The sequence below is a fragment of the Saccharopolyspora endophytica genome, assembly GCF_018070075.1.
Taxonomy (GTDB): Bacteria; Actinomycetota; Actinomycetes; order Mycobacteriales; family Pseudonocardiaceae; genus Saccharopolyspora; species Saccharopolyspora endophytica.
Genome location: NZ_JAGPXE010000002.1, coordinates 455375 through 513045, shown reverse-complemented (window position 1 = coordinate 513045; position 57671 = coordinate 455375). Strand labels below are relative to the sequence as shown.

Here is a 57671-nt window from a genome sequence, read left to right as displayed (position 1 = left end):
ACGCCCGCTGCCCGTGAGCATGTTGAGCACGCCCGGCGGCAGGTGCTCCTGGCAGATCTCGGCCAGCAGCAGCAGCGACAGCGGCGCGTCCGCAGCCGGTTTGGCCACCACCGCGTTTCCCGCCGCCAGGGCTGCCGGGAACTTGAAGCCCGCGATCATCAGCGGAGAGTTCCACGGCAGGATCGCGGCCACCACGCCGAGCGGCTCCCGCCGCGTGTACTGCAGCTGACCGTCACCGGCGGGCAGGACCGTGCCCTTGACCTCACCGGCGACACCGGCGAAGTAGCGGAACAGGTCGACCAGCGTCGCCACCTCGGGCCTGGCCTGCGTGCGCAGGGCGTTGCCGGTGTCCAAGGCGGTCAGGCGTGCCAATTCCTCGCCACGCGCTTCGATGTCGTCGGCGATGCGCGCCAATGCGCGAGCACGGACCTTGAAGTGCTCGGCGGCCCATGCGGGCTGGGCCCTCCGAGCCGCGGCCACCGCGCGCTCGACATCGCCGACTCCCGCCGACGGCACGCGGGCGATGACCTCGCCCCGCCGCACCGGAGTGGTCACCTCCGCGGTCCCACCCTCCTGGGCTGTGATCCATTGCCCGTCCACCAGCATCGGGTAGAGCTGCGAACGCGCGTCCGCCGCACCGTTGAGGAGGTCCGCCGACCGCCTTCCCACCGTGTTGCTCATTTCGTCCCTGCCTCCTTGCGCGGCCGCCCGCAGAACTCGACATCGGCCCGGCCCACGTCGTTCCGAGGTTCTTCCGCTCTTCGGATTCCGCCGATGGACCTGCGGTGGATGGCGGTCAGCGACCCAGAACCGGCTGCTTTTCGACAATTCCGCTTAGCGGCCGATCGTAGGAGCGTTTCGACTGCGCACAAACGGCCAACAACGCAGAGTCGATGTGCGGGTTTGCACACCGGTCGGGTGCGCAGTCCTGCACATCTGCTGTGCCGACTTGGGCGTTGCCCAGGTCTGAAACCGGTGCGGATACTGCCCGGAAGGCAGGCTGGGAACCGGGTGGTTCTCGCACCGGCCGCATCGCCTCGATGCTTGCTCCCCCAGCGTCTGCGCCCACGCGATCGCGTGGCTCTCGACCACGCACGTCCTGGGACCTCTTCAGGGTGATTCGAACGGAGTTGACTGTGACGACCAACGGTCCGTTGGCAAATGCCCTGGTGCTCGACCTGTCCCGCGCACTGGCCGGGCCGCACGCCGCCATGATGCTCGGCGACCTCGGTGCCAGGGTCATCAAGGTGGAGTCCCCCGGCCAGGGCGATGACTCGCGAATTTGGGGACCGCCGTTCGTCGGTGATGAATCCACCGACGCCACCTATTACCTGTCGTGCAACCGGAACAAGGAATCTCTCCAGCTCGACCTCAAGAGCGCTTCGGGACATGAGGCCCTGCGCGAGTTGATCCGCCGCGCGGACGTGCTGATCGAGAACTTCCGCCCGGGTGTGTTCGACCGGCTGGGCTTCCCGCCCGCGGTGCTGGAAGAGCTCAACCCACGTCTCGTCGTGCTGTCCATCTCCGGTTTCGGTTCCGAGGGGCCCGAGTCCGAACGGCCGGGATACGACCTGATCGCGCAAGGTGAGTCCGGTCTGATGAGCATCACCGGGCCTGATCCCGACCACCCCACGCGCGTCGGTGTTCCCATCGGCGACCTGTTGGCCGGGATCTACGGCGCGTTCGGCGTGGTTTCAGCCTTGAACGACCGCAACCAGACCGGGCGCGGTTCCGTGGTGCGCACGTCGCTGTTGGCGGCCCTGGTCGGGGCGCACGCCTTCCACGGGACCGCCTGGACCACGGCCGGCAAGGTCGGCGCGGCCTCGGGCAACCACCACCCGCAGATCGCGCCCTACGGCGCGTTCCGGTGTGCCGACGGCACCGTGCAGGTCGCGGTCGGCAGCGAGGCCCAGTGGCGCAAGTTCGCCGACCTGCTCGGGCTGGACGCCGAGGACGAGCGCTTCGCCAGCAACTCGGAGCGCCTGGCCAACCGCGACGCGCTCATCGAGGTGGTGGAGAACGTCCTGCTCACCAAGCCCCGGGATCACTGGCTGACCAGCTGCAACGAAGCGGGAGTTCCGGCAGGTGCCGTTCGCGCCATCGACGAGGTCTACGAGTGGGAGCAGACCCGCAGCCAGGGCCTGGTCGTCGAGGTCGAGCACCCCGTAGTCGGAAAGATCGAGATTCCGGGCCCGCCGCTGCGCTTCGAGACCTTCACCGGGCAGCGGCTCGGCCGCACCGAGCACACCGCGCCTCCCACGCTCGGGCAGCACACCTCGGCGGTGAGCGAATGGCTGGAGAGCAGGTGAGCAAGGCCCGACAACCGACCCACCGGGTCGTGCTGGTCGGTCGGCCCGGTGCGGGCAAGGGAACGCAGGCGCGAGCGGTGTCCGACAAGCTCGGAGTGCCACACATCTCCACCGACGACCTCGTCCGAGGCAACGTCGCACGCGGGACACCGCTCAGGAACGCCGCGAAATCGCACCTGGCCCGCGGTGAGCTCGTTCCGGACGAGGTGACGGCGGCCGTGGTGCGTCAGCGATTGGTCGAGTGCGGCGTCGCCTCCGGCGGATTCCTCTTGGAGGGCTACCCGCGGACCGCGTCCCAGGGCCGCGTCCTCGCTGAAGTCCTGGACGACGTGGGCACGCAGTTGGACCTGGTGTTGGAGATGAGCGTCGGCAGGGATGAAGCCGCGCTCCGCTTGGCCGGTCGACGCGGTTGCAGTAGTTGCGGCCGGATGTGGCATGTCCGGTTCAACCCGCCCGCCGTGTACGGGATCTGCGACGACTGCGCCGGTTCGCTGGAGCAGCGCGGTGACGACGCGGGGCCGGTGATCGACCGCCGGCTGGACCTCTACGACCGCGACACCGCTCCCCTGCTGGACTTCTACGGCAGACAGGGTGTGCTCGCGACCGTCGACGCGAGCGGTCCGGTGGAGGACGTGACCGAGCGGATGTTGTCCGCCCTCGGCGTGTGAGCGGAAACGAGCCGGTTCGCCTCGCGAGGTGGCGAGGCGAACCGGCTCCTGTGCTTCATCGATCGGTGAACGACGGCGCCCGCTTCTCCGTGAAGGCCGTCATGCCTTCCTTCTGGTCCTCGGTGGCGAAGGTGGCGTGGAAGACGCGTCGTTCAAAACGCACGCCCTCGGACAGCGTCGTTTCGTAGGCGCGGTTGACGCTCTCCTTGACCATCATCGTGACCGGTGTCGACATCCCCGCGATCGTCGCGGCTGTCTCGAGCGCGTCCTCCATCAAGCGATCGACCGCGACGACGCGGGCCACCAGGCCGCTGCGTTCGGCCTCGGTGACGTCCATCATCCGTCCGGTCAGGCACATCTCCATGGCCTTGGCCTTGCCGATGGCGCGCGTGAGGCGCTGCGTGCCGCCGATCCCAGGGATGACACCGAGTTTGACCTCCGGCTGTCCGAACTTGGCGTTCTCCGCGGCGATGATCACGTCGCAGAGCATTGCCAGCTCGCACCCACCGCCCAAGGCGTAGCCCGACACCGCGGCCACCAGCGGTGTGCGCACCGCGGACAAGCGGTCCCAGGCGGCGAACCAGTCGCTGCGGTAGGCGTCCATGTAGGACAGCGACTGCATCTCCTTGATGTCGGCGCCGGCGGCGAAGGCCTTCTGCGATCCGGTCAGCACGATGCACCCGATCTGCTCGTCCTGGTCCAGTTCGGACGCCGCTGCAGTGACCTCGACCATGAGCTGGGTGTTTAGCGCGTTGAGCGCCTCGGGCCGGTTCAACGTCACCACGCCGACCCGGCCCCGGCGTTCCACCTCGATCGTCGCGTACTCGCTCATGCGGTCGACTCCTCTCCGGCGGATGCGCGGATCGCGTTGATGATCCCGGAGAAGTCGCGGTCGGCACCGCCTTCCTCGTTGTAGCGCGCGTACAGCTCGTGGACGTGCTTGCCGAGGGCTGTCCGCACGCCTGCGGCGTCCGCAGCGCGCTGCGCCAGGCCGAGGTCTTTGACCATGAGAGCGGTGGCGAAGCCGGGGTCGAAGTCGCGGTTGGCCGGGCTGGTCGGCACCGGGCCGGGCACGGGGCAGTTGGTGTTGAGCGCCCAGCACTGGCCGGTGGCCGTGGAGATGACGTCGAACAGCGCCTCGTGGGAGACGCCCAGCTCCTCACCGAGGACGAACGCCTCGCTGACCCCGACCATGGAGATCGCCAGGATCATGTTGTTGCAGATCTTGGTCGCCTGCCCCGCACCGGACGCTCCGCAGTGGACGGCCCGCTTGCCCATCACGTCCAGAAACGGCTCGGCGCGCTGGAAGTCCTCGGGCTCGCCACCGACCATGAAGGTCAGCGTCCCGGCGGTCGCACCGACCACACCTCCGGAGACCGGGGCGTCCAGCGCGCGGTGCCCCGCCTTCACCGCCACGTCCCGCGCCGCATGCGACTCGCCCACCTCGATCGTGGAGGTGTCGACGAACAGCGTCCCAGGCGCGGCCGCTGCCAGCAGCCCTCCCGCCTCGTAGAGGTCCAGGACGTGGCGTCCGCTGGGCAGCATGGTGAACACGACCTCCGCGCCCGCGCACACGTCCGCAGCCGATCCCACGATCTCCACGCCGTTCTCGGAAGCCGTGGCACACGCCGAGGCCGACAGGTCGAAGCCTCGGACGCGGTGGCCGGCGCGGCTGAGGTTGGCGGCCATCGGGCCGCCCATGTTGCCGAGACCGATGAATCCGATGTCAGTCATCGCACTCCCTCACAGTTGACAGCCCGAGCTCGTCGTCACCGGGCGCGAAGAACTTCTCGACGATGTCGGGGCCAACCTCGTCCAGCAGCGCTGGTTTCCACTGCGGATCGCGGTCCTTGTCCACGACCTGGGCACGAATCCCCTCGACCAGATCCGGGGAGGACAGCAGCGCGCACGAGGTGCGGTACTCCTGCTCCAGGCAGTCCTCGAGGGAGCTGAGCCCGCGGGCGTTGCGCAAGGCCCGCAGGGTCACCTTCACCGCGGTGGGCGACTTGGCGCTGATGGTTTCTGCCGCCTTCCGGGCGCTTTCAACACCGGCCGCCTGCAGACGACGCACGATCTCAGCGACGTCGTCGGCGCCGTAGCACTCGTCGATCCATCCGCGCTCGGTGTCGAGCACCGACGGCGGAGGCTCTTGCGCGTAGCGCCGCACCAGCGTGTCGACGTCGTCGGCCGAAGCGCTGCCGAGGTCCTCGACCAAGGTCCCCAAGGCGTCGCTGAGCACGAAGTGGTCCGCCAAGCCGCATCGGATCGCATCCCCCGCGTCCAGCTGGCCCGCGGTGAGCGCCGCGTGCGTGCCGAGTTCGCCGGGCGCGCGGCTGAGCAGGTACGTCCCGCCCACATCCGGCACGAACCCGATCCCCACCTCGGGCATCGCGATCCTGGTGCGTTCGGTGACCACGCGGACCGACCCGTGGGCCGACACACCCACTCCGCCACCCATGACGATGCCGTCCATCAAGGCCACGAACGGCTTGGTACAGCGCTTGATCCGCGTGTTGAGCCGGTATTCGTCGCGCCAGAAGTGCTTCGGCGCCGGATCGCCGACCAGCGCGGCGTCGTAGATGGCCCGGATGTCGCCGCCGGCGCACAAACCGCGCTCACCCGCGCCGTCGACCAGCACGCACGCGATCTCCGGATCGCGCTCCCACCTGGACAAGGTGCGGTCCAGCACGCGCACCATCTCAGCGGTCAGGGAGTTCAGCGCCCGGGGCCGGTTGAGCGTCAACCTCCCCAGCGTCCCCCGAACCTCGACCAAGACCTCCATCTCGCTCATCGGGCGGCCCCCAGCACGTCGCGGGAGACGATGAGGCGCATGATCTCGTTCGTGCCCTCCAGGATCTGGTGCACCCGCAGGTCGCGGACGATCTTCTCGATCCCGTACTCCGACAGGTAGCCGTAACCGCCGTGCAGCTGCAGCGCCTCGTTGGCCACGGCGAACCCGGTATCGCTGGCCACCCGCTTGGCCATCGCGCACAACCGCGTCGCCGCAGGATCCTTCGCATCCGCCGCCGCGGCCGCGCGCCACAACATCGACCGCGCCGCCTCCAACTCGGTGGCCATGTCGGCCACCCGGAACTGCAACGCCTGGAAGTCCCGCAGCGCGGAACCGAACGCCTCACGCTCGGACAGATGGCGCACGGTCGCCTCCAGCGCCGCCTGGCCACCACCCAGCGAACACGCACCGATGTTGAGCCGCCCGCCGTCGAGACCCGACATGGCGAAGCGGAAACCATCGCCCTCGGCGCCAAGCAGGTTCCCGATCGGCACCCGCGCGTCTTCAAGGCGGACCTGGCGGGTGGGTTGGGCGTTCCACCCCATCTTGTGCTCGTTCGGACCGAACGACAGCCCTTCGGTGTCGCACTCGACCACCAGCGCCGAAATTCCCCGATGCCCGTCCTCGCCGGTGCGCACGAACACGACGTACACATCAGAGGCACCGGCCCCGGAGATGAACTGCTTCACCCCGTTGACCACGTAATGATCGCCGTCCCGGATCGCGCGGGTGGACAGCGCGGCGGCGTCAGAACCCGCACCGGGCTCGGTCAGGCAATAGCTGCCCAACGCCTCCATCGAGCACAACCGCGGCAACCACCGAGCACGCTGCTCATCGTTGCCGAAGCGATCGATCACCGACGCGACCATGTTGTGGATCGACAAGTACGCGGCCACCGACGGACATCCGGTCGCCAGCGCCTCGAAGACCACCGTCGCATCCAGCCTCCCCAGCCCGGAGCCGCCGGACTCCTCCCGGACGTAGATCCCTCCCATGCCCAGCTCCGCCGCTTTGCGCAGCACGTCGACCGGGAAGTGCTTGGCCTGGTCCCATTCCACAGCGTTCGGCGCCAAGGCCTCAGCGGCGAAATCGCGGCAGGTCTCGGCCAGTGCTTGCTGGTCCTCGTTCAGGCAGAAGACACCGCCACTGTCGGCGCGTGCATCCATGTGTTTTTCCTCCAGCACGAGTCGGACCCGGACGCCAAGTAGCACATGGTTGGCCGCCCGATAGTTCGACTACCGACTATTGCCTGAGATACTCCCGACGACATCGGCTCCGCTCAAGAGGCAAGAACACAGGGCTGATGTGCAGAAACGCACACGCACCGCCCGACGTCAGGGCTGCAGCTCGGCTTTCCTCTCCCGAACCTCGTCCTGCAGCGCCTGACGGATCACCCGAACCACGGGGCTGGACGCGCTCTCCCGACGCGCGGCCAGGTAGAAGGGCAAGCGCATGTCGACGCCGAAGCTTCCCAGCCGGACCAGCTCCGGGCAACGCCGTGCGAGGAAGTCCGGTAGCACCCCGATGCCACCGCCCGCCCTGGTCGCCTCCAAGTGGGCGAAGATGTTCGTCGAGCTGAACCGCGCGGTCACCCCGGGCAAGTGCCGCTCCAGATCGAGGTCGCCCACCCGCAACATCGAACCCGTGTAGAAGATCAACACGTGGGAGCGCAAGCTATCCACCGAGTCCGGCACACCGTGCTCCTCCAAGTACTCCGGAGCCGCGTACAGCGACAAGGAGTACTCGGCGAGCTTCTCGGTCACCAACCGGCTTCCCTGCGGAGAGCCGACAGCAACCGCGAGGTCGAAACCTGACTGGTGCACCGTCAGCTCACGCGTCGCGGTGATCAGGTCGACGTTCAGATGCGGATGCGCGCGCTGGATCCGAGTCAACGCCGGCGCGACGAACAACGCCCCAAAACCGTCCGGTGCCGTCACGCGCACGGTTCCCCGCAGCGACGCCACATCACCGCCCGCGGCTACTGTGGCGACGTTCTCGATCGCCTCCTCGATCGGCCGTGCGCTTTCGGCGACCGACCGTCCCGTGTCGGTGAGTTCCCAACCATCAGCACCGCGTTCGACGAGGCGTACTCCCACAGCCTTCTCCAAGGCCGAGATGCGCCGCGAAACGGTGGTGTGGTCCACCCCCAACGCCGATGCCGCCGCCACCAGCCGACCCGTCCGCGCCAGCGCCAGCAGATACCGAAGATCGTCGACGCGTAGCCGCCGGGTGTCGATGTTCCTGTTGTTCATGTCCTGTGCCGTCCGCCTCGGGTCATGTCAGCGTCGGCCGGTAGGTGTAAGAACTACTGCGGGTGAGGGCGAACTCGAAGATGCCGGTCCCGGGAACGCCGTTCCAGGTGTAGGCCGTGAGCCGGTCGGTCAGCGAGGAGTCGACCGTCAGCTGGTTCACCGACCCGTCCAGCGGGTAGACCTCGTGCTCAACGTGATCGCGTCCTCTCGGCCGGCCGTGGTGGCCACCGTATCCGGCGCCCGCCATGAGTCCGCCGCCGCCGGAGGCATCGGCATCGATCTCGTAGCGCATCCCGCTCTTGGTCGACACCTCGATCGTTCCCGAAGTCAGATCCAGGGTGTCGAAGTTCAAGGCGTGCCGCACGTCGACGACATCGTCCAGACCACCATCCTCATGCAGGATCGCGCCCTCCAGCAGGAGGCGCCCGCCCTGCCGGTCCTCGACCAGCAGGAAGCCTACCGAGCGGTCAGGGAACTGCGCCTGGAACCAGATGTGCAGGCCCTGGCCCCCGGACATGGTGCGGACCCCGCGAGACCGGTCCCGCTGGCCGTACCAACCCCCGACGTCCTGCCGAACGCCGTCGATGATGAGGGTGCCTTCGTAACGGCCGGACTGCACGAGGTGCTCGAACTTCGTCGGAGTCGCGTCGGCGTTGGTCACGGCGACTTCCCCCAGCCAGTACGGCGTGCGGGCTCGCCAGATCAGGTCGTACTCCATCCCCGACGGATTGGGATCCAGCTTCAGCCGCCAGGCGGTGTTCGGCTCGACCACCTCGAACGAGAGCGGACCAGCACCTTTGCCGTCAGTGCAGCTGAGCTCGGTGGAGAAGCGGAGGTTTCGCTGCTCCTTCTCAGTGCTGACGATCGCGAAGCCATCGGCCACGTCCTTGGCCGGGTAGTGGCCGAATCCCATGATGACCGAAGGTGCGGTGGCATCCGCAGGGTGCAGGTTGAACATGAACCGGTCGAAGAACCGTTCCGGCAGGCCCGAGGTTCCCGGTGCCACCAGGTCGTCGTGGAAGTCGTTGGCCATGTGGTTCGATTCTCCTCGATCGATCCCGTTCGGTACGCGGCTGCGCCCCGAACTCGTTTCATTCCTTCACTTCCCGACGAACCGGGGGTCCCGCTTCTCCTTGAAGGCGGCCAGAGCTTCGGGCATGTCGGCGGTCTGGGCGAGCAACGCCTGGCCCCGGTTCTCCAGTTCGAGAGCCGCAGCGTAGGAGCCGACCTCCTGATTGCGCTGGATCGCCCGCTTCGAAAGCCGAACCGCGCCCGGTGCGTTCCGCGCGATCGTCCGGGCCATCTCAACGGCCTCTCCGAACAGCTCCTCGGTCGGCACGATCCGGTTGGCCAGTCCGATCCGAGCCGCTTCCTCGGCTCCGACGAAGCGTCCGGAATAGCCGATCTCAGCCGCGCGGCCCGATCCGATCAGCCGGCTGAGCTGGAAGGAGGTGCCGAGTTCGCCGATCGACAGGCCGACCTTCACGAAGGCCGCGCTGAACTTCGAGGTCGGGGCGATCAACCGGATGTCGGCGGCCAACGCGAGCGCGAGCCCGCCGCCGGTGGCCGCACCGTGCACCGCGGCGATCACCGGGAACGGGAGGTGGCGAATCGCCTGAATCCCGCCGGTAGCCGTTTCCTGGAACTTCAGGAACTCCCTGACCCCCATGCTGGTGATCACATCGATCTCGTCGAGGTCGAACCCGGCGCAGAACACCCTCTCCCCCGCTCCGGTGAGGATCAGCGCGCGCAGCCCGCTGTCCCGCAGAGCGAGCGCGGCTTGCCCGTATTCGCTGAACATGCGCACGGTTTGCGAATTCATCCGGTCAGGACGGTTGATCCGCAGCACGCCGATCTCGCCGTCGAGGACCTCGAAGGTCAAGGTCTCGAGCTCGGGAAACCCTCGCACGGTGTCCGCACTGGTCAACGCATTACCTCCCGTTTCACCGTCACCACGTCACTGACCGGTGAAGACCGGTGAGCCCGCTTCTCCTTGAAAGCGGCCAACGCCTCAGGCATGTCGGCGCTCCGCGTGAGCAACGCCTGGCCGCGGTTCTCCAGCTCCAACGCCGCCGCGTAGGAGGAGACCTCCATGTTGGCCTGCAGCGCGCGCTTCGACAGCTGCACACCACCGGGCGAGTTCGCCACGATCGAATCGGCCAACTTCCGGGCCTCCGACAGCAGCGCGTCGGGTTCGGTCACCGAGTTCACGATGCCGAGCGTTCCGGCTTCCGGGGCGTGCACCATCCGCGCGGTGAAGCAGATCTCGCTGGTCGCGGCCGGTCCGATCAAGCGCGTCAGCAACCACGACGTGCCCAAGTCGCCGGCCGAGAGACCGATCTTGACGAAAGCCGCGTTGAACTTCGCCTCCGTGGAGGCCACCCGGATGTCGGCGGCCAGCGCCAGCGCCAGACCGCCGCCAGCGGCCGCTCCGTTGACCGCGGCGATCACGGGCACGCGCATGGACCGAATGGCGAGCAACGCCCGCGCCGCCCGCTCCTGCTGATCGAGCATGCCCAGAGCGCCTTTGCTCGGCAGTTCGTCGGCGTCGGCCAAGTCGTACCCGGCGCAGAACGCGCGGCCGGCTCCGGTGAGGATCACGACGCGGCAGTCGTCCTCATCGTCGAGCGAGAGAGCTACCCGCTCCAACTCTTCGAACATCGTGTTCGTCATCGCGTTGTGCCGCTCGGGACGGTTCAAGGTCATCAGGACGACGCCGGGTGCCAGCTCGGCCAGCGCGAGCGTCTCGTACGTCGCATTCAGGCACTTCATCTGAGGTCCTCGCTCTCGGACGCGGCGGCGGGCGGAGAACCGGCCGGGCACGTTCACCAGCCGCCGGAAGTCGTGAGCATGTCGACGTCGCCCGCCTCCCATGCACGGCGTGTTAATATTACATAAGGTCAGACCAAAATCTAGTGCTAGGTCGTCACCACAGCGCCGAACCCGACAGTGATGTCTCAGCACACTTCGACGCCATATGCCGTTCGGTAGATTTCCCTGCCCCCATCGGGGCATTTGGGTGAATTCGGTGTCTTCGCAGCTAGACGACGGCGACAATCTGCCGGACGGAGCGGCAAACGGTCCCCCACACGAGCGAGGAGGCGGCTTTGAACAACGATGTTCGAACCAGCCCCGTGCCCGCGGACGCGCTGATGCGACGGTCCCGCGATCTCCTGCGGACCGTCGCCGCGCTGACGGGCGAGCCCGACCTGAACACCGCTAACGCGCTGCGGGACCCGACGACGACACTCGGCCACGCCGAGCAGGCTCTCATCCGGGGATTGGCGGATTGCGAGGTGAGCTCAGCTCGAGCCGAGCTCGCCGCGGCCCTGTCCCAGGCAGGCGAGCTGCTCGCGATGCTGCGCGAGGCCCGAGTGGTCGCGCGCACGACCGCGATGGACGAGCTCCAGCAATGCCTGGCCCGGCTGCGGTCGGCGAACGCGGTCGCAGATCTGGTCGAACAGGTTCCCGTGGAGATCAACCGCCTCGGCTACCGACGCGCACTGTTCTCCCGCCTGACCGGACCGGACTGGCGCCCGAGTTCGGCCTTCGCCTACGCCGACCCCCAGCTCGCCCACGATCTCGTCGAGGTCGGCACCGCCGTACCCGGCCAGCTGGGCCGCGAGCTGCCCGAAACCGAGGTCGTCCGCACCCGCGCGCCGGTGCTGGTGGAGGACGCGCAGCACAACCCGCGCGTGCACCACCGGCTGATCAACCTGGCCAGGACTCGCGACTACGTGGTAGCCCCACTGATCAGCCGCGGTGAGGTGATCGGATTCGTCCACGCGGATCAGCACGTGGACAGCGACCACGTCAGCGCGTTCGATCGCCAGCTGCTGGGACTGTTCGCCGAAGGACTCGGCTGCACCCTCGAACGCATCGTCTTCGCCGAACAGCTGGCCCGGTTGCGCAACCAGTTGACCGAGCAGGCGCGAGTGACCGACGAACTGCTCGAGGGCATCGGCGGGTTCGCCCCCACCTCGGAGGCATCGCCCGCCGCGGACCCGCTGGAACAGCTCGACGGCCCGCTTTCCAACCTGACGCGCCGCGAACTCGACGTGCTGCGGCACGTGGTGCGCGGCCGGACGAACAACCAGATCGCCGCCGATCTGTTCGTCTCACCGGGCACCGTCAAGACCCACGTCAAGAACCTGCTGCGCAAGCTCGGCGCCGCCAACCGCTCCGAGGCCGCAGCTCGGTACCACACGCTGACCAGCTAGGAACCGCGACGACAATCGGTCGCCGCCCGGCCTCGGGTGGCGACCGATTCTCGTTCCTGCGGGGTGAGACGCCGGAGGAGAAATATCTCCAATTCGGGTGATGCACGACACGTTGCTTCGGCTTAAAGATTGGACCATTACGCGCAACGGTGCCGTCTTCCCGGAGGGACGTTCATGACCACCACAGATCTGCCCACCCGCCCGGTCCCGGACGAAATCGCACGCCGAGTCGTGCTGCCCGAGGGGCATCGAGACGACGGGCCGCTGTTCGAGGCCTACCGCTGGCTGCGCGAGAACAACCCGCTGGCGCAGGTGAAGGTCGAGGGATACGACCCGGTCTGGCTGGTCACCAAGCACGCGGACCTGATGGAGATCGAACGGCAGCCGCACGTGTTCACCAGCGGGGGCGGTGCGGAACCCGGCTCGCACAACCCCATCCTGCAGAACCAGGCGGGTGACGAGTTCACCAAGAGCCTCACCGGCGGCAGCCTCAGGATCCTGGAAACCCTGACCTACCTCGACCCGCCGGAGCACACGGAGGTCAAGGACATCGCCAACGACTGGTTCCGGCCCGCGAACCTCAAGAAGTGGGAAGACCGGATCCGGGAACTGGCGAAGGAGGCCATCACCAAGCGCCTGCGCAGCGGAACCAACGACCTCGATTTCGTCCAGGACTTCGCGCTCTACTACCCGCTGCACGTGATCATGAGCCTGTTCGGCGTCGCGGAATCCGATGAGCCGCGCATGATGACGCTGACCCAGGAGTTCTTCGGCACCGCCGATCCCGACGCTCAGCGCGAGGACGTCGAACCGCTCACCCCCGAGGCTGCCGCGCAGCAGTGGTCGGCCGCCATCAACGACTTCTACGCCTACTTCGACGAGCTCGTCGAAGACTGCCGAGCCAACCCGCGCGACGACCTCGCCACGATCATCGCGCGGGCCAAAAAGCCCAATGGTGAGTACTTCGACAAGACCGTCGCCTACGGCTGGTTCATCGCGATCGCCACCGCCGGCCATGACACGACGTCGAGCACGATGGCCGGTGCCATCGAGGCCCTCGCGCAGTTCCCGGAGCAGCTCGCCGAGGTGCAGCAGCACCCCGAGCGCATCCCGGACCTGGTGACCGAGAGCCTGCGCTGGGTCTCGCCCGTCAAGCAGTTCACCCGCCAGGCCACGCAGGACTACGTGCTGCGCGGGCAGCAGATCCGCGAGGGCGATCGCTTCATGCTCCTGTACCAGTCGGGGAACCGCGATGCCGAGGTGTTCGACGACCCGGACACGTTCCGGATCGACCGCAAGCCCAACAAGCACATCGCGTTCGGCTACGGCCCGCACATGTGCATCGGCCAGCACCTGGCCAAGTTGGAGCTGCGGATCATGTTCGAAGAGCTGCTCCCGCTGATCAAGAACGTCGAGGTGACCGGCCAGCGCAAGCCGGTGATGACCAACTTCGTCGGCGGGCTGCGGAAGCTGCCGGTCCGGCTGGAGCTGACGTGACTTCGCGCGCGGGCGAACCATCCGGCTCCGACGGGCGGGTCCTGATCATCGGCACCGGTCACGCCGGCGCCACGCTGGCCGGTCTACTTCGGCAGGCCGGCCACACCGGCCCGATCGAGCTCTACGGCGACGAACTGGACCTGCCGTACCAACGGCCTCCGCTGTCGAAGAAGTTCGCCGACGGCGAGCTCGAGCGGTGGCTGCGACCGGCGGAGTTCTACCGCGAGCAGGACATCGACATCCGGCTCGGCGAGCACATCACAGGTATCGATCCGGCAGCGCGGCAGGTGCGCACCGCGGCCGGCGAAACTCGCGGATACGACCACCTCGTCCTGGCGACAGGAGCGCGCCCGCGCGCGCTGGACGTGCACGGCACCGACCTCAACGGCGTCGTGTCGTTGCGCACCCTCGCCGATGCTCGGGTCCTGCGCAAATGCGTCGACGAACGGCGCGATCTCGTCATCGTCGGCGGCGGCTACATCGGACTCGAAGTCGCGGCCGTGGCCCGCGCCGCCGGCATCCGGGTCACCGTCATCGAGCGCGAGGAACGCGTGCTGGCTCGCGTCGCCAGCGCGCAGCTCTCCGAAATCATGACCGCGCACCACCGCGACCGCGGAACGCGGATCGTCACCAGCGCCAAGGTGCAGGCGATCGAGGGCTCGGACGGCCGAGTGAGCGGCGTGGTCCTCGACGACGGACGTGTCCTCGGCTGCCAGGCCGCCCTGGTCGCCGTCGGCGCGGTGCCCAGGCAAGAACTCGCACATGACGCGGGCCTGCACTGCGAACAAGGTGTGGTCGTCGACGCGAACGCGCGCACCAGCGATCCGCACGTCCTAGCGATCGGCGACGTGACCAGGCGGCCGATCGGCAACGGCGTGCTGTCCAGGCTGGAGAGCATTCCGAGCGCCACCGAACAGGCCCGGCAGGCCGTCTCCACCATCACCGGTGCCGCGCCCGCTGCGGCCGAGGTGCCGTGGTTCTGGTCCGACCAGTTCGACCTCAAGCTCAAGATCGCCGGGCTGATCCCGGCGACACCGCGCACCGCCATCCGCGGAGATCCCGCCACCGGCCGGTTCGCGCTGTTCCACCACGACGGCGAAACCGTCACCGCCGTCGAATCCGCGAACTCCCCCGCGGAGTTCATGGCGGGCAAGAAGTTCATCGCGTCCGGGGCGCGGGTCGATCCGGCCAGGCTGGCCGACGAGACGGTCCCGCTGCGCGACGCCGTCATCGCTTAACGGAGAACCACCATGCCCAAAGTCACCTACGAGCTCTCCGACGGAACTGTGCACGACATCGACGTCCCTTGTGGACAAAGCGTGATGGACGGTTCGGTGCGCAACAACCTGCCCGGAATCGTCGCCGAATGCGGCGGTAGCTGCTCGTGCGCCACCTGCCACGTGTTCCTCGACGATGGCGCGTCCAGCTTCGACGAGCCCTCCGACGAGGAACGCGAACTGCTCGAGTTCGCCGAAGGGGTTCAACCGAACTCGCGGCTGTCGTGCCAGTTGATCCTCGCCGCTGACAGCCCGGACGTGCGCGTCACCGTCCCGGACACCAACGGCTGAACCGCTTTTTCCATGGACGAAGGAGTTCGAATGGACATCACCGCTGCGGTGGCCGCAGAAGTAGGCGGCGAGTTCAGCCTCCAGCCCGCTACCCTCGCCGAACCCGGGCCCGGTGAGATCGTGGTCGAGATCGCCGGTGTCGGCCTCTGCCACACCGATCTGGCCGCCAAGGACGGCCACCTGCCGTTCCCGCTTCCCGGGGTGCTGGGCCACGAGGGCAGCGGCGTGGTCGTGGCCGTCGGCGCGGGCGTCACCAAGGTCGCGGCGGGCGACAAGGTGGTGCTCAGCTTCAACAGCTGCGGCCGCTGCCGGGAATGCCTGGACGACGAACCCGCCTACTGCCACGACTTCATGTCGCACAACTTCGGCGGCGCGCGGCCGGACGGCACCAGCACGCTGCATCAGCAAGGCGTCGCCCTGGGATCGGAGTTCTTCGGCCAGTCCTCGTTCGCCACCCATGCGATCGCGCACGAACGCAACGTGGTCAAGGTGGCCGACGACGCCCCGGTGGAACTGCTCGGACCGCTCGGGTGCGGTGTTCAGACCGGCGCGGGCGCGGTGCTGAACTCGATGGACTGCCTGCCGGGCCGAACGCTGCTGGTGCTCGGCGGCGGCTCTGTTGGCCTGTCTGCCGTGCTCGCCGGCGTCGTGCGTGAACTGCAGCGGATCATCGTCATCGAGCCGCACGCGGACCGCCGCGACCTCGCCCTGTCGCTCGGCGCGACACACGTGATCGACCCCGGCGCGGGGCCGCTGGCCGAGCAGGTCCGCGCCATCGTCCCCGACGGGGCTGATTACGCGATCGACACCACCGGAATCCCCGACGTGCTCAACCAGGCGCTGCAAGCGCTCGGACACCGCTCCAAGGTCGGCATCATCGGCGTGCCCTCCGACCCGGAGGCGGCAATGGCGCTTCCGCTGATCCAGGCGCAGGTGCTCGGCGTGCGCGTGATGGGAATCGTGGAAGGCGACAGCGATCCGGACGTGTTCATCCCCGAACTGCTCGAACTGCACCGCACGGGGCGCTTCCCGTTCGACAAGCTGATCAAGACGATGCCGTTCTCCCAGATCAACGAAGCCGTGGCCGCCCAGCACCAGGGTGCGGCCGTCAAGATCGTGCTCGTGCACGAGCGAGGCGAGGAGCCAGCATGACCATCGACTACGACCGGCTCTTCATCGCCGGGAACTGGTCCGAGCCCGCGACCGGTGATCGGATCGACGTGCGCTCGGCCACCACCGAGGAACTGCTCGGCAACGTGCCGGAGGCTTCCGCCGCCGACGTCGATCGCGCGGTCGCCGCCGCGCGCCGAGCCTTCGATGATCCGGCGGGCTGGTCGGGATGGGATCCCGCGCAGCGCGCCGAAGCCCTGGAGCGTTTCGCGGTAGCGCTGGAGAAGCGCTCGGACGAGACCGCGCGGCGGGTCACCGTTCAGAACGGCATGCCGATCACCCTGGCTCGGCAGTTCGAAGGCGGTTTCCCGCCCGTGCTGCTGCGCTACTTCGCGGGCCTCGTCACCGAGTCACCGCGGGAGGAGACGAGGGTGGGGATGCTCGGCGGTAACTCCCGTGTCATCCGCGAGCCGCTGGGCGTCGTGGCCGCGATCGTGCCGTGGAACGTGCCTCAGGCCATCACTTTCCTCAAGCTCGCTCCGGCGCTGGCCGCCGGCTGCACCGTGGTGCTCAAGCCCGCACCGGAGACCGTGCTCGACGCGATGCTGATGGCCGAAGCCGCGCACGAGGCAGGCCTACCTGATGGCGTGCTGAGCGTGCTGCCCGGCGACCGTGAGCTCGGCAGCTACCTGGTCGGACATCCGGGCGTGGACAAGGTGTCGTTCACCGGATCGACCGTGGCCGGTCGCACGATCGCCGAGACCTGTGGACGACTGCTGCGGCCGGTGACCCTCGAGCTGGGCGGAAAATCGGCCGCCGTGGTGCTCGATGACGCCGACCTGGCCGCCACGATCGAGAGCTTCTTCGCCGCCACCCTGCTCAACAACGGTCAGATCTGCTGGCTGGGCACTCGGGTGCTCGCACCGCGCTCCCGATACGGCGAGGTCGTGGACACGATCACCGACCTGGCGCGCTCGCTCACCGTCGCCGACCCGCTCGAGGAGAGCACCCAGGTCGGACCGCTGGTCTCGGCTCGGCAGCGCGACCGCGTGGAGTCCTACATCGCGAAGGGCATCGACGAAGGCGCGCGCCTGACAGCGGGCGGTGCCAGGCCGACCGGGCTCGATCAGGGCTGGTTCGTCGAGCCCACGGTATTCGCCGATGTGGACAACGGGCACACCATCGCACGCGAGGAGATCTTCGGCCCGGTGCTCTCGGTGATCCCCTACGCCGACGAGGACGAGGCGGTCGCGATCGCCAACGCCAGCGACTACGGCCTGGGAGGCACGGTGTGGACCTCCGACTCCGAACGAGGTGAGGCGGTGGCTCGCCGCGTCGCGACCGGCACGGTCGGCATCAACGCCTACACCAATGACCCGACCGCACCGTTCGGTGGCATCAAGGCCAGCGGTCTCGGCCGCGAGCTGGGACCGGAAGGCCTGCACGCCTACCAGACGCTCAAGACGATCTACCTCGACGCCGGGCAGGCGTGACCGAACAGTTCGATCGCATCACTCCGATTCCCAACCCCTCTTGATAACGGTCGTTCACGGACCTAGATTCGAGGGGGTTTGAGGTGCTCAAAGACGGCATTTTCTCGCACTATGAGCATGTAAGCGCCGATAACGATCGCTCGCGGAGGCACGATGCGGTTCACCGAGGAACAACGCCAGTTCGCCGCCGCGGTGCGGGATTTCTGCGACAGCGAGTGCAAGACGCTCCAACAGCGGGACGCGCTCACCGACGGCGGCACGCTCGCCAACAGCCCCGACCTGCTGGCGAAGCTGGCCGAGCTCGGCTGGCTCGGGGTGTCGATTCCGGAGGCGTACGGCGGTGCGGGTGCGGGAATGGTCGAGGAATGCCTGTTCCTCGAGCAGACATCGCGTGGACTCGCACCCATCACCGCCTACTCGACGGGCCTGACGGCAGCGCAGACCTACCTGCGCTACGGCACCGAAGCGCAGAAGAAGGAGATCCTCGGCGGACTGTGCCGCGGCACGCTCGAGGCGATCGCGCTGTCCGAGCCGGAGGCCGGATCGGATCTCGGCTCGGCTCGGATCAGCGCGGTCGCCGACGGGGACGACTTCATCATCAACGGGCAGAAGACGTGGACCTCGGCCGCGCACGTGGCCGACCACCTGCTCCTGCTGGCACGCACCAGTACAGGGCACACCAAACACGAGGGCCTGACACTGCTGATCGTGCCCACCGATGCGCAGGGGCTGGAGATCCGCCCCATCGAGACGATGGAGGCGCACACCGTCAACGACCTGTTCTTCACCGACGTCCGGGTGCCCTCGGAGAGCGTTGTCGGCGAGGTGGGGCGGGCGTGGTGGCACCTGCTGCGCGGGCTGTCGGTGGAGCGGTTGATCATCGCCGCGATGGCCGTCGGCGCGGCCCAGCGCTCGCTCGACGACCTGCTCGCCTACGTCAAGCAGCGCGAGCAGTTCGGGCGCACGATCGGCAGCTTTCAGGCCGTGCGGCACCGCGTGGCCGACCTCGCCACGGAGATCGCCTTCTGCCGATCGTTCGTCTACGAGGTCGCCGAGGGCATTGACGCGGGCGAGGAGCAGCAGCTCGCCCGCGAAGGTTCGATGGCCAAGCTCAAGTGCACCGAGGTGGCCAAGCACGCCGCGCTGGAGGCCATGCAGCTGATGGGCGGCTACGGATACGCCCGCGAGTACGGGATGGAAGGACAGGTGCGCAAGGCGCACGCGCCGCCGATCTACGGCGGCACCAACGAGATCCAGCGCGAGATCATCAGCAAGAGCCTCGGGCTCTGACAAGTCGTGAAGGGCGATCATGTCGAAGACGAAGAAGTCGGTGTTCGCGCCGGACCTGCTGGCGGACACGCGAATTCTGATCACCGGTGGCGGAACCGGCCTCGGTCGGGGCGTCGCCCGACACCTCGCCGACCACGGCGCCCAGGTGCACCTGTGGGGCCGGCGCGAGGCGGTGCTGGCCGAGGCCGCGGCTGAGGCGGGCGGGCCAGGCTCGGTGCACTTCCAGACCGTGGACGTGCGCCAGCCTGATTCCGTGGACACCGCGATGACCGAGATCTGGGAACAGCACGGCCCCCTGACCGGCGTGCTCAACAACGCCGCTGCGAACTTCATCGCCCCCACCAAGTCATTGAGCCCCAGGGGCTTCGAGGCGATCAGCTCAACGGTCATGAACGGCTCGTTCAACACCACCCACGCCGCTGGCCGCCGGTGGATCGAGCAAGGACTTCCCGGCACCGTGCTGTCAACCCTGACCACGTGGGTGTGGTCCGGCTCCGCTTTCGTCGTCCCATCGGCGATGGCGAAAGCCGCGGTGCACGCCATGACGATGTCGCTGGCCGTGGAGTGGGCGCGTTACGGGATCCGGCTCAACGCGCTGGCTCCAGGTCCGATCCCCACCGACTACGCGTGGGAGATGCTGAACCCGACTGACAAGAGCGCGGTGGGCGCCACTCAGGCCGACCAGGTCCCGATGGGTAGGGCCGGCACGGTCGAAGAACTGGCGAACCTGACGATCTTCCTGTTCTCCGACGCCTGCGACTACCTCACCGGCGAAACGATCGCCATGGACGGCGGGCAACGGCTCGCCGGACCGGGCACGTTCGCGGGCTTGACCTCGCTGTCCGACCAGGACTGGCAGGAGATCAAGGAACGCAGCCAGGCGGCCAGCACCGCGGCGAAGCAGCAACGTTCGGTGTGACAGGGGAAGTCCGGGGCGGCCGTGAGGTCGCCCCGGACTTGTTTTCACTGCTGCTGCGCTGCGCTCGACGTCAGAAGGCCGCCCGGGACGCGGCGTCGAGGAAGGACTTCACCAGCGCCGCGTCGGCGTAGTACTCGTCGCCGACACCTTCGACCGCACGACGGCGACCGTATTCGTACAGCACGGCCAGCTTCCACAGCGCCAGCGCGGTGTACCAATCCAGGCCCGACAGATCGCGCCCGGTCGCCGAGGCGTACCGCTCGGCCAGCTCGGCGCGCGTCGGATAACCACTCTCGAACGCGGCCACGCCGAGCTCTTCGGTCGGGGTCAGCGGCCCGCCTTCGACCGGCCACGAAGCCAGGAAGTACCCGACGTCGAACAGCGGGTCGCCGATCGTGGCCAGTTCCCAGTCGAGGACCGCCAGCACCCTGCCCGGCGACTCCGGGCCGATGATGACGTTGCCGAGCCGGTAGTCGTTGTGCACGATCGACGCACCCGATTCCGGCGGTACGTGGTCCGCGAGCCACGCGTCGAGCTCGGCGAACTCCGCAGGTGGATTGCCGTTCTCATCGGCGATGAGCCTGCCCATCCGCCGGAAGTGACGCGCGTTGAACCCCTCGGGCTTGCCCACGTCCGCCAGCCCGCAGGCCCGCCAGTCCACGGCGTGCAAGGCCACCAGCGTGTCCACCAGGGATTCGCCGATCCGCCGACGGTCGGACGGCGTGGCCAGCGCAGGCGGGGTCCGATCGGTGATGACCGGACCTTCGACGTAGCTCATCACGTAGAACGGCACATCCAGCACCTCGCCCGCCTGGCTCACGGCCAGCACATCCGCGACCGGCACATCCGTGTCGGCCAGCGCACCGATCAGCCTCGCCTCGCGCAGCATGTCGTGGGCGCCCGGCGGAGTCGGCGGCGGAGGTGGTCGCCGCACGACGACCTTGCGCTGCCCTTCGTCGACCAGGAACGTCAGGTTTGAATGGCCGTCCCCGATCGGTCGGGTACTGACCGGGCCGGAGCAAATTCCGCGATCCGCGAGAAACCTCGCCAGGCCGGTGCGTTGCTCTTCGCTGAAGTCCCAGGTCACCGTTCACTCTCAATCAGATACCGCAGAGCTCTCCCACACCCGTGCACCGGATTCGAATTTCGCCGAATCGTATCGCTCACGCTGGACCGGAGTTCTCGATCTTCGCCACGATGTCGGCCCGCAGCAAGTGCTTCTGGATCTTGCCGGTAGCGGTCATCGGGAGCTCTTCAACCACTTCGAGCCGCTCGGGCACCTTCTGGATCGCCAGCCCTTGCCCCAGCAGGTAGTCCTTGAGCTCTTCAAGAGTCACCGACTCGTTCCCGGGGTGCGGTACCAGGTAACAGCAGACCCGTTCGCCAAGTCTCGGGTCCGGCATGCCGACCACTGCGACCCCATCGACGGCGGGATGCGCCGCCAGCAGGTCTTCCACCTGACGGACGCTGATGTTCATACCGCCGCGGATGACGATGTCCTTGAGCCGTCCGGTGACCCGCACGTACCCGTCCTCGTCCATCACACCCAGGTCGCCGGAGCGCGAGTAGCCGTCCGGGGTGAACAGCTCCGCTGTCTCCTCGGGCCTCCCGATGTACTCCAGCATGTGCGATGGCCCCCGGTAGGCGATGTCACCTACCTGCCCCCGCGGCACCTCTTCACCGAGCTCGTCGACGATCTTCACGGAACTTCCCGGCAGCGGACGGCCGTCCGAGGTAGCCGCCCGGTGCGGATCATCGTCAACCGTGCACGTGGTGGTAGTGAGGTTCTCGGACCGCCCGTACAGGCTCAAGACGCGGCAACCGGGCAGCAGCTCGCTCGCGCGCTCCACGAACGCACCAGGAATCGGCGAGCCTGCCGCGACCCACAGCCGCAGGCTGCTCGCATCGTGTTCCTCAGGATCGTAGGCGTCCATGAGCATCTGGAGGAAGGTCGTCGCGCTGACCGCCGCGGTGCAGCCCCATCTTCGGACGTGGTCGAGTCCCGCGTGCGGTTCCCAGGACTCCATGAGATGCGAGCCTGCTCCGTGAATGAGCGGGAGCAGCACGCTGGTGACCAGGCCGGTGGTGTGCGTGATCGGTGACGGCCCGAACTGCACGTCCCGGTCGCTGTAGGCGAAGACCTTCGCGAGCTGGCGGGCCCCGCCGGCCATCGTGTTGACCGTGTGCAGACACCCCTTGGGGCGCGATGTTGTGCCCGAACTGTAAACGATCATGAAGTGGTCGTCCGACCCGACACCGGGCCCGATCTCGCCGGCCACGTCGTTCAGATCGACGTCGGCGAACAGCGAGTCGTAGGGTGTGGTGTCCTTGTCAACGGCGCCGCGCAGCACGACGATCTGCTCAAGATCCGGCGATTCCACCCGCACCTTGCGGTACATCTCGACGTAATCGAAATTCTTGAACGTCGCGCAGGTGAAGACCATCCGTGCGCCGCTGTTGCTCGCGATGTAGGAGACCTCGTCCATCCGATAAATCGGCATGATCGGAACGAGGATGGCGCCGAGCCTGGACAGCGCCACCGCGATCTGCGCGAACTCGACCCAGTTCGGCACCTGCACGCACACCCGGTCACCGGCCCGGATCCCCTGCCGGTACATGCCCGCCGCCAGCCGCAACGCCGTGTCACGGAGCTCGGAGAAGGTCAGCGAACGCGTGTCGTCGGTGATGAAGATCTTCTCCGGGCGCTGTGCCACCTGAATCTCGAGCATCTCGAACAGGGTTTCGCGACGCCAAATACCAGTGGCGTAGAAGCGGTCGATTTCTTCCTGCGAGTAGCGGTCTCTCACCGTCGCGAACGTCATCGGCGATCTTCCTTGATCTCGAGCGGAGCGCGCTGCCGAACCAGCAGACCGGTACTATAGTATTTAAGGTCCGACCAAAACGCAACGCGTCGCCGAGCCCCGTGCTCGCAACCAATCGACCCGACATGCGGGGAGCTAGCCTCCGACGCATGTCCTTCACGCACGTTCACCGGGTCCGGTACCACGAGACGGATGCCCAGTCGTACCTGTTCAACAGCCGCTACCTCGAGATCGCCGACGTCGCCACGACCGAGTTCTTCCGGCACCTCGGCTGGTCCTACCCCGAGCTCAACGCCGCCGGCGCCGACCCGTCCGTGGTCAGCGCCCAGCTCGAGTTCCACGCTCCGGCGTTCTTCGACGACGTGATCGGTTTCGAAGTCGAGTGCGCTCACATCGGCCGCAGCAGCTTCACGCTCCGGCACTCGGTCAGCCGCGACGAGACCGACCTCGCCACGATCAGCATCGTCTACGTCAACGTCACCACTCACGACGGCAAATCGCGCTCGCTACCGGAGACCGTCGCGACCGCGCTCGCGAACTACGCCGCGAGAACCTGATCGCGACGGCCTTCACCACGAACGGCACCGGTCGGAATCCACTTCCCAGCAAACGAGCCGAATGCTCATCCGCGAAGATTTCTGGCTGCTCCAGCTCGATTTGTCAAAGTCGGACGCCTCCGCTGGGCGGCCAGTGTCGCGTTTGGCCGCACTGGTCAGCTCCCACCACCGATGTGAGCGGTGGTCATTGTGACCCGCGTGCTCAGGCCACGGAGATTCCGCCGTTCACGCTGACGACCTGGCCGGTGATGAGCCGAGACATCGGCGAGGCCAGGAACAGTGCGAGATTGGCCAGGTCCGACGGTTCGGTGAGACCGAGGTGGGCCTGGGAGATGATGCGGTCGAAGATCTTCTTGCTGAAATCCTGGTTCATCGCCCGGTCGTAGGAACCGGTGTCGGTGATGAGCGACGGTGTGATCACGTTGACCCGCACGCCGTCCCGCTTGGCTTCCAGCGCCAGCGTCCGGGAGAACGTCACGATCGCCCCCATTGCGGCGCCGATGCAGGTCTCGCCCGGGGTCGGAACCTTGGCCGCGTCCGAGGCGATGTTGATGATCGAGCCGGCCTGCTGCTCCGACATGTGCGGAAGAACCGCGCGACTCATCAGCAGCGGCCCCACAGCCTGCTCGGTGACGACCTTCGCGACTTGGTCGATGGGGGTGTTCCGGAAAAGCGTCGGCGAATACGGCGCCACGGTCGAATTGACCAGCACGTCGATCGCACCCATACGCCGACGTGCTTCTCCCGCGGCCTCCTCGGCGGCTACGGGATCATTGGCGTCGGTCGACAGGAACTCGAGCTCAGCACCCTGCACGACGCTCTGCACTTGTTCGACCGCGCGCTTGCCGCGTTCCTCGTTGCGCCCGAGCACGGTCAGCCGGCGACAACCGGCCTGGGCGAATGCGGTCGCGGTCGCCAGGCCCACCCCGGACGTTCCACCGGTGATGAGCACGGCGGTACCCGTGAAGTCGTAGCCGTCGGCAGCCCGCGGCGGACCATCCATCCGGTCGGTCATGTCACGTTCCTTTCGTTCTTCGAACCCAACTTCCGAGCATGGGTTCCGGCCTGTTCGGAGAGCGTGGTGAGCGGGACTGGGGCGGAATTCCGAACAAGCGAGATCAGACAGGGCGCAGCGGAATCACTGGGTGATCGCCCGTATCGCCGACCGGGTCGGGCGCGCTGCAGGTCGAGCACGATCGGGACGTCTCCTCGGTGAGGTCACCAGCAGGCTCGGCCCCCTCCACACCGGAAGCAGAGGCGTCCCGACCCCGTTCGCGGGCCAGCAGCGCCGCTCCGTACGCGCCAGTGATCTGCGGTGATTCCGGTACTGCGACCGTCGTTTGCAACGCCTCTTCGAGGAAGTGCACCGCCGCCGCGTTCCTTGCCACGCCTCCGGTCATCACGACCGGGCTTCGCTTGCCGACGAGCGCGACCAGACCGAGCGTGCGAGCCGACACCGCCCGATGCACCGAGGCGGCGATGTCCTCGCGCCGCTCCCCCGCCGCCAGCAACGAGATCAGTTCGGTCTCCGCGAAGGTCGCGCACATGCTGCTGACCTCGAGGTCCTTCTCCCCGCTCAGCGCGAGATCGGCGAGTTCGGCGATATCGCACTCGATCGCTCGGGCGAGCACCTCGAAGAACCGGCCGGTCCCGCTGGCACAGCGGTCGTTCATGGCGAAGTTCTCCGCGATGCCCCAGTCATCCACCAGGATCGTCTTGCTGTCCTGTCCACCGATGTCGATCACGAGTCTCGCCCCCGGGCACATGGCAGCGACACCGCGTGCGTGGCAAGTGATCTCGGTGAAGGTGCGTCCTGCTCCAGGAACCAGACGACGGCCGTAGCCGGTCCCGATGGTCTGGGCGATGTCGGACTCCGCCAACGATGCCGACTGCAGAGCCGTTGTCAGCGAACGCTCCAGGCCCGCCCGGCTCACGGCCCCCATCTGGACCACCTCGGAGGCGACGATTTCACCCGCTTCATCGATGATCACGGTCTTGGCGGTCGTCGAGCCGAGGTCGACACCCATGAAGTGATCTGCCATCGTCGCCTCCTTCCAGCGTTCCAGATCGATGTCAGCCCGCAGCCTGGCTCCGGCGGACATCGATGCCCTCCAGCATCGCCACCAGCTGGCTCTCCAAGATGTCGTCCTTGTAGAAGGACGCGTCTGCGACGTCGCCTTGGAAGAAGATCGAGGGAATACCCAGGTCGCGCTGGGCAGCCTTAGCGATCAGCCGCTGTGGGTTGGTGAACGCGCGGCAAGTTCGGGTGGAGTGGAAGACCACGCCGTCCACTCCGTACTCCGCGCAGTCCCGGAGCACGAGGTCTTGGATAGTCTTGGTTCCGTGGTTGGTCGGGCAAAGGAGGTAGTGCTGGGCCATGCCCTTGATCGGGTTCTCCGGATCGATCAGATGCGGCTCCTGCCAGAACGCGTGATGCGTATAGCGTCCAGCGATGACTGCGACGTCGTGGTCCGCGAACTTGCGAGCCAGCCAACCCAGCTTGTTCCAGTTCATGATCCCGTCGAAGTACACACGGTAGCGTTCGTTGTGCACACCGCTGATTCCCGCGGCCACACGCTGTTCAATCTCCGCCTTAACCGCAGCGAAGTAGTCCACGAGATCCTGGCTTGCGGGCAGGAAGTTGATGTGCGCGATGCTAGCGATCCAGTCCCAAAACGTCGCCGGTGTGGGTGCCAGCTTGCACAGTGCCATGGCTTCGCGGCGAAGCTCGGACGCGCGCTTGATGTAGGCCATGTTCTGCCTGAGCGCATCCCAGTCGAACGGCCGGCCGGTCATGGATTCGAGGAAAGCGATGAGCTTGTGGAGCTGGTCGGCGACATGCTCCGACGTCTGTTCCCACTCCTCTCCGACGAGGTAGCCGGAGTCCGGCTTGTTCCCCCACAAGAACGGCAACGAGACGTTGAAGATCGGCACTTCCTTGCCGAAGACGCGAAACGAGATGTCGTCCCACTGCTGACCGGTGCTGCATCCGGAGTAGGCGTTAACGAAGAAGTCGGGCGCAGGGAGCTTGCTTGCGAGTTCCTGCTGATCCGGCATGCCCACGACGCCGGTCGACTCGCCCTGGCGGTTCTGCTGGGTGAGCACCGCACACCCAAGGTGAGTCCTGGCGTACGAGCAGAGCTCCCCGACGTAGCCGTACTCCTCGCCGGCGAGCTGAGCCGGCTTCTCCAGGTGCTGGGCCGCCAGACGGGCAGAGAACGCCTCCCCGTGACACCACACCAGCCCAGCGGCCTGGAAGATCGGGTTCAAGGCCTGGCCGTTGTACCAGACAACTTGATCGCCGCGTTCACGTGCGTTGAACACGCCATCCCAGTAGTCCGCGATCATCTTGCCGCCGGCCGCGGTGACGCTCAGGCGATTGGTCTTGTCCGTGACTGCTGTGCTCATGCGATCACTTCCTGAATTGAGGAACGTCGTTCGGGTCAGGAACTGACGAGCTCTGCTCGCCGGATGCGCTCCAGGAGCGCTTCCACTCTCGTCCGGACCGCCTCCAAAGGGACGCCTTCGTGTTCTGTTTCCATGAGCAGATGCGGGATTCCGTGCGCCTCGAGGGTTTTGCGCAGTTCCGGGTAATAGAGCATGTGCGGTTCGCAGAACTTGACCATGAGGACGATGACACCTTGAGCGCCACTTGCTCGGACCGATCGCACCAGGTGGTCCTCCCAGTCCGACTCGTGCTGAACCCGAGTCGGGCATGGGACTGCGGCGTCGCGCTGCAGATACCACTGGCTGATCGCGGTTACGGGGTCGCAATCAGTGGCGACATCGGTCGAGATGTAGCGACTGCCGGTGTAGAGGTCATCGTCGACGACGATCGCGCCGCATTCCTCGATCGCGCCCAGCAGTTCAGGTTTCGGCGCGTGGCAGAAGTGTCCGGAAAGGTGGAGCCGGACCCGGTCGTCACGTGGGGCAACGGCAGCCGCAGCGATCACCTCACGCAGCGCGGCGGTGTGTTCGGCCTTGTCCATCACCATGCTGGACTTCACCAGGATCTGCATCTGCTCTGAGGTGAAGCAGGCATCCCCGGCTCGCCGCGCGGCGAACAGTTCGCGCAACAGTCGGCGGTTCTCGTTGAACAGGGCGATGCTGGCAGCCAGGGCCTCGGGTGTGATCGGCCCACCGGCGAACTCGGCAATCTCGTCCAGGAACGCCTGCATCATCTTCCGCGCTTCGGCCGGCGTCTCCTCGTCCGTCAGCGACGTCGGCAGGTGCCCGTAGAACATCGGCTTCTCCGGAGACTCCGACCGGATGACATCCACCGCTCCGAGCAGCTGGATGCAGTGGTCGGCGTTGAAGAAGCCGTCGTAGATGTCGAGTTTTCCCTTGGCCGCGGAGTCAGCGATGTTGCGGGTGTAGCCGCAGTAGAACTCGGCCAGCAGGTTGCGTCCGATGCTGTCCGGCTCGCGGCTCTCCTGGATCAGAACTGGGAGCGCCCCAGCGGCGTGCGCGATTTCGACCGGGAAGTTCATCGGGAACACCCCGACCGCCTTGCCGCCGGTGCGCTGCTTCCACCGCACCACGTAGGCGTCCGGATCTTCGGCGACTTCAGCGAGCGGGGCCAGAGCGGATGCGAGTGCCTCCGACACGTGTCACCTGCCTTCTCATGTCTCCACCTCTTGCGGGCGGAGACGGGCTGCGGGAGCTGTGCCCCCGTTCGACTGTCCCCACCATGTGTAACCCGAACACTGGACACTTCGCAACACTCAGCGCCCAAAAATGTATAAGATTTGCGCAGCGTTCCACTTCGAGCCCCACCCCCTGACATAACGTCATACATCTCTGGACCCTCAGGGTCCAAAAATGTAACTTGAACTGAACCGCGCGCCCCTCCAGGAGCGCCACCAACAAGCCCGCTCACCGACCTTCGAGGAGCCGACGAATCATGGGGCCGATCAGCAACCGCTACACGCGACTGGCAGGAATCGAACACCCGATCGTCCAGGAGGGCCTGGGGCCGTTCAAAACTCCGAAACTCGCCGCTGCTGTCAGCAACGCGGGCGGTCTTGGGACGGTGAGCATGCCCGGATTCCCGCGCGACCTCACCGAAGGCGCCCGCACCTTCCGCGAGCACATCGAGGAATGCGCCTCGCTGACGGACAAGCCCTTCGCGGTCAACATCCCGGTCGGCGTGGACGGCGACGGCAACGTGCTGGCCTTCACCGATGCCTACATCAACACCGCGCTCGAAGCCCGCGCGGCAGACGACGAGATCGCCAAGCGGCTGACCGTGCTGACCACCTCGGCCGGCTTCCCCGGCAAGTACGTGGGGCCGATCAAGGACGCTGGCATGGTCCACCAGCACAAGGTCGGCTCCACCGCACAGGCCCTGAAGGCCCAGGAGGCCGGTGTCGACGCCGTCATCGCGGCGGGCTTCGAGATGGGCGGCCACGCACCTAGCAAAGGCGTCCACACCTACGTCCTCGTTCCCTCCGTCACCGAGGTCGTCGACGTGCCCGTCGTGCTCTCGGGCGGCGCGAAGGACGGCCGCACTCTGGCCGCCGCGCTGTGCATGGGTGCCGAGGCGGTCGCGATGGGAACCAGGTTCATCGCATCGGAGGAGAACTCCGACTGGCACCCGTCCTACGCGCAAGCGCTCCTCTCCGCCCAGGAGGGCGACGACGTCGCCTTCACCGGCGTCTACGGGCCGTGCCGCGGTCTCCGGAACCGGGCATCCCTGCGGCTGGTCGAGGATCACGACGACACCACCGACCCCGCCGAACTGCTGCGCTGGAAGATCGAGTCCATGCAGCGCGCGCAGACCGAGGGCGACGTCGAGGACGGCCTCGTTCTCGCCGGCCAGGTCGCCGGTGCGATCGGCGAGGTCATCAAGGTCGCCGAATTCGTCCCTGCCATGGCCGAGGAGGCCGCCGACGTGCTCGATCGGCTCGCTGCCCGGCGCTGACCGGGGCCGAAGCGCAGAGCCCCCGGCCACCCGATTGTCGGGCGGCCGGGGGCTCCTGCATCCCTTCCCCGCTGGTCAGTGCCCGGCCACCCGTGCTGGGAGGCCGGTGATCGGCTCGACGTCGAAGTCGGTCTTGCCCACCTTCTTGCCTCCGCCGGAAAGGCCCGCCTGTTCGACGAAGTCAGCGTTCGCCTTGGTGTAGGAAACCCACTCGTCGGGGACGTCCTCGTCGTAGTAGATGGCCTCCACCGGGCACACCGGCTCGCAAGCACCGCAGTCAACGCATTCGTCGGGATGGATGTAGAGCATCCGACCGCCCTCGTAGATGCAGTCGACAGGGCACTCCTCGATGCAGGTCCTGTCGAGCACGTCCACGCACGGTTCAGCGATCACGTAGGTCACGGATACGGTTCCTCTCGATTACTCGGCGTCCACCGACGAGGTTCTTCCGCGACGGACGAGGCCACTCGTGGTGGGAGGGCTTGTTTCGACCTCGCCCTGGCGGTGTTGGCGGACCAGCGCCTTTCGGCTCAGCGGCCGTCACCAAGGATGTTCGGCAGCGGGGCCGCACCGACGACCTGTTCGACGGGCTTGACGACGGGGGCCAGGCTTTCGTTGACCGGTGGTGGGAGCACCTCTCGGACCGGCGCCAGCACCGGTACCTCCGGTTCCGGTTCAGGGGCAGGCGGCGGAGCAGGCGCTGGTTCGCCGCCGTTATCGTCCTGCGGCGGTTCGGGGTCCTGCGGCTGCTCCGCCGCCGGTGGCGGGGGAGGTGGTGCGGTTTCCGGCGACGACGAGTCGCTGCCCGCGTTGCTATCCGAGTCGAACGCGGCCAGCTGCAACAGGTCGGACGAGGCGTGCTGGTCGGGGACTCCGCCGCCGCCGGTCTCGTAGGCCGACATCCAGCGGAGCACCAGGTTCACGTAGTCACCGGAGTGGTTGTAGCTGAAGATCGCCGCTCGCAGGTCCCCCGGGGTCGACAGGTCACGACCCCCTGCGCACAAGTAGCGGGAAGCGGCGAGCGAAGCGTCGTAGACGTTCTGCGGGTCCGTCGCGCCGTCGTGGTTGCCGTCGGCGCCCCACCGCTCCCACGAGGAGGGGATGAACTGCATCGACCCGGCCGCTCGTGCCCATCCCCCTTCACCCGGGATCGACGCCGTGTTGTTGGTTCCGTTCAACGACGGGCCGTAGATCGGATGGATCAAATCGCCATCGGAGGTGACATCGCCCCCCCGGGCATGCCCGGACTCGACCTTGCCAATACCGGCGAGCAACGACCAGGCGATGCGGCAACCTGGGTTCTCGCGCTGCTGGACGTCGACCGCGCGCAGGTAGGAGTCCAGCACCGTGGCGGGAATTCCGTACTTCGGCGCCGTGGGTCCAGCGCTGGACTTCAACGCTTGCCCCCCGCTCGTTAGGACCGCGGCATGGGGGCCGGCGACCGGCAGCGGGGGCTCCGTCGGATTCTGCGGCATGGGACGCGCCGCGTTCGAGCCGGTGGCTTCGACGTTCGATTCGCCGACCCACGAGGTCTGGTCGGCGGCGCTCAGCGCCAGCATGCCGACCAGAGCGGCCGCCTGGTAGCACCACACGCGACGTTGAGCTCCGCGATTGTGCCTACCTCGTTGTCGTCCCCGGTTGCGAACCATGATCACAGACCTCCGTTGTCCGGACTTGGTGCGACGGCAGTGGGTTGCGTTCGCGGGTCCGCTACCGCGCGAACGATCGATCGCCGAGAATCGTCGACGGATTCGCCGATTTCAGCATTGATTCGGGACGGCCTGTCGGGTGCGCGGGGTCGTCGGCCGCCGACGTGCGGCCAGAGCCCGGCATCAAGCAGAAACCGTCCAGGTGTCGTTCCCGTTCAACAGGGACTGCAGATCGGCGGGTTTGCCGTCGACCGCCGCACGCACCTGTTCGCGGACGAGGTCGTCGTACGCGGGGCGCTGGACCTGCCGGAAGATGCCGGTCACCGCGTGGCCGAGTTCCGGCCCGGTGAGACGGGACAGGCCGAAGGCCTGGGTCGGGTCGTCGGCGGTCGCGTCGTGGGTCAGCAGGGCATCCGCACCGACTTCGGAAACGCTGCGAACCACGAGCCCACCGGTGCCGGGATCACGCACCACCCCGTACTCCCCTCCCCCATCGGCCGCGCCGGGCCCGAAACGCACGGGTTCGCCGTGCCGGAGTGGAATGACGCGATGTTGCGCCTCGTCCTTGTCGGTGAAAACGTCGAAGGCGCCGTCGTTGAAGATCGGGCAGTTCTGGTAGATCTCCACCAACGACGAACCGCGATGATCGGCCGCCGCCTGCAGCACGTCGGTGAGTTGCTTCCGATCGGAATCGATCACCCGGGCAACGAATCCGGCCTCGGCACCCAGCGCCAGCGAGACGGGGTTGAACGGGCTGTCCAGCGAGCCCATGGGTGTGGACTTGGTGACCTTGCCCTGTTCCGAGGTCGGCGAGTACTGCCCCTTCGTCAGCCCGTAGATCCGGTTGTTGAACAGCAGGATCGTCATGTTCACGTTGCGTCGCAGCGCGTGGATCAGGTGGTTGCCCCCGATGGACAACGCGTCGCCATCACCAGTCACCACCCAGACCGACAGGTCCGGGCGCGAGACCGCCAACCCGGTCGCGATCGACGGTGCCCGGCCGTGGATGGAGTGCATCCCATAGGTGTTGAGGTAGTAGGGAAACCGCGATGAACAACCGATTCCCGAGATGAACGCGATGTTCTCACGTTTGAGCCCCAGGGTTGGCAGGAACGACTGCACGGCGTTGAGCACGACGTAGTCGCCACAGCCCGGGCACCACCGCACCTCTTGATCGGACTTGTAGTCCTTGGCCTTCTGCGGTTCCGCGCTCTGGGGAACCCCGTGCTGCCCGCCGAGAAGCGGCAGTCCCAGGTCCGTTGTCATGCTCGTACTCCCTCTAGGAAATCACAGAGGACACCCTGAAGTTCTTCGGCTTTGAACGGCAGTCCCGCGACCTTCGTGTAGGTGGCGCAGTTGACCACGTACTTCGCCCGGACCAGAGTCGCCAGCTGCCCCAGGTTCATCTCCGGAATCAGCACGCGCTCGTAGTCGTGCAGCACCGTTCCGAGGTTGGCCGGGAACGGGTTCAGGTGGCGCAGGTGAGCTTGCGCCACGGCGTAACCCTGGTTGCGGACCCGGCGTACGGCGGCGCTGATCGGCCCGTACGTCGATCCCCAGCCCAAGACCAGCGTCCTTGCCTGCCGGCCCGGGTCGTCCACGACGACATCCGGCACTTCGATACCGTCTACTTTCGCCTGACGAAGGCGAACCATCTTGTCGTGGTTGTCGGGATCGTAGGAGATCCCGCCCTTGACATCTTCTTTCTCCAGCCCACCGATCCGGTGCTGGAGATCGGGTGTACCGGGCACCGCCCACGGTCTGGCCAACGTCTCGGGATCGCGCAGGTACGGCCAGAAATCACCGGATCCATCAGTGGCGTTGGGCTCCAAGGCGAACCGGACCCGCATGTCGGGCAGCTCGGCAACATCTGGGATCGACCAGGGCTCGGAACCGTTGGCGATGGAGCCATCCGACAGCAGCACCACCGGGGTTCGGTACTTCAACGCGATGCGCGAGGCCTCCAGCACGCTGGCGAAGCAATCCGACGGGGATGCCGGTGCCACCACCGGAACCGGCGACTCGCCGTTTCGGCCGTACACCGCCTGAAGCAGGTCCGCCTGTTCGGTCTTGGTGGGCAAGCCCGTGGACGGGCCACCTCGCTGGATGTTCAGCACGACGAGCGGAAGCTCCGTCATGACCGCCAGCCCGATCATCTCCGACTTCAACGCAAGTCCCGGACCGGACGTCGAGGTGATTCCGAGACCGCCGCCAAAGGCGTGTCCCAGCGCAGCGCCGACGCCGGCGATCTCGTCCTCCGCCTGGAAGGTGGTGATTCCGAAGTTCTTGTGCTTCGCCAGCTCATGCAGGATGTCCGAGGCCGGAGTGATCGGATAGGTGCCGAGCAAGACCGGCAGTTCCGAGCACCGCGCTGCGGCGATGATCCCGTAGGCGAGCGCGGTGTTACCGGTGATCTGACGATATCTGCCCGGGGCGAGCCGGGCGGGTGCGACTTCATAGCTGACCGCGAACGCCTCGGTGGTCTCACCGTAGTTCCACCCGGCGCGGAAAGCCTGCACGTTGGCCTCGGCGATGTCCGGCTTCTTCGCGAACTTCTCGCGCAGGAACCGTTCGGTCCCCTCCACCGGCCGGTTGTACATCCAGGACAGGAGACCCAGCGCGAACATGTTCTTCGAGCGCTCGGCCTCCTTCTTCGACAGCCCGGACTCCTCCAGCGCCCCGCGGGTCAGGGTGCCCATCGGCACCTGCTGCACGGAGAAAGCTTCGAGCGATTCGTCTTCGAGAGGGTCCGATTCGTAGCCGACCTTGGTCAGGTTCCGCTTGGTGAACTCGTCGGTGTTGACGATCAACGTTCCGCCGGCTGGGAGATCGCCGATGTTTGCCTTCAGCGCAGCGGGGTTCATCGCGACCAGGACATCCGGCCGGTCGCCAGGTGTGGCGATGTCGGTGTCGGCGAAGTGCAACTGGAATGACGAGACACCGGGCAACGTGCCGTGCGGAGCGCGGATCTCGGCCGGGAAGTTCGGCAGCGTGGCGAAGTCGTTGCCGAACACAGCGGTCTCGGAGGTGAACCGATCACCAGTGAGCTGCATCCCGTCACCGGAGTCGCCGGCGAACCGGATCACCACCCGGCTCAGCTGCTCGACCGTAGTGCTCACGCGAAACCTCCTAGCGAACCCGAAATCTCGAGTTCAAGAACTCCACGAACCGCCCTGCCGGCGCCGAGCATCCGCCCGGCGCCGACAGGCTCCGCACCATCGAGCGAACACCTGCGCTCGCCGACGTGGACCCACGCCCAGGCCCCATCAGTGCCGACTCAGAACATACTACGCATACGTTCACTCACAATCAATCTATGTAGTTTATCCATCGATGGTGAACCCGGTGGTCGACGACACTGGGGCGACGCAATTCGCCGCAATCACTCATCTCACCAGTGAAAATGACCGCACCCAAACATGGCGGTTCCCCGCGACACTGAAGTGAGGACGCACGAGGGAGCTCCACAGAAGCTCTCCAGCGACGTGCGCAACTAGCTACAAAAGAGCTAACCAGGTGCCGACGCACGTTCAGTGTCGAAACACCACAGCAGGGAGCGGCCCTCGGGTCCAGGCTCCAGAGGACGACGGGGTCCGGCCACCCGTCCGGCCTATTCAGCAGCCCGGGCGGTGAACCAGATCGCTACCTGGGTTCTGGACTTGACACCCATCTTGCCGAGCACGTTCTCGACGTGTCCCTCGACGGTGCGCTGGGAGATCACCAACCGAGTCGCGATCTCCTTGTTCGTCAGACCTGCCGCCACCAACCGCGCAACTTCGCGCTCACGTCGGGTCAGCTGCGCCAGGCGGGAACCAGCCGGTTCGTCTTGATTCGCCCTGGCGAACAACATCGCGTCGGCGGTGTCGAGCTGCTCGCCACGCCGCGCGCCTTCTTCGAACGCCCTGTCCCCCAGTGCCTTGCGGGCCCGTTCTTCATAGCGATCATGGGTTTCCACCAACGCCTGCGAGCCGAAGAGCGGATCGCCCACCGTCGCCCAGGAGGCACGACTGATACCGAACAGCCGGGAAGCTCGTTCCGCACTACCGTCCTCAACCGCGACCCACGCCAACAGCTCGACGCATGCCGACATGCCCAGTCGATCGTTGAGCGCGTCCTTCACTTCGAGCGACGCCTTCAGCGCGCTCGCCGCCTCGGCGTACTCGCCTCTCGTCCACCTCGTGAGACCCGACACCCACATCGCCCACGAGTACGCCCACCGCTCCCCATGCGCCTCGCTGATGAGCCGGCATTCCTCACAGAGCTCGATGGCTCGCTCTGTTTCATCTATCAGACAAGACACGAAGGCGAGCTGCGCCACGCCCAGGACGGTCAGCGAGTTGACCCGGCCGGCCCGCCGGTGAGCCTCGACGGCTTCCAGCAGCAGTGACTCGGCTCGTTCGAGGTTGCCGGTGAACTGCTCCGACGACCCGCGGAATTGGTAGGCGAAAGCCCGCGCCTGCTCGTCGCCCAGCGCCTCGGCGAGCGCGACGCAGTCGTCGAAGCTGCGCATCGCCGCTGTGTTGTCACCTTGAGTCATGGCGATGTACCCGTTGACCCACAGGGCTTTCGCACGCGCCGAACTCGGGGTCTCCACCGCGCGCAGCGCACGGCCGATCCAGTACCGGCCGTCCTGGAGGTGGCCACAGGCATTCCAGTAGAAGCACAGGGCGCCCACCAGGTGCATGCCGCTGGCTTCTTCTCCCGGCGTGGTCAGGCAGAAGTCCAGCGCCGCCCACAGGTTGGCCTGCTCTGCCTGAATCCTGTCCCACCAGCGGAACTGGTCGGCACCGAACCAGCTGTCATCGAAGGTCTCGGCCAATCTCAGGTAGTGGTCGCGATACCGACGCAGGAACACGAGCTCGTGCCCGGCGGCACCGAGTTTCTCCCTGCCGTAGGCCCGGATCGTTTCGAGCATTCGGTAGCGGACCTTGGCGCCGGTACCTTCCCGGAGCACAATCGACTTGTCGACCAGGCTCGTCAGCAGTTCCACCACGTCATCTGCGGTCATGGTGTCGCAGGCGCACACCGATTCGGCGGCCTCGAGGTCGAAACCTCCTGCGAAGATCGCGAGCCTTGCCCACAGCGCCCGTTCCTGCTCGGTGCAGAGGTCGTAGCTCCAGTCGACCGCGGCGCGGAGCGTCTGATGACGGGCGGGGCCGCCGCGGTTACCCGAGCTCAGCAGCCGGTACCTGTCCCGGAGCCGCTCGTGGATCTGCTCGATCGACATGGATCGCAGCCGAACCGCGGCGAGCTCGATCGCGAGCGGAAGGCCGTCGAGCCCCCGGCACAGCTGCGAAGCCGTTGGTTTGGTAGTCGTGTCGAGCGAGAAATCGGGGAGCACCGTGCGCGCACGTTCTTCGAAGAGGTCCAGCGCTTCGTGTCCGTAGACGTAGCCACCTCGCGAAGGCGCCACGTTCGCCAGGTCCGGCATCGACAGCGGAGGGACGGGCCAGGTTCGCTCGCCGAGGATGCCCAGTGCTTCTCTGCTCGTGGCCAAGACGACGAGCTGGTTGTCCGCCCGGCACAGCTTCGCGATCAAGGTCGCGCACGAGCTCAGCAGGTGCTCGCAATTGTCCATGATCAGCAGTAATCGGCGACCTTCGAGGTACTCCAGCAGCACCGCTTCCCGGGAGCGCGTCGTCTGGTCTCGCACGCCCAGCGACTCTGCGACCACGTTCGGCAACAGAGCTGGTTCGGTTACCTTCGCCAGCTCCACGAGCCAGACGCCGTCCGGGAACTCGTCCCGCACGCACTCGGCCGCGCGCAACGCCAACCGCGTCTTGCCCACGCCACCGACTCCGGTGAGGGTCACCAGTCGCGATTCGCCCAGCACCCGCGCGACCTCGGCCAACTCGCGCCGCCGGCCGACGAAGCTCGTCAACCCGTCGCCAAGAGCCTTGACCTGAGCACACACCCCGACATGTCCCCTTTCTCGGCGCGTCGCTGCGCAGAGCAAGGTCAGTGTAGTAGCACAGCCTAGGCCAGATGCCACCTTTTTCCGGACGACCTGCGCCCGAGCGGCCGAAACCGAAACGCGACCGAAGGCTGAACCAGTCAACGCATCCCGAGGCCCGCACCATCACCTCGGACGGGCAACGAGCACGGTTTGAGGACGGCTTTGAGGCATTTGCCCACTTCCATGTCCTCGACGGCCTTGTTGATGTCCATCATCGAATAGGTGTCGATGAGCCGGTCGATGGGAAAGCGGCCCTGCCCGTGGAGTTCGAGCAGTTGTGGAAGGAATTCGTCGGGTCGACTGTCTCCCCAGGTCACCCCGGTCACGGTTCGTCCGGGAAGCAACAGGTTCGTCATGTCGACGGACAGTTCGGCGCCGGCGGGCCCCAACCCGAGGATCGCGCAGGTGCCGAGCGCCGCCAGGCTGTACACCGCTTGTCGCAGTACGTCCGGCTCGGCCGTGGTCTCCACGGTGTACCCGACCCCGCCGTCGGTGAGAGTCTGAATAGCGCTGACCGGGTTGACCCGGCTCGCATCGATGAGGTGGGTCGCGCCGAGCTCGCTGGCGAGCGCCAGCCGGTCCGGCTGCGTGTCGACGGCGATGATCTTGCTGCACCCGACCAGTTGTGCGGCCATCACTGCCGCCATACCGACAGATCCGACGCCGAAAACCGCAATGGTGGAGCCGGCCTCCGGGCGCAGCCGGTTGATCACAGCACCGGCACCGGCCTGGATCCCGCAGCCTAACGGGCCAGCGATGTCCAGGTCAGTACCGTCGTCAACCTTCACCACGTTGCGCTCGCTGGCGATGGCATGGGTGGCGAACGAGGATTGACTCATGAAGAACCCGTGCATCTCGCCGTCGCCGTCGCCGTGCAGGGCGTTGCTGCCATCGAGCCTACCGCCGCTGATGTTGCGATCCAGCAGTTCCACGCAGTAGGCGGGGTGCCCGCCTGCGCAGTACCGGCACTGCCCGCAGGAGGCGAAGGTCATGACCACCTTGTCGCCAGGGCGGACCTTGGTGACATCGGAACCGGTTCGCACCACCACGCCCGCTCCTTCGTGTCCCAGCACCGCAGGCAGTTGCACCGGCAGCCACTGGTCGCGCAGCGCGATGTCGGTACGGCAGAGACCGACGGCGTGCACCTCGACGAGCACTTCGTCGGGGCGTGGCTGATCGAGCTCGAGCTCCTCGAGAATGAACGGTTGGCCCTCGTCCCTGGCGACTGCAGCGGTCACACGCATTCCGGCCTCCTTGGAGATCTCCAGCCCGGGTCAGGCATTCACCTGGGCTTGCTCGAGTCCTGCGAACCGACCAGGGCATGCGGGCCGAACACGAGCGTTGCTCGCTGAGGCGTCGAAACGATCGTTTGAACCGATAACCGATCGCCCCGCTACGTAGCCCTGGAACCAACCCGGGCGACACTGCTCACCGGCATGCGAAGAGTGATGCTCCAGCCTCATGACCGGCCCCTTTGCCTTGGCCTCGTGCTCTGGAAACACCACGTTAACCGGCTCACTATGGTGGAGGTCACGGGTATAACTACGTGCTTTTGCCGACTGACGTTCAGTTACGGGGTTTCACTTCCGGACCAAATGGCTGCAACGATCAAGCGAACGACCGCGCCCGAAGCGGTCGTTCGCGTCTGGCCGGGCGCCGCAGCGTCTTCAGCGAGCCATGAAACGGGGATGTCCGCGGCCCGGGGTCACCGCTGTTCGGACAGCAACGCCGCTGCCCCGACCTCGACGCACACCGAACAGGCCGTGAAATCCTCTTCGCGTGCTTCGACCAGCGTCAGTTCCTGAGCCTGCTTTCCCCTCACCAACCGGCAATCAGCGGTGTGGAAGCGCTTGCGGCGCTGCAGGACGTACACGGTCGCATCCGAATCCAAGCGATCGCCATTCGCCCGTTCGACGAAAATCTCGCGAGTGAGTTGACTGCTCGAGTCCGATTCCTCCCCGGCGACCTCGGTGTCGCCCGGTTCCTCCGTTCCGTCCACCACCGAGGTGGACGGCTCGTCAGCCACGAGCGATTCCGGCACATCGGACCGGCCGCGCCGCAACGCCGCGGCCAATACCAACAGCAGTCCCAATGTCGACAGCCCGAGGGCTGCGTACACCAGCACGATCTGCTCGAGCAACCATCCGACGACGAGGCAAGCACCCGATAACGCGGCCAGCACGGCAGCTAGCATCGTTCCTCCTTCTTCATGTGACATGGCGTACGACCCGTTACCAGCGGCTAGTTGCCCTGCCCGGCTTGAACAGGTGAGGCATCCGGATTCGCGGGCTGGTATTCCGGCGCATAGGTGACGTCGGCATCCTTGATGCGCTGGGCGAGGAACCCGTCCCAGGCCGCGAGCTTCGCGTCGTTGTCCAACTTGCCCTTGATGGCGTCCCTGACCTGCTCGAAGGAAACCGGCTCCGAGGGGCGCACTTCACCGACCCGGCCGACGTTCCAGCCCTGCGGTGTTTGCACCGGACCGAACGCCGAACCGGCCGGAGCACCGAAGGCCGCCTTGCCGTAGCCCGGGTCCAGCTGCGTGACCTGGACGAGTCCCAGCGAGCCACCCTTGTCCTTGGTGCTGCCATCGATGGAGAACTGCCTCGCGAGCGCGGCGAAGTCGCCGCCGGCGTTCGCCTGTTGCAGCACCTGCTGCGCCGTGGCTTCGTCCGGCACGACGATGTTGGCGATGTCGCGCTGTTCAGGGGTGACCATCTGCGCTCGGTTCTGGTCGAAGTAGCGCTGCGCGTCGGCGTCGGTGACGGGCTTGACCGGCTCCGTCACCTTGCCGAACAGCCGAGCGTTTCCCTGCTGACGCTTGATCTCGTCGATGACGTTCTGCTCGGAGATACCACGAGCGCCGAGCTCCTGGATGAAGGTCTTGCGGTCGGCGTAACCCGTTTCTTTGATCATCTTCTCGAGCTGGTCGCTCGCGGCCTTGTCCGCGATCACGATGCCCTGCTCACGGGCGGCTTGATCCACCACGTTGCTGACTGCCATCGCCTTGGCCACGGAGCGCTTGAACTCGTCCTGCTTCGCCAGCTCCTTCGGCTGCTGCAGGCCGTAGACGAACTCCATCAGGCTGACGCGTTGCTTGAGTTGCTGCTCGGTGACCACGACACCCTGGGCCCGGAAAGCCGCGTCCTCCGGCAGCGACTCGGCCGCGTGCATGACGGCCTTCGTGCTGGATCCTCCGACGACCACCACGAGCATCGCGATGACGACGCCGGCTCGGTAGCCCTTGAGTCCGAACGCCGAAGGGCGACCGATGTATCCGGCCAGGCGGTCAAGGGCGCCCCGAGTTGGGATTTTGGGCACGCGGACCTTCATGAAACAACCTCCGAGAGCTCGGTGTCGGCACCACGGACTTCGTCGGCGGTCACCGTGTTCTTCTCCGGCGCGGACGACGGGCCCAGCCGCACGACCGCGAGGGCGGCCAGGTAGGACAGCAGCACCGTGACGGCAAGGGTGATCCCGAAGTCACGGAGCAGGACGATCTTCGACGGAACTAGGGCCAGGTATCCGACCACCGAGGTGGCGCACGCCCACCCGACAACCCGCTTGAGCGCAACTCCTCGATGTCGGTGTTCGTCGGCCAGCAGTACGGTGAACTCGCACGCGGTGACGGTGGCCAACGAGCCGAGCGCGATCGTCAGCGGACTCAGCGGTTCGCCGACCAGCCACAACCCGGCGATGGTCCACCCCGTCGCCAGTGCGGCGGCGGCCATCGCGCGCAACGCGTCCCGCCGGCTTCGCAGGCCGAAGAACAGGACGAGACCGGCCGCACCGATGCCCACCAGGTTGTCGAGGTAGCGGTGCTGCGAGATCAGCTCGTAGGCACGAGCCGCGGACACCGGGAGCCCGACGACGTCGACTTGAGTCGCCCCCGGCGGGGGTGGCAGCGCAGCACGCATCTCAGCCAGCAGTGCCGTCTGCCTCTCCAGGTCCTGGAACTTCAGCCCGAAGGTCATCACCGCCTGTCTCCCATCGGGGCTGAACACCGCGCTGGTCAGGTACGGCGGCAGCAGCTGCAGCCCGGCCGAGACCTGCTCCGGGCTGGGATGATCCCCCAGGAACTTCAGCAGGTCGGGCGCGGTGAGGATCGGCCGGATCTGGTCGCCGTAGCGCGAGACGGTCGCGTCCTGCGCCTTGAACATCCAGTCCAGCGCCTGTGGGCTTCGCACGTCCTGGCCCCTCAGCACGATGCTGACCTCACCTGAGGAGCCCAGCGTCTGCTCGGCGTAGCGGGCATTCTCCAGCTCTGGTAGCCCCTGCGCGACGTCCTCGGGATTCGCCCGGACGTCGAGGGTGGCCAACGAAGCCCAACCCAGGACCGCGACCGCGGCCAGACATCCGAGCGCGCTCCAGCGCACGCCCGGTCGCTGCGGGCTGCGAACCGCCTGCCTCACCGGCTCCTCGACGTTCGGGCCGAGGCCGATCCTCCTGCCGATGAACAGGGTGACCGCGACCGTCAGCAGCACGCCCACGCCCAGCGCAAGCCCGAGTTGCCGGACGAACGGCAGGGGCGAGACGACCAGCGAACCGAACGCCACCGCACTCGCGGCCGACACGACCAGAACGCGGCGCCGATTCGCGGAAGCGGCCAGGTACAGCGGGAACGAACTGCCGATGCCCATCAGCAGCGGCAGCAGCGCCGCCGCCCCGAAGGATATGGGCACCCCGGCCAGACCGAACCCGGCCAGCGTCAGCGCGCTGCCGATCACCGCGGCCAACAGCGGCCACAGCTTCCGGAAAAGGCTGGAGCCGGGCGAGGCCAACAGGAACCGCAGCAGGATCACCAGCGCAGCAAGACCCGCCAGCAGCGGAATCTCAGCCGTCGCCTCCGCCGTCAGCGCAGAAGTGATGACCGGAACACCGGTGACGGTCACCTTGCTGGTCGACAGGCCGGCACCACCGACCGCGTCCCGCACACCGCTGACCAGTCGCTGGGTGGCCGCCTCGTCCATGCCTTCGCGCGGGCGGACGAGCACGGCGACGCTGTTCTCCTTCGGCACCACGAAGTGCCACCGCGCCCGCGGTTTCCCGGTCTCGTCGAAGATGACGTTCTTGACGAAGTTCGGGTTCTTGGTGGTGGGAAGTCCACCGGGCAACCCCCGGACGAGCAACGTTCCGTAGCGGCGGTCGAAGTCGGCGGTGGCGGCGTCGCCCGCGGCGCGGACCGCCGACTCGGACTCGTTCCGGTTGCGGGCCTCGGCCTCTGCGCGGGCACGTAGTCCATCACGCGTTCCGCTGAGGCTCGCGAGCAGGTTCTGCGAGGAGATGGCGAGCTGGTTCATGACCGTGCCGGGGCCGTAGACGGTGGCCACGTCCGGCACCCGCGACAGCGACCCCTCGAGCTTCATCAGCTTCTCGAGTTGCTTGTCACCGAGCAGCAGGTGTCCGGGCTCCTCTGACTCCAGCACGACGACGACGGGGTTCCCGCCGAAGCCCTCGGCGTGCTCCTCGAGCCGACTGACGCTGGGGTCGCCTTCGGGAAGGAAGGACTCCACGGTCGTTTCGACGCGCAGGTTCAACAGACCGAAGACGGTGGAACTCGCGATCCCGAGAACGACGAGGGACACCAACAGCTTTCGCGCGGTGATCCGGCGCCGGTCGCTTCGGGATACGTCGGCAGGGCGCGGAATTCCCTTGAGGAGATTCCGCACCCGCGCCAGGGGCGCCTTCAACAGCCGCATTGCTCCAGCCCCGTCCCTTCCGCGTATGCCAAGTCTCGTGATGCGGGCCACAGTACCTCGCCGTGTCCATCAAAGACAACACGTCATGACACTCAGTTCCATTTTTCGTAGACTTTCCAAATTCGGCGAGACCTCTTGTATGACAAACCGAAATGGTGGCTATGCCCTGCTGAAACTCGCGTTCAACTAGCCCGGGAGCACAACCTGAATGCTCCGATCAGTCGCCAGTCACACCGCATCTGTAGAACTCCTCAGCAGCATCGGAAACGAGGAACCTCCGGGCCGGGCGGGTCCTTCGACCCACACCGAACCCAGAGGTCCCGATCTTGAACTCAGCCCTGCACCACTGGCATCAGTTGGGCTGCGGGTGGATCCTGGTGAACTCTCGCCCCTCCGGCGAGACGCTCTGCCCCGGGGCGGGGTACGGGTTGCTGTTGGTCAGCACGTTCGGCAGCGGGGCCGGTACGCCCTTGACGATGCCTTCGTTGCCCAGGTCGGGCATGAGCCGGAAGAAGTGGATTCCCGCCTCGTCCGTGTACTGGAAGATCGAACCGAAGTTCGCGAAGAACGCACCCAGTTCCGGGCCGTACGGCTTGATGTACGACAGCATCGGGTTGAGGTTGGTCATGGCAGTACGTGCCTGCGGCACGAGAGCGCTGACGTCCTGCGCCGTCACCGGAAGCCGGTCCAACGTGTCCGGCGCCTGGTGCAGCGTCCCGTTGAGCCCCGGAAGCAACCCGCGCAGATCCGAGGTCGTCTGCGGAAGCTGCTGCAGCGACGAGTTCAAGTACGGCGCCGCCGTTTTGAGGTCGGAGGCTACCGGCGCCACCGACGACGACAGCTCGTGGAGCTTGCCCGTCGCCGTCTGGGTGCTCGAGAGCACCCCCGGTAGGCTGCGCACCGTCGCGGCCAAGTCCTCCTGCTGCCCGCTGGTTGCGGAGGTCAACCGCTGCGCGTTCTCGACCAGCGAGGCGATCTGCCCCTGCCCGGTGTCGAGCGCGTCGAGAACGGTCGTCGTCTGCTGCGCCAGCGTCGTCAGGTCCTTGGACTGCGCCGAAATGGCATCCACGGCCGTGTAGCCCTGCCGGCCGAGCTGACCGAGACCGGTCATGGCGCTGGCCACGTCCTCCTTCGACCCGGTGGTGCCTTCTCCCGCCGTGCGGATCACACCGCCGAGCGCCGCCCGTGTCTTGGGATCGAGGCTGTTGACGACGTCGCGCAGCTGCACACCCCGCTCAACGGCTTCGGGAGGGATCCGGCTGCCGCTGGGCAGCTCCTCCCCCTTCCCGTCCTCGATCTCAATGTAGGACTCGCCGGCCAGGGATTTGGCGCCGATCCGGACCTTGGCGCCTTCGTGCAGCGGCGCGGCCTGTTGTTCCAGGCTCACCACGACCTGGGCCTTGCCGTTCGCGTGCTCAACGCTGTCAATCTTGCCGACGTTGACGCCTGCGACCTTCACGTCCCCCACGGGAATCGCGTTGTCCACATCGGAGGTCTCGAAGGACGCCGTGTAGGACTGCGAGTTCGCCAGTGGGTTGGTTACACCCGCCTTGTCCAGCAGATACCCCATGTAGACCATCGAGAGGACGAAGAAGGTCCCCAGCACGACGAGCTTGCCTGCTGTGCCTTGGAAAAACCTCATGGGTTGCTCCCGTCGCCCGTAATACCGCCCTGCTCGTCAGGCTTCACGGGCGGGGCCCCGCCCGTGTTACCGCCGTGCGTTCCCGGCAGCACACCCGCGTCCGGCAGCGGGACCGCCACGTGACCCCGGATGAAGCCGCCATTGGCATCGGAGAGGCTGAATGTCCCGTTGGTGTTGTAGATGAACGCCTGCAGATCGTTGAGGTAGGACACCACCAGTTCAGAGTCGGGTCCCAAATCGCGGGCAACCGGGTTCAGGTCACCCAACGCGGTGTGCACGTCTTCGACCATCGGCCGGAGGTCCCGCACGACCGGACCCGCCGCATTCACGACCGGCCGTGCAGCCTGAACCGTGCGTCCCAAGTTGTCGACGGTGCCATTGACCTTGCGCAGTACCTCCGGCAGTTGCTCGGACGCCGCGTTGAGGTTGTCCAGCGTCGGGTTAAGCTGGCCGGTCAGCCCGTTGACACCGTTCATCGCACGCTTGAGCTGGCCGGTCGTCTCCGGCAGCTGCGCGATCGTGGACTCGAGGTCCGCGTTGTGCTCGGAAAGCACCGACAGCGTCTGCTCGCTGGCGTCCATCAGCTCCGTCAGCCGGCCGTCGTTGTGACCGACCGCGGCGCTGATCTGGGAAAGCGCCGACACCAATTTTGCGATGTTCTCCCGGCGGGTCTGCAGGTTCTGCAGCACCGGCTGGTACTGGACCAGCGCCGCGTCGGTGGCGTCCAGGCCAGCAGGCAGATGCAGCGGCGCATTGGCCAGCGCCACGTCGGACGAGGACAGCAGGTTGGTCACGGCCGACCTGCTCCGCTCGTCGAGGTGGTTGAGCACCTCGTCGGGCTGAACCGGACGCTCGGTCTGGCTCGCGGGTATGACGCCGTTCGGCGGCAACGCCTGAGCCGGTGGCCCGCCCGGATTGAGCTCCACGTACATCTCATTGAGCGGGTTGGTCGGACGCAACACCATCCGTGCGTTGCGGTAGACCTGGTACCCCGGCTCGAGCGATATCTTCAGCCGCGCATTGCCGCCTTCGGAGACCTCACTGTCGGTGATCTGACCGACTTCAACACCGGCGATGCGCACCTTTGGCTGCTGTCCCGGATTCACCGCAGGCACCTGTTCGAACTCCGCCGCGATCTCGTACCGCTCCGACCAAGGCGGGATGAACCGCTGGTTGCTCAGGATCACCGATGCACTGAACAGACCGCACACGATCACAATCGCAAGCACGAGCAGATTGCGCCCCAGGCCGGGAACCGTTCGAATACGCTCCCAAACCCGGCTGAGCGAAAACTTTCTATTCACCGTCCGCTCCTAATTCCCTTGGGTCTGGGGCGTGCCGGGAACCAGCCCGCCCGGACGGGGGAGGAAATGGTCCTTACCAGGTGAAGTCGCCGGCATCCGGGAGAAGTCGTCGCCGGACTGGTCCGGAGGTGGCAGAACCTCGACCCCACCCGGCAACAGCCCCAACGACTGCAGCAACTGAGCCGTGCCGGGGTCGTTTCCGCCCACGGTAGAAACTCCAACGCCGAGCCCGAGTCCGAGCATCCGGCCGTTCTTGTTGCCGTACTTGGACAAGTTCGCGCTGTGCGAAGCGAGGTAACCGACTTCCTCGTAGAGCTTGTGCCCGGTACCGCCGTTGCCTTCGTAGGCTCCGGTGCCCTTCCAGGGCGACAGCACCGCGTTCGCGATCGGCCCGTTGATCCTGTCCAGCACCGGCCCGTTCACGTGATTGAGCGTCGAGGTCGCCTGCTGCGCCGTCGGCACCAACCGGCCGACCAGCGGCCGCACGTCCTGCAGCAACGGCCGAAGTTCCGCGACCATCGGCCTGGCCTCCCGCACAACCGGATCGGCCTTGGCCAGCAGCGGCCCGAGCTCCTGCGCGGCAGGCCTTGCATTGCCCGCGGTGGCGGTCAACCGGTCCAGGCTCCCGTGCAGGGCGTCAAGTCCGCCACGGGTGGCCGACAACGTCGCCGGTAGCGCCTCGATCGAGTCCGCCAACGGCCGCTGCACCTGCCCCAATGTCGCGCTGACATCGCCGAGCGAATCGATCGTGTGCCCGAGCTGCCCGTCCCGCTGGGTCAACGCGACGGCGACCGTGTTGAGCTGCGGCACGATTTGGTACAGGTCCTTCTCCGGGTTCGTGCCGCGAACGCTGGAGAACACTTCGCCCGCCGGGCCGAGCGCCTGTGGCGCGTGCTCGAGCAGGTTGCCCACACTGTCGCCCGCGCCGGCGCGCAGCGACTCGTCTGTCAGCCGCGTAGTGTTCTGGATGCTCTCCTGTGCCCGGCCGGGAATCGCGCCGAGGATCTTGTCGAGTTCGCTGGGAACGCTGGTGCGCTCCACCGGAATCGGATCACCGGAGAACTTCTGGCGATCGCCGCCGGGCTGGAGTTCCACGTAGTAGTTGCCGCCGAGCAGCGTCGTCGGGCGGACGATCGCAGACGGCTCGCTACCCAGCTTGTCCGTCGTATCACCCCAGACCTTCATCGACACCAGGGTCTTGTCGCCCTCGCCCTTGGCCACGTCGGTCACGGTGCCGACGACGACACCGGCGATCTTCACATCCGACTTTGCCGGGATGACTCGATACGCGCGGTTGAACTCGGCCTGGACCTCGTCACCGGAGGACAGCATCGTGCTGACCCGTTCCTTCTGATAAACCGCCAGCAGCACGACAATGGACAGCACCAGCAGGACCGCTCCGATTGCGATCGGCGAGCCGAACCTCGACTTCCGTCTATTCGACGACATCACTGTCCACCTCCGCTGACCGCACTCGGCAACAGCCCGGTGCGCTGACGATCGACTTCACCCGGAGCCGGGTAGGGGTCCTGGCCCTGCACCGGATCCTTGAGCACACCACCGTCGACAATGGACGAACCGGTGGCAGCCACCCCGACGCGTGCGCCATGCACGCCCGGTGCGACCTCGGTGGACACCATGCTCTCGATCCGCTTGAAGAAGTTGACGACCTCAGTGCTGTAACCCGAGAGGATGTTCACCGGCAGGGCGACGTCGGTCAGGCCCCTGGACACCGCGGGCACCAGTGGACGCGCGTCCGCCACCGTCCGCGTAAGGTCCGCGATCGCCGGGTCGGCCTTCTCCGCGACGCCTGGAACCATGTTCAACGGCGCCGCCCCCTCACGCAGCACTCCACGCAGGTCGGGCGTCGCTGTGCCCAATGCCTTGGCACCCGGACGGATGTCCGACACAGCGGAACGGAGATCGCCCAATGGCTCGTCCAGCGAATCGAGGCCCGCACGGGCCTGCTGGAGCGTTCCGGGCAGCACCTTGATGCTGTCCTGCAGCGGAGTTCCGTCGTCCGGGTTCAGGGCCTTGGCCGTGTCGCCGGCCTCCCGCACGAGATCGGCAAGCTGTTGTTCCCGGCCGTTCAATGAGCCCGCCAGCTGGTCTGCCCGGTCAAGCAGCGCCGGAAGGTTCGCCTCGTGCGAACTCAGCGCCCCGGAGGTGTTCTCGAGGCCGTTCAATATCCCGGGGGCGTGCTCGACCAGGTCGTGCACGTCCTGCCCGTGGCCCGCCGCACCACCGCCGACCTCACGGAGGGTGCTGGTCAGCGCATCGCGAGTTGGCGGATCGAGCACGTCCAGAACGTGATCGAGGTCGGCGGAATCAACATTGCGCTCGGCCGCGATGGGTTGATTCCCCAGCGGCCCCGTATTCTCGTGGCCGCGGTGGATCTCAACGACCTTCTTGGCCAGCGCCGACTGGTCCCAGACCTCGGCCTTGGCGTCCTTGTAGACCGGCACGCGCCCGTCCAGTTCGAGGATGGCCACGGCGTGACCGTTCTCGTATGTCAGTCCTGCCACGCGCCCGATCCTGGAGCTGTTCTCCCGGACGTCGTTGCCCACCTTCAGCGAGGCACCGACGTGGTCGAACTCCGCCCGGACCGTCGTCACCGGGGTACCGGGGACGCCCGTGTTGGCCGTGACGCCCAGGAGCATCACCCCGCCGAGGACTGCGATACCGCCCAGTCCGGCGAGGAATGACCGCGTCGTCGATCGAGACACCGCTGTCATCATCGTCCTCCAAGCAGTTGGTCGACCAGGGCCGTCTCCTGCGACTGGTCGAGTCCCGTCGCGCTGCCGTCGCTGTTGGCCGCCGGAGGGCCTGCGAGACCGGGAAGGCTGGGCAAACCCGGAACCGGCGGGGGCACACCGGGAACTCCGGGGATCGGCAATTCCGGCACCGGCGCCGGGGTCGGCGCACCGGGCGGGCCGACTCCGACACCTGGGTACTGGAGTAAGCTCTGCGGCGTGGTCACCACGAAAGCGCGGAAGTAGTTGCCAAGGCCGTCCCGACCGTTGGTGGACATGGCCCAGTACTTGACGAAGTCCAGCACCGTGGTCATCTCCGGCGTGAGATCGCCGACCAGGCGATGCGCGGACGCACTCACACCCGGAAGCTGGTCGGTGCCGGGTTTCAGGTCCCTGATCGCCGGCGCTGCCTGGTCGAGCAGGCCCTTGGCCTTGTCCAGCACCGGCGGCAGGGAACCCATGGCCGGGTCCGCGGCATCGGCGAAGGCGTTGAGCTCATTCGTGATCTGCGTCAGATCGTCGGTGACCGGCCGCACGTCGCGGAGCACGGGCGTGCCGGCTTCCGCAACACCGGAAACCTCGGAGAGCACTTGGTTGGCCTTCTGCAGGGTGCCGGGCAGCTGTGCCAGCGAGTCCATCATCGCCTGTCGCTGGGAGGCCACCGAGGCGAGCAGCTGCTTGCCTGACTCCACCGCCTGGTCGAGGTTCCCGCCATTGCGCTCCGCCAACGCCTGGGCGACCGGGCTCGTGCGGTCCACGAGCTGGCCGAGCACCGCATTCTGCTGCTCGAGCACCGATCCGAGTTCGCGTGTGTTCTGCATGGCCGGTGCCAACGCTTTGAGCGCTTCGTCCACATTGGCGCCTTGCCCGCCGGTCCCCTCGCCCAATGTGGTGACCAGTGCCGCGAGCGCGGCGCTGGTGGGATCATCGAGCGAGTTGAGCACCTCGTCGAGGTCCACCGCGCGACTCGTGCGCTGTGCCGGTATGAGCAGCGGCTCGTCCATCTCAGGAGCGCTGTCGGAGCCTCGGCCGAGTTCGATGAACCGCTCACCGAGCAGCGTCACCGGCCTGATCTTCGCGGTCGCGTCGCGGTGCAGGGGCAGCACCGACGGGTCGAGCCGCATCCTGACCGCGGCTTGACCGTTGTGCAGCTCAACCGATTCGATCTCGCCGACTTGGACACCGCCGAGCCGGACGAGGTTTCCCGGAATCAGCGGACTGGCATCGCGGAACATCACTGTCAGAGAGACGTCCTCATCGTCGCCCATGCCCGCTGCGGTGAACCCGGTGGCGACAACGGCCGCCACCGAGGCGAGCGCCAGGCCCATCCGCAATCCTGCACTTCTGAAAGCTCTCATCGGGGTGCACTCCCATTCGCATCGACCCAGGGTTGGCCGGATGCCATGCCTGGCGCTGGCCGCGCGTTCGGTCCGCCCTTAAGCCCGACGTTCACACCGGGGTTGTCGTCCAACACATTCGTCCCGACCTGCACCAACCCGTGGAAGTAATGCCCCTGCGAGTCGTAATTCGCGAACGCCGCGGACCAGTTGCTGAGCCAGCCCATGAGGTCCGGGGTGTAGGGCCGCAGGAACTGCACCGCCGGGTTGAGCTGGCTCACCGCACTGTTCACGCCCGGCACGGTGGTGTGGGCGCTGTCCAGCAGAGCTGGGGTGCGCTGCAGCAGATCGTCGGCGGCGTTCAGCGTCGGCCGCAGGTCCGCCATCGCAGGCCGCAGGTCCGCCAGCAGAGGACTGAGGTTTTGCGATACCGAGGTCAACTGCTGCGTCGCCGGCCGCAGATCCCGCAGCAGCGGCGCAGTTTCGTCGACTGCGGCGGGCACACCGTCCATGGTCCGCTTCGCGGAGTCCAGCGTGGGCGGAAGCTCGCTCAGCGCCCGCTTGAGCTGCTCCTGCTCAGCAGACATCGCGCCGGTGGCCGAGTTCAGGTCACGCACGATCTTCTCGAGTTCCGCGCGCCGATCCGCCACCGGTTCCATCATCGTCTTCAGGTTCCGGATCAGGCTCTGGATCGCCGGGCCGTCCTGCCCGACTGCCTTCAGGATCTCACCGAGTTCCTGTACCGCAGGACCGGCCGAGTCCAACGTCGCGCGCAGGTCCTGCGGATTGTCCTTGAGCTGCTGATCGAGCTGCTGGACCGTGGAGTTCAGGTGCTGGCGGGTGGGTTCGTCGAGCGCCGCCAGCACCTGGTCCAGTTCGACCTGCTCGGAACCAGCCTCCATCAGGCTGCCGGAGGGGATCTCCGGATTGCCCTGCGGCCCGGGTATCAGCCGGATCACCCGCTCGCCGAGCAAGCCCCGCCACTCCACCTGTGCTTTGCTTCCGGCGTGGAGAGGCGCGGTGTCGCCATCGACCGATACCGTCACCAAGGCCTTGTTGTCCCGCGCCTCGAGACCCGTCACCGTGCCGACCTGCGTACCGTCGACCTCGACCCGGGACCCATCGAGGACGTTGGCCGCATTGGGCATGACCAGCTGCAGTTCGTAGTCGTCGTTCTCGGCGGCCCAGGCGGTGCCGCCCACAACGGCGGTCGCCACAGCCGCGAAGGCGACCCATTTCACCGCTCGAAACATCTCAGTCCATTCCTAGTGGGCCGACCGAATCCCCGGCGAGGAACTGCCGCACGAACGGATCGCTCGACGAAAAGGCCTCTTCCGCCGGGCCGTAGTAGACGACGCGGCCCTGCCAGATCAGGCCGACGTAGTCGCTCACCTTCTTCGCCGTCCTGATGTCGTGCGTGACGACGACGTAGGTGCCGCGGTCCTCTTCGTGGATCTTCAAGATCACGTCGTTGAGGAGGCTGGTTCGAACCGGGTCGAGTCCGGAGTCCGGCTCGTCGAACAGCACGATCTCCGGGTTCATCACCAGTGCGCGAGCGAAGCCGGCCCGCTTCTTCATCCCGCCTGAGATCTCGTTCGGCGCCTTCTTCTCGGCGGCTTCCAGACCGACTTCCTTGAGCCGGTAGGTGACGATCTCGCGGATCTCGCTTTCTGACTTGTCAGTATGTTTGCGGAGCGGGAACGCCACGTTGTCGTAGACGTTCATGGACCCGAACAGCGCACCGTCCTGGAACAAGACGCCGAAACGCTTCCGCAGCTGCGCCCGTTCCCGCTCCGCGATCCCCCAGATGTCCTGTCCGAAAACGTTGACCGTCCCGGAATCCGGTTCCAGCAGCCCCACCATGTGTTTGAGCAGGACGCTCTTACCGGTACCCGAGGGCCCGAGGATGGTGGTGATCGCCCGGGGCTTGAAGTCCAGGCTCAGTCCGTTCATCACCTGGAATGACCCGAAGGATTTGTAGAGGTTGTGGACTGATGCGACGTGCCCGTCGCCGTTGGCCTCGGGGGCGATCAACGTCGACGGCATGACCTCGGTGTCATGGGCATCCATGTGGACTCCTCAACTCAACGATGTAGTCCTAGTTGGCAATCGGTGTCTGGATCGTGGTTCCGAAGAAGAACTGGTAGAGAATGGCCGCCGCAGCACTGACGATGATCATGTTCACCATCATCGATTTCGCGGTGTTGACGCCGACACCAACTGGACCGCCCGAAGACGTGTAGCCGTAGTAGCAACCGACCAAAACGATGATCGTGCCGAGGAACACTGCCCAAAGCAGGGCGTACAACAGATCGACCGGGGCTTGGAAGGACCAGAAGATGTTCGAATAGGCTCCGGGTGAGGTCGTATCCAGCATGACCTGCGAAACGAGCCAGGATCCGACGTTCTGACAACCGACTCCGGTGATGAACAGGAAAGGAGCAACGATCCACATCGCCCACAGTCGCGTTCCCGCGAGGTAGGCACGGGAGTGGATTCCCATGACCTCAAGAGCGTCGATCTCGTCGCTGATACGCATCGAGCCGATCTCGGCCACGAAGCCGCATCCGACCTTCGCCGCCAGCACCCATCCCCACATCGTCGCGGACGTGGCCTTCAGGTCGCCGACCGCATTGAAGACACCGACGTAGTCCGACGCGCCGACCTGGTCGAGGATGTAGTGCCCTTGCAAGCCGACTTCGCACCCGATGGCGAACATCATGAACCAGATCACGAGGCTGCTCGATCTGATGAGGATGGCCGCCTGCCTGATCGACTCGGACAGGTAGATCGCGATTGCCAGTGGCATCTCGGCTAGTACACGGCCACCGAAAATGGATATGCTGCCGACGGTTTCGGCCGTCGCAGATCCGACGAACGTCGTCGGTCGCGGTGCGACCCGCCGCCGGCTCTGCACAGCCTGCCTCAGCGGCGGCTGCACGCCTCCCATGGACATTCCGTGCTCCTTACCGCAGCATCAGCAGGTCTGGGTTGAGTCCCTGCACGATCGAGTTGAAGAAGAAGTTGAAGACCCACACCAGCGCGAAGCAGATGACTACGGCCTGGTTGACAGCCCGACCCACACCCTCGGGACCGCCACCGGCGTTCAATCCCTTGAAACTGCACACGATGCCGATCAACAGCCCGATCAGCAGGGTCTTCAACTCCGCGCCCCAAACATCGACCGAGTAGAGGCTGTGGGACATGCTGTCGATGTAGGCACCCGTGGTGGTATCGCCGAGCGCTCCAACGGCGATCAAGCCCAGGATCACCCCGACGAAGGACGTCAAGAAGTTCAGCATCGCGCACATGACCGCTGTAGCGATCACCCTGGGGATCACCAGCATCCGGATGGGGTCGAGTCCCAGTACTTTGAGAGCATCGAGCTCCTCCCGCGCTTTCCGGGCTCCGAGGTCGGATGTGATCGAGGTACCGATCACACCGGCCACCACCATCCCGACCATGAACGCGGCGATCTCCCGGATGTCGGCCATGACCCAGAACCCACCGATGCGGTTCGCCGCACCGAGCAGCACCAGGAGGCCGACACCCATCACCGTGATGAGGAATCCGAAGCCCGCCATCGACAAGGTCGCCGGCCAGAAGCACAGCTTCAGCAGGGAGTACATCTCGTCGACCGTGTCCTTCCAGTACCCTCGCGGGTACCGGACCGCGCTGTAGATGACCTTGCCCAGAAGCTGGCACATCTGGCCGACTTCCAGCACCACGTTGCGGGCCGGCCCCGGAACCGCACTGACCAGTCGGTCCGAGGCACGCGGCCGCCGCCGTACTTCTTCGCGTTCTTCCACAGTGGTCATTCGTGCTCCCTAACAGTCACCGCGACATCCCGTGAGCACGACGAACCGAGCCCGGCCAGCCGTGCTGATCCGTGGCAGAGGCGCGACAGCCACAGACGGCAGCTCCGCCCGCCCATCTACTTCACCGCGTTGACCAGGTCTTCGCGCCCGGCATCACGCAAGATCTTCTCGTAGGTCGCGAACAGCGGTTTGGTGATCGGGACGACCTTCATGACGGCCGAAACCTTGCCGTGGTTTCGGATGTCGCCCTTGGCCATCGCAAGCGCAACGTTCACCTTGCCGAGCCAGAATCGGTGTGCGACATCAGCTTTCATGTCGAGTTCCGCGTCGATGGGACGCGTTACCTTGGTTTCGTCGTCGGCACCGAGCTGCACGACCCCTTCGCCGAAGTCGATCACGATCGTCGACTCGGGGTCGGTCTGGTTCAGCTTGAGCACCGAACCCACCTTGCGGAGCTTGGGACCGAGCTCGGGGTCCTCCATGCTCACCTGGAAGATGCGGCCGAGGTACTGGTAGACCTCGGATTCGTCCTTGAATACGCCCATGGTTCGCTTCCCTACCTAGAGTCCGGCGGTCGATTCCGCCGATGAGGGGTCCGGTCAGTCCTCGTGCACCGAGATGGCCCGTTCCGGGCAGACGTCCACCGCCTTGTGGGCGTCTTCGACGTCCGCCTCATCCACTTCGTCCACCAGAACAAAGGAATTGCCGTCGTCGTCCACGTCGAACAGCTCCGGAGCGCGCGCGACGCAGCGCGCGTGGCCCGAGCACTTGTCGAAGTCGATGGAAATCCGCATCAGTTGGCACTCCAGGCCTCGAACGTCACCGGCAGCTTCTTCACACCCCAGGTGTTGCCGGTGTGCCACACCGCTTCCTGCCCCGGAGTCACGTGGTAACGCGGCACCCGCCGCAAGAACTCCTGCAGGAACACCTTCAGTTCCAGGCGAGCGAGGTGCGCGCCCAGGCAGCGGTGGATCCCCGAGCCGAAACCGAGGTGGCGGTTGGGCTGCCGGTCGAGCACGATCTCGTCCGGGTTCGGGAACTCCTCCGGGTCGCGGTTCGCCGATGGCCACAGCAGCAGCAGCCGGTCTCCCTCGTCGAGTTCCTCACCGGCGAAGGTGCACTTCTCGGTGACGTTGCGCGCGACGCCCGGCTGCGGCGGGATGTAGCGCACCAGCTCTTCGACGGCGAGGTCCAGCTTGTCCGGATCGTCGACGATCGCCTCCAGCTGCGAGCGCAGCTCCGGCTGTTCGGCGAACATCAGCAGCAGCCGGCTGAGCACGCTCGCCGTCGTGTCGAACCCGGCGGGCACCAGCACCAGGCAGAAGCCGAAGATCTCGTCGTCTTCGAGGCGCTCACCGTCGACCTCGGCCTGGTCCAGGTCGCTGATGAGATCTGTTCCGTATCCATTGACACGGCGGTCCTCGAGCATCTCCGCGAAGTACTTGGTGCAGTTCAGGCCCGCCTCCATGGAGCGTTCCTGATTTTCCTCGTCGCTCGCCTCCGGGTCGGGCTGCAGCATGTAGAGGAACTGGTCCTTGAGCATGTCCCAGTCCTTCTCCGGAACGCCCAGGTAAAGCTCGAGGATCGCCCGAAGCGGCAGCGGCACGGCGACTTCCTTGGCCAGGTCCGCTTCGGTCGAGCCGGCCAGGTCGTCGATGATCTTGGCGACCATCTCGCGCATGTAGGGCTCAATGCTCGCCACCGACTTCGGACTGAACTGGCGTCCGACCAGCGTCCGGTAGTTGCGGTGGTGCGGCGGGTCCGCCTCGATCGGGATCATCGGAGTCGGGTTGCCGAACGGCGGGATCGTCACCGGGAACGACGAGAACGTTTCCGGCTTGTGCGCCGCGTCGTAGACGTCCTGATAACGCGACAGCGCGTAGAAGCCACCGTGCTCTTCGCTGTGCGCCACCGGGCATGACTTTCGCATCTCCGCGAACAGCTCATGCGCGTTGTTCTGGGTTTCCTTGCTGTGCAAGCTGAACCGTCGGATCAGCTCACGAATCTGGCTGTCATCCAGGCTGCTCACCGTCGCCTGGCCTGTAACGCCGTCTCCAGCACTCAAGATGACCGTCCTCTTCCGTGGTGGTTGTCCGACCGCGTCCCGGCAGCCGATGGATGCCGGCGCAGAGTGAAGACGGGCGACGCGAATGTCGCCGATCGATTCGATGACGGGGCGGGGGATGCCCTTCCCGAGTCGGGTCCGCGGCGGGCGGGCCCAGATCAGGGACCCGAGAGGCACCTCACATGTGACACATGCCGAAATCTAATACATCGTGATGTAGATAGTCAAGATTCGTGTCACACATCGAGGCCGGGCAAGAGCCCGCTCAGTCAGGGGCTTCTGACGCGAGCCTTGAGTCCCGAGCAGCCCCCGAAGAGTCCTACATAACTATCTCTGACCAGTAACGATGCCCAGCTCAAGAGTTGATCGACGCACCCGCGGGCCGCCGCGTCACACGTGGACCAACTCGACATACTTTGCCAGTTGGACATGAGAGGTGTAGTTCTATTGATGTGCCATCCAGATGACACCTGGGCACTCGAAAGCACCAACGACGATGCTGGTCGCCAACCGGACGACCACGCGGCGTCCAGTTGCCTGCTCCAACTAGAGTGACCTTGTGCAGGTCCCTGTCACCCGTCGTGAGATCGACAGCGCTCCTGCTCCCGAGTAGTCCGTCGGCCGGCACCACCCCGCACGGCCGGCGATCCGACGACACGAAGGTCGACACTTCGGTCGACTGCGGAAGGACCCGTGATGGCGCAACCGAGTCAAGGCGCACCGGCGAAGGGGCGTTCGGCGAAACAGGCCACCCGGTCCGCGGTCACGACCGGAAGCGCCCGTTCCATGCTGATCACTGTGCTCGCCGAGCTGGTGCACCCGAACGACCAGCCGGTGTGGACCTCCTCGCTGCTGTACATGCTCGTCGGAATGGGGATCGAGCAGCGCACAGCGCGTCAAGCGATCTCCCGCGCGGCCGCCTCGGGTTGGATCACCGGGCAACGCCAGGGACGCGAAGTGCGCTGGGAGCTGACCGACAGCGGTAAGCGCCTCATCGAGGACGGAGCCAAGCGCGTCTACTCGCTGCACGCCGACTCCGAATCTTGGGACGGCAACTGGTTGATCCTGCTTGTCACCATCCCGGAAGCGCAACGCTCCGTTCGCAAGGCCCTCTACACCGCGCTGGACTGGGAGGGGTTCGGCAACCCGACGCCGGGTGTTTGGGTATCACCTCACGCCGACCGCCAGCCCCGGGCCCAGAAGGTCATCGACGAACTCGAGTTGAAGCCGTCGACGCTCGCTTTCGTCGGCAAGGCGAGCGCGATCGGCCAGTCCGAGCAGGAGATCGTCGACCTGTCCTGGGACCTGGACGAGGTCACCGCGAAGTACGAAGAACTGCTGATCCGCTACAGCGGGATGCAGCCGGCGCCGGGTGACCCGCTGCTGTTCACACACGTGAAGCTGACCAACGAGTGGCAGCGGTTTCCCTTCATGGACCCGCAGTTGCCAGCCGAACTGCTGCCGAACTGGATCGGCAGGCGGGCCGCGGTGTTGTTCCACCAGCTCCGTGAGGCTTGGTACGAGGACGCCCAGCAGCGTTGGCGGGAAGTGGTCAAGGAAACCTCGCCGGGCTGACCGCCGATCCTCATCTCCGGCGGGGCGAACGTTTCGGGCGGTGGTGACTTGTGCAGCCACCACCGCCCGAACCTCTCCTGCACCCGCTTCGGGTCAGACCAACTTGAGCACCGGCTTGACCGCCTTGCCCGACTCGGCGTCCTCGCACGCCTCGTTGATGTCCTTGAAGTCGTAGGTGGAGATCAGCTTCTCGTAGGGGAAGCGCCCCTGCTTGTTCAGCTCGATCATCTGCGGGATGAACTCGTCCGGCCGGGCGTCGCCCTCGGTGACGCCGGTGATGGTGCGTCCGGCCATCAGCAGCTGGAGCATGTCGACCTGGATCTCGGTGCCTGCGGTGCCGAAGCCCAGAGTCGCGCAGGTCCCCTTCAGCGCCAGGCAGTCGACGGCCTGGCGCACGACGGAGGTCACCGCGGTGGTGTCCACCGAGAAGTCCGCGCCCCGGCCGGTGATGCCC

50 protein-coding genes (2 of these 50 running past the window's edge) are annotated in these 57671 nt (G+C 66.4%); 13 read left to right on the top strand and 37 right to left on the bottom strand.

Annotation, left to right across the window (positions count from 1 at the left end; genetic code table 11):
• Positions 1–681, bottom strand: the 5' portion of a protein-coding gene (locus KBO27_RS06430) for an aldehyde dehydrogenase family protein (RefSeq protein ID WP_246536356.1). It extends 834 nt beyond the left edge of the window; 681 of the gene's 1515 nt are visible here — the first part of the coding sequence; it begins with the start codon at positions 679–681; its stop codon lies off the left edge, out of view.
• Between the two features lie 455 nt (positions 682–1136).
• On the opposite strand from KBO27_RS06430, the gene KBO27_RS06425 reads away from it, so the two are divergent.
• On the top strand, positions 1137–2309 hold the full coding sequence (locus KBO27_RS06425) for a CaiB/BaiF CoA transferase family protein (protein WP_307870264.1): 1173 nt from the start codon (positions 1137–1139) through the stop codon (positions 2307–2309).
• Positions 2306–2977 (top strand): adenylate kinase family protein, encoded by a 672-nt coding sequence (locus tag KBO27_RS06420; RefSeq protein WP_307870263.1) that lies wholly within the window; start codon positions 2306–2308, stop codon positions 2975–2977. Before KBO27_RS06425 ends, KBO27_RS06420 begins: the two co-directional genes overlap by 4 nt.
• 55 nt (positions 2978–3032) lie before the next feature.
• On the opposite strand, the gene KBO27_RS06415 is transcribed toward KBO27_RS06420, so the two are convergent.
• The 8 genes from KBO27_RS06415 to KBO27_RS06380 all read right to left on the bottom strand — a co-directional run bounded on the left by KBO27_RS06415 (position 3033) and on the right by KBO27_RS06380 (position 10792).
• Entirely contained in the window at positions 3033–3809 is a 777-nt protein-coding gene (locus KBO27_RS06415; RefSeq protein WP_210969009.1) for an enoyl-CoA hydratase, read from the bottom strand.
• Positions 3806–4711, bottom strand: a complete 906-nt coding sequence (mmsB, locus tag KBO27_RS06410) for a 3-hydroxyisobutyrate dehydrogenase (RefSeq protein ID WP_210969008.1) — start codon at positions 4709–4711, stop codon at positions 3806–3808. The genes KBO27_RS06415 and mmsB overlap by 4 nt, the downstream gene beginning before the upstream one ends.
• Positions 4704–5768 carry an enoyl-CoA hydratase/isomerase family protein gene (locus KBO27_RS06405; RefSeq protein ID WP_210969007.1) on the bottom strand — a complete coding sequence of 355 codons (1065 nt, stop codon included), beginning with the start codon at positions 5766–5768 and terminating at the stop codon, positions 4704–4706. Before KBO27_RS06405 ends, mmsB begins: the two co-directional genes overlap by 8 nt.
• Positions 5765–6934, bottom strand: a complete 1170-nt coding sequence (locus tag KBO27_RS06400) for an acyl-CoA dehydrogenase family protein (RefSeq protein WP_210969006.1) — start codon at positions 6932–6934, stop codon at positions 5765–5767. Before KBO27_RS06400 ends, KBO27_RS06405 begins: the two co-directional genes overlap by 4 nt.
• 168 nt (positions 6935–7102) lie before the next feature.
• Positions 7103–8020, bottom strand: coding sequence for a LysR family transcriptional regulator (locus KBO27_RS06395; protein ID WP_210969005.1), 918 nt, complete (start codon positions 8018–8020; stop codon positions 7103–7105).
• A gap of 22 nt (positions 8021–8042) precedes the next feature.
• The gene (locus tag KBO27_RS06390) at positions 8043–9053 is read right to left on the bottom strand and encodes an Rv3169 family protein (RefSeq protein ID WP_210969004.1); all 1011 of its coding nucleotides are present in this window, start codon (positions 9051–9053) and stop codon (positions 8043–8045) included.
• Positions 9054–9119: 66 nt separating this feature from the next.
• Positions 9120–9947, bottom strand: coding sequence for an enoyl-CoA hydratase/isomerase family protein (locus KBO27_RS06385; RefSeq protein WP_246536354.1), 828 nt, complete (start codon positions 9945–9947; stop codon positions 9120–9122).
• Positions 9944–10792, bottom strand: coding sequence for an enoyl-CoA hydratase/isomerase family protein (locus tag KBO27_RS06380; protein WP_210969003.1), 849 nt, complete (start codon positions 10790–10792; stop codon positions 9944–9946). Before KBO27_RS06380 ends, KBO27_RS06385 begins: the two co-directional genes overlap by 4 nt.
• A 335-nt stretch (positions 10793–11127) precedes the next feature.
• Here KBO27_RS06380 and KBO27_RS33455 point away from each other — a divergent pair, with 335 nt between their 5' ends.
• From KBO27_RS33455 to KBO27_RS06340, 8 genes are all read left to right on the top strand, one after another.
• Complete coding sequence (locus KBO27_RS33455) at positions 11128–12240, top strand: LuxR C-terminal-related transcriptional regulator (protein ID WP_246536349.1); 1113 nt, start codon at positions 11128–11130, stop codon at positions 12238–12240.
• Positions 12241–12414: 174 nt separating this feature from the next.
• Positions 12415–13737 carry a cytochrome P450 gene (locus tag KBO27_RS06370; RefSeq protein WP_210969002.1) on the top strand — a complete coding sequence of 441 codons (1323 nt, stop codon included), beginning with the start codon at positions 12415–12417 and terminating at the stop codon, positions 13735–13737.
• A complete protein-coding gene (locus KBO27_RS06365; protein ID WP_210969001.1) occupies positions 13734–14975 on the top strand; it encodes an NAD(P)/FAD-dependent oxidoreductase in 1242 nt (413 codons plus the stop codon). Before KBO27_RS06370 ends, KBO27_RS06365 begins: the two co-directional genes overlap by 4 nt.
• A gap of 12 nt (positions 14976–14987) precedes the next feature.
• Positions 14988–15305, top strand: a complete 318-nt coding sequence (locus KBO27_RS06360; RefSeq protein ID WP_210969000.1) for a 2Fe-2S iron-sulfur cluster-binding protein — start codon at positions 14988–14990, stop codon at positions 15303–15305.
• Positions 15306–15335: 30 nt separating this feature from the next.
• Positions 15336–16457, top strand: coding sequence for an NAD(P)-dependent alcohol dehydrogenase (locus tag KBO27_RS06355; RefSeq protein WP_210968999.1), 1122 nt, complete (start codon positions 15336–15338; stop codon positions 16455–16457).
• The gene (locus tag KBO27_RS06350; protein ID WP_210968998.1) at positions 16454–17908 is read left to right on the top strand and encodes an aldehyde dehydrogenase; all 1455 of its coding nucleotides are present in this window, start codon (positions 16454–16456) and stop codon (positions 17906–17908) included. The genes KBO27_RS06355 and KBO27_RS06350 overlap by 4 nt, the downstream gene beginning before the upstream one ends.
• 153 nt (positions 17909–18061) lie before the next feature.
• Positions 18062–19198, top strand: a complete 1137-nt coding sequence (locus tag KBO27_RS06345; protein ID WP_210968997.1) for an acyl-CoA dehydrogenase family protein — start codon at positions 18062–18064, stop codon at positions 19196–19198.
• 19 nt (positions 19199–19217) lie between these two features.
• Positions 19218–20117, top strand: a complete 900-nt coding sequence (locus tag KBO27_RS06340; RefSeq protein WP_210968996.1) for an SDR family oxidoreductase — start codon at positions 19218–19220, stop codon at positions 20115–20117.
• Positions 20118–20187: 70 nt separating this feature from the next.
• Here the strand turns inward: KBO27_RS06340 and KBO27_RS06335 are convergent, their stop codons facing one another.
• Both KBO27_RS06335 and KBO27_RS06330 read right to left on the bottom strand, forming a co-directional pair.
• On the bottom strand, positions 20188–21204 hold the full coding sequence (locus KBO27_RS06335) for a phosphotransferase family protein (protein ID WP_210968995.1): 1017 nt from the start codon (positions 21202–21204) through the stop codon (positions 20188–20190).
• A gap of 76 nt (positions 21205–21280) precedes the next feature.
• The gene (locus KBO27_RS06330; protein ID WP_210968994.1) at positions 21281–22939 is read right to left on the bottom strand and encodes an AMP-binding protein; all 1659 of its coding nucleotides are present in this window, start codon (positions 22937–22939) and stop codon (positions 21281–21283) included.
• Between the two features lie 149 nt (positions 22940–23088).
• Here KBO27_RS06330 and KBO27_RS06325 point away from each other — a divergent pair, with 149 nt between their 5' ends.
• Entirely contained in the window at positions 23089–23496 is a 408-nt protein-coding gene (locus tag KBO27_RS06325; protein ID WP_210968993.1) for an acyl-CoA thioesterase, read from the top strand.
• A gap of 202 nt (positions 23497–23698) precedes the next feature.
• Here KBO27_RS06325 and KBO27_RS06320 read toward each other — a convergent pair whose 3' ends face one another.
• The 4 genes from KBO27_RS06320 to KBO27_RS06305 all read right to left on the bottom strand — a co-directional run bounded on the left by KBO27_RS06320 (position 23699) and on the right by KBO27_RS06305 (position 28103).
• Entirely contained in the window at positions 23699–24499 is an 801-nt protein-coding gene (locus KBO27_RS06320; RefSeq protein ID WP_281420662.1) for an SDR family NAD(P)-dependent oxidoreductase, read from the bottom strand.
• 115 nt (positions 24500–24614) lie between these two features.
• The gene (locus KBO27_RS06315) at positions 24615–25598 is read right to left on the bottom strand and encodes an acyl-CoA dehydratase activase (protein ID WP_210968991.1); all 984 of its coding nucleotides are present in this window, start codon (positions 25596–25598) and stop codon (positions 24615–24617) included.
• Entirely contained in the window at positions 25570–26904 is a 1335-nt protein-coding gene (locus tag KBO27_RS06310) for a 2-hydroxyacyl-CoA dehydratase subunit D (RefSeq protein WP_210968990.1), read from the bottom strand. The genes KBO27_RS06315 and KBO27_RS06310 overlap by 29 nt, the downstream gene beginning before the upstream one ends.
• A 35-nt stretch (positions 26905–26939) precedes the next feature.
• Entirely contained in the window at positions 26940–28103 is a 1164-nt protein-coding gene (locus tag KBO27_RS06305) for a 2-hydroxyacyl-CoA dehydratase subunit D (RefSeq protein WP_210968989.1), read from the bottom strand.
• A 296-nt stretch (positions 28104–28399) separates the two neighbouring features.
• Here KBO27_RS06305 and KBO27_RS06300 point away from each other — a divergent pair, with 296 nt between their 5' ends.
• Positions 28400–29419 carry an NAD(P)H-dependent flavin oxidoreductase gene (locus tag KBO27_RS06300; RefSeq protein WP_210968988.1) on the top strand — a complete coding sequence of 340 codons (1020 nt, stop codon included), beginning with the start codon at positions 28400–28402 and terminating at the stop codon, positions 29417–29419.
• Positions 29420–29494: 75 nt separating this feature from the next.
• On the opposite strand, the gene fdxA is transcribed toward KBO27_RS06300, so the two are convergent.
• The 21 genes from fdxA to KBO27_RS06195 all read right to left on the bottom strand — a co-directional run bounded on the left by fdxA (position 29495) and on the right by KBO27_RS06195 (position 55642).
• Positions 29495–29821 carry a ferredoxin gene (gene fdxA, locus KBO27_RS06295; RefSeq protein ID WP_210968987.1) on the bottom strand — a complete coding sequence of 109 codons (327 nt, stop codon included), beginning with the start codon at positions 29819–29821 and terminating at the stop codon, positions 29495–29497.
• Between the two features lie 128 nt (positions 29822–29949).
• On the bottom strand, positions 29950–31011 hold the full coding sequence (locus KBO27_RS34125; RefSeq protein WP_210968986.1) for a lytic transglycosylase domain-containing protein: 1062 nt from the start codon (positions 31009–31011) through the stop codon (positions 29950–29952).
• Positions 31012–31251: 240 nt separating this feature from the next.
• Positions 31252–32334, bottom strand: coding sequence for a 2-oxoacid:ferredoxin oxidoreductase subunit beta (locus KBO27_RS06285; RefSeq protein ID WP_210968985.1), 1083 nt, complete (start codon positions 32332–32334; stop codon positions 31252–31254).
• On the bottom strand, positions 32331–34187 hold the full coding sequence (locus KBO27_RS06280; protein WP_210968984.1) for a 2-oxoacid:acceptor oxidoreductase subunit alpha: 1857 nt from the start codon (positions 34185–34187) through the stop codon (positions 32331–32333). The genes KBO27_RS06285 and KBO27_RS06280 overlap by 4 nt, the downstream gene beginning before the upstream one ends.
• Positions 34188–34678: 491 nt before the next feature.
• Entirely contained in the window at positions 34679–37126 is a 2448-nt protein-coding gene (locus KBO27_RS34120) for a LuxR C-terminal-related transcriptional regulator (RefSeq protein ID WP_210968983.1), read from the bottom strand.
• Positions 37123–38268: an NAD(P)-dependent alcohol dehydrogenase gene (locus KBO27_RS06270; protein WP_210968982.1), complete on the bottom strand. Its 1146-nt coding sequence runs from the start codon at positions 38266–38268 to the stop codon at positions 37123–37125. Before KBO27_RS06270 ends, KBO27_RS34120 begins: the two co-directional genes overlap by 4 nt.
• Positions 38269–38729: 461 nt before the next feature.
• Positions 38730–39218, bottom strand: a complete 489-nt coding sequence (locus tag KBO27_RS06265) for a hypothetical protein (RefSeq protein ID WP_210968981.1) — start codon at positions 39216–39218, stop codon at positions 38730–38732.
• Between the two features lie 47 nt (positions 39219–39265).
• A complete protein-coding gene (locus KBO27_RS06260; RefSeq protein WP_281420660.1) occupies positions 39266–40240 on the bottom strand; it encodes a peptidylprolyl isomerase in 975 nt (324 codons plus the stop codon).
• 113 nt (positions 40241–40353) lie between these two features.
• On the bottom strand, positions 40354–42609 hold the full coding sequence (locus KBO27_RS06255; protein ID WP_210968979.1) for an MMPL family transporter: 2256 nt from the start codon (positions 42607–42609) through the stop codon (positions 40354–40356).
• 466 nt (positions 42610–43075) lie between these two features.
• Positions 43076–44365: an MlaD family protein gene (locus KBO27_RS06250; RefSeq protein ID WP_210968978.1), complete on the bottom strand. Its 1290-nt coding sequence runs from the start codon at positions 44363–44365 to the stop codon at positions 43076–43078.
• Positions 44362–45669, bottom strand: coding sequence for an MlaD family protein (locus KBO27_RS06245; protein ID WP_307870262.1), 1308 nt, complete (start codon positions 45667–45669; stop codon positions 44362–44364). Before KBO27_RS06245 ends, KBO27_RS06250 begins: the two co-directional genes overlap by 4 nt.
• Positions 45670–45678: 9 nt before the next feature.
• Positions 45679–47118 (bottom strand): MlaD family protein, encoded by a 1440-nt coding sequence (locus KBO27_RS06240; RefSeq protein ID WP_210968977.1) that lies wholly within the window; start codon positions 47116–47118, stop codon positions 45679–45681.
• Positions 47118–48407 carry an MlaD family protein gene (locus KBO27_RS06235; RefSeq protein ID WP_210968976.1) on the bottom strand — a complete coding sequence of 430 codons (1290 nt, stop codon included), beginning with the start codon at positions 48405–48407 and terminating at the stop codon, positions 47118–47120. Before KBO27_RS06235 ends, KBO27_RS06240 begins: the two co-directional genes overlap by 1 nt.
• On the bottom strand, positions 48404–49750 hold the full coding sequence (locus KBO27_RS06230) for an MlaD family protein (protein WP_210968975.1): 1347 nt from the start codon (positions 49748–49750) through the stop codon (positions 48404–48406). Before KBO27_RS06230 ends, KBO27_RS06235 begins: the two co-directional genes overlap by 4 nt.
• 26 nt (positions 49751–49776) lie before the next feature.
• Positions 49777–51000 (bottom strand): MlaD family protein, encoded by a 1224-nt coding sequence (locus tag KBO27_RS06225; RefSeq protein ID WP_210968974.1) that lies wholly within the window; start codon positions 50998–51000, stop codon positions 49777–49779.
• A 13-nt stretch (positions 51001–51013) separates the two neighbouring features.
• Positions 51014–51805: an ABC transporter ATP-binding protein gene (locus KBO27_RS06220; protein WP_246536470.1), complete on the bottom strand. Its 792-nt coding sequence runs from the start codon at positions 51803–51805 to the stop codon at positions 51014–51016.
• Between the two features lie 52 nt (positions 51806–51857).
• Complete coding sequence (locus tag KBO27_RS06215; protein WP_246536348.1) at positions 51858–52715, bottom strand: ABC transporter permease; 858 nt, start codon at positions 52713–52715, stop codon at positions 51858–51860.
• A gap of 10 nt (positions 52716–52725) precedes the next feature.
• Positions 52726–53568, bottom strand: a complete 843-nt coding sequence (locus tag KBO27_RS06210) for an MlaE family ABC transporter permease (protein WP_210968972.1) — start codon at positions 53566–53568, stop codon at positions 52726–52728.
• A 125-nt stretch (positions 53569–53693) separates the two neighbouring features.
• Positions 53694–54122, bottom strand: a complete 429-nt coding sequence (locus tag KBO27_RS06205) for an SCP2 sterol-binding domain-containing protein (RefSeq protein WP_210968971.1) — start codon at positions 54120–54122, stop codon at positions 53694–53696.
• Positions 54123–54176: 54 nt separating this feature from the next.
• Complete coding sequence (locus KBO27_RS06200) at positions 54177–54371, bottom strand: ferredoxin (protein ID WP_210968970.1); 195 nt, start codon at positions 54369–54371, stop codon at positions 54177–54179.
• Positions 54371–55642, bottom strand: coding sequence for a cytochrome P450 (locus KBO27_RS06195; RefSeq protein WP_210968969.1), 1272 nt, complete (start codon positions 55640–55642; stop codon positions 54371–54373). The genes KBO27_RS06200 and KBO27_RS06195 overlap by 1 nt, the downstream gene beginning before the upstream one ends.
• Positions 55643–56428: 786 nt before the next feature.
• Between KBO27_RS06195 and KBO27_RS06190 the strand changes: the two genes are divergently transcribed.
• Entirely contained in the window at positions 56429–57217 is a 789-nt protein-coding gene (locus KBO27_RS06190) for a PaaX family transcriptional regulator (protein ID WP_210968968.1), read from the top strand.
• 93 nt (positions 57218–57310) lie between these two features.
• Here the strand turns inward: KBO27_RS06190 and KBO27_RS06185 are convergent, their stop codons facing one another.
• A protein-coding gene (locus tag KBO27_RS06185; protein ID WP_210968967.1) for an NAD(P)-dependent alcohol dehydrogenase crosses the window boundary here: on the bottom strand, positions 57311–57671 show its 3' end. It continues 743 nt past the right edge of the window; 361 of the gene's 1104 nt are visible here — the last part of the coding sequence; its start codon lies beyond the right edge, outside the window — the gene reads right to left on this strand; its stop codon occupies positions 57311–57313.

Bases quoted from the DNA above. Each gene is read 5' to 3' on its own strand.
- KBO27_RS06205 (WP_210968971.1), bottom strand. From the start codon at position 54,122: ATGGGCGTATTCAAGGACGAATCCGAGGTCTACCAGTACCTCGGCCGC.
- KBO27_RS06235 (WP_210968976.1), bottom strand. From the start codon at position 48,407: ATGATGACAGCGGTGTCTCGATCGACGACGCGGTCATTCCTCGCCGGA.
- KBO27_RS06320 (WP_281420662.1), bottom strand. From the start codon at position 24,499: ATGGATGGTCCGCCGCGGGCTGCCGACGGCTACGACTTCACGGGTACC.
- KBO27_RS06330 (WP_210968994.1), bottom strand. From the start codon at position 22,939: ATGACGTTCGCGACGGTGAGAGACCGCTACTCGCAGGAAGAAATCGAC.
- KBO27_RS06240 (WP_210968977.1), bottom strand. From the start codon at position 47,118: ATGTCGTCGAATAGACGGAAGTCGAGGTTCGGCTCGCCGATCGCAATC.
- KBO27_RS06340 (WP_210968996.1), top strand. From the start codon at position 19,218: ATGTCGAAGACGAAGAAGTCGGTGTTCGCGCCGGACCTGCTGGCGGAC.
- KBO27_RS06370 (WP_210969002.1), top strand. From the start codon at position 12,415: ATGACCACCACAGATCTGCCCACCCGCCCGGTCCCGGACGAAATCGCA.
- KBO27_RS06325 (WP_210968993.1), top strand. From the start codon at position 23,089: ATGTCCTTCACGCACGTTCACCGGGTCCGGTACCACGAGACGGATGCC.
- KBO27_RS06310 (WP_210968990.1), bottom strand. From the start codon at position 26,904: ATGAGCACAGCAGTCACGGACAAGACCAATCGCCTGAGCGTCACCGCG.
- KBO27_RS06250 (WP_210968978.1), bottom strand. From the start codon at position 44,365: ATGAGGTTTTTCCAAGGCACAGCAGGCAAGCTCGTCGTGCTGGGGACC.
- KBO27_RS06405 (WP_210969007.1), bottom strand. From the start codon at position 5,768: ATGAGCGAGATGGAGGTCTTGGTCGAGGTTCGGGGGACGCTGGGGAGG.
- KBO27_RS06390 (WP_210969004.1), bottom strand. From the start codon at position 9,053: ATGGCCAACGACTTCCACGACGACCTGGTGGCACCGGGAACCTCGGGC.
- KBO27_RS06400 (WP_210969006.1), bottom strand. From the start codon at position 6,934: ATGGATGCACGCGCCGACAGTGGCGGTGTCTTCTGCCTGAACGAGGAC.
- KBO27_RS06220 (WP_246536470.1), bottom strand. From the start codon at position 51,805: ATGCCGTCGACGTTGATCGCCCCCGAGGCCAACGGCGACGGGCACGTC.
- mmsB (WP_210969008.1), bottom strand. From the start codon at position 4,711: ATGACTGACATCGGATTCATCGGTCTCGGCAACATGGGCGGCCCGATG.
- KBO27_RS06215 (WP_246536348.1), bottom strand. From the start codon at position 52,715: ATGTCCATGGGAGGCGTGCAGCCGCCGCTGAGGCAGGCTGTGCAGAGC.
- KBO27_RS06415 (WP_210969009.1), bottom strand. From the start codon at position 3,809: ATGAGCGAGTACGCGACGATCGAGGTGGAACGCCGGGGCCGGGTCGGC.
- KBO27_RS06265 (WP_210968981.1), bottom strand. From the start codon at position 39,218: ATGCTAGCTGCCGTGCTGGCCGCGTTATCGGGTGCTTGCCTCGTCGTC.
- KBO27_RS06315 (WP_210968991.1), bottom strand. From the start codon at position 25,598: ATGTCCGCCGGAGCCAGGCTGCGGGCTGACATCGATCTGGAACGCTGG.
- KBO27_RS06395 (WP_210969005.1), bottom strand. From the start codon at position 8,020: ATGAACAACAGGAACATCGACACCCGGCGGCTACGCGTCGACGATCTT.
- KBO27_RS06260 (WP_281420660.1), bottom strand. From the start codon at position 40,240: ATGCTCGTGGTGGTCGTCGGAGGATCCAGCACGAAGGCCGTCATGCAC.
- KBO27_RS06200 (WP_210968970.1), bottom strand. From the start codon at position 54,371: ATGCGGATTTCCATCGACTTCGACAAGTGCTCGGGCCACGCGCGCTGC.
- KBO27_RS06360 (WP_210969000.1), top strand. From the start codon at position 14,988: ATGCCCAAAGTCACCTACGAGCTCTCCGACGGAACTGTGCACGACATC.
- KBO27_RS06270 (WP_210968982.1), bottom strand. From the start codon at position 38,268: ATGCGTGTGACCGCTGCAGTCGCCAGGGACGAGGGCCAACCGTTCATT.
- KBO27_RS06345 (WP_210968997.1), top strand. From the start codon at position 18,062: ATGCGGTTCACCGAGGAACAACGCCAGTTCGCCGCCGCGGTGCGGGAT.
- KBO27_RS06190 (WP_210968968.1), top strand. From the start codon at position 56,429: ATGCTGATCACTGTGCTCGCCGAGCTGGTGCACCCGAACGACCAGCCG.
- KBO27_RS06230 (WP_210968975.1), bottom strand. From the start codon at position 49,750: ATGGGCCTGGCGCTCGCCTCGGTGGCGGCCGTTGTCGCCACCGGGTTC.
- KBO27_RS06285 (WP_210968985.1), bottom strand. From the start codon at position 32,334: ATGACAACGGACCTGGGACTGCCGCTTCTCGGCGGGCAGCACGGGGTT.
- KBO27_RS06380 (WP_210969003.1), bottom strand. From the start codon at position 10,792: ATGAAGTGCCTGAATGCGACGTACGAGACGCTCGCGCTGGCCGAGCTG.
- KBO27_RS06350 (WP_210968998.1), top strand. From the start codon at position 16,454: ATGACCATCGACTACGACCGGCTCTTCATCGCCGGGAACTGGTCCGAG.
- KBO27_RS06300 (WP_210968988.1), top strand. From the start codon at position 28,400: ATGGGGCCGATCAGCAACCGCTACACGCGACTGGCAGGAATCGAACAC.
- KBO27_RS06355 (WP_210968999.1), top strand. From the start codon at position 15,336: ATGGACATCACCGCTGCGGTGGCCGCAGAAGTAGGCGGCGAGTTCAGC.